This window comes from Kribbella sp. NPDC056951 (assembly GCF_042674205.1).
In the GTDB taxonomy this organism is placed as follows: domain Bacteria; phylum Actinomycetota; class Actinomycetes; order Propionibacteriales; family Kribbellaceae; genus Kribbella; species Kribbella yunnanensis.
Genome location: NZ_JBHUQZ010000002.1, coordinates 452,103 through 507,974, shown reverse-complemented (window position 1 = coordinate 507,974; position 55,872 = coordinate 452,103). Strand labels below are relative to the sequence as shown.

General features: G+C 67.3%; 55 protein-coding genes (2 of these 55 running past the window's edge). 27 read left to right on the top strand and 28 right to left on the bottom strand.

Annotated elements, in window-relative coordinates:
• Together ACFTSF_RS09990 and ACFTSF_RS09985 are read left to right on the top strand one after the other, a co-directional pair.
• Positions 1-441 carry the 3' portion of an AAA family ATPase gene (locus ACFTSF_RS09990; protein WP_380153496.1) on the top strand. It extends 303 nt beyond the left edge of the window, so the window shows 441 of its 744 coding nt (coding positions 304-744); its start codon lies beyond the left edge, outside the window; its stop codon occupies positions 439-441.
• Positions 442-541: 100 nt separating this feature from the next.
• Positions 542-901, top strand: a complete 360-nt coding sequence (locus ACFTSF_RS09985) for a VOC family protein (RefSeq protein ID WP_380153495.1) — start codon at positions 542-544, stop codon at positions 899-901.
• Positions 902-903: 2 nt separating this feature from the next.
• Here ACFTSF_RS09985 and ACFTSF_RS09980 read toward each other — a convergent pair whose 3' ends face one another.
• The 11 genes from ACFTSF_RS09980 to aztA all read right to left on the bottom strand — a co-directional run bounded on the left by ACFTSF_RS09980 (position 904) and on the right by aztA (position 11,585).
• The gene (locus ACFTSF_RS09980) at positions 904-3,744 is read right to left on the bottom strand and encodes a P-loop NTPase fold protein (RefSeq protein WP_380153494.1); all 2,841 of its coding nucleotides are present in this window, start codon (positions 3,742-3,744) and stop codon (positions 904-906) included.
• Between the two features lie 32 nt (positions 3,745-3,776).
• Positions 3,777-4,499 (bottom strand): hypothetical protein, encoded by a 723-nt coding sequence (locus ACFTSF_RS09975; protein ID WP_380153493.1) that lies wholly within the window; start codon positions 4,497-4,499, stop codon positions 3,777-3,779.
• A complete protein-coding gene (locus ACFTSF_RS09970) occupies positions 4,499-5,638 on the bottom strand; it encodes a hypothetical protein (protein ID WP_380153492.1) in 1,140 nt (379 codons plus the stop codon). The genes ACFTSF_RS09975 and ACFTSF_RS09970 overlap by 1 nt, the downstream gene beginning before the upstream one ends.
• Positions 5,635-6,897, bottom strand: coding sequence for a hypothetical protein (locus tag ACFTSF_RS09965; protein ID WP_380153491.1), 1,263 nt, complete (start codon positions 6,895-6,897; stop codon positions 5,635-5,637). Before ACFTSF_RS09965 ends, ACFTSF_RS09970 begins: the two co-directional genes overlap by 4 nt.
• Before the next feature lie 18 nt (positions 6,898-6,915).
• Positions 6,916-7,788, bottom strand: a complete 873-nt coding sequence (locus tag ACFTSF_RS09960) for a phage distal tail protein (RefSeq protein WP_380153490.1) — start codon at positions 7,786-7,788, stop codon at positions 6,916-6,918.
• Positions 7,789-9,276 carry a hypothetical protein gene (locus tag ACFTSF_RS09955; protein WP_380153489.1) on the bottom strand — a complete coding sequence of 496 codons (1,488 nt, stop codon included), beginning with the start codon at positions 9,274-9,276 and terminating at the stop codon, positions 7,789-7,791.
• Between the two features lie 20 nt (positions 9,277-9,296).
• Positions 9,297-9,446, bottom strand: coding sequence for a hypothetical protein (locus ACFTSF_RS09950; RefSeq protein WP_344163744.1), 150 nt, complete (start codon positions 9,444-9,446; stop codon positions 9,297-9,299).
• A 59-nt stretch (positions 9,447-9,505) separates the two neighbouring features.
• On the bottom strand, positions 9,506-9,901 hold the full coding sequence (locus ACFTSF_RS09945; RefSeq protein ID WP_380153488.1) for a hypothetical protein: 396 nt from the start codon (positions 9,899-9,901) through the stop codon (positions 9,506-9,508).
• Positions 9,898-10,380, bottom strand: coding sequence for a phage tail tube protein (locus ACFTSF_RS09940; RefSeq protein WP_344163739.1), 483 nt, complete (start codon positions 10,378-10,380; stop codon positions 9,898-9,900). The genes ACFTSF_RS09945 and ACFTSF_RS09940 overlap by 4 nt, the downstream gene beginning before the upstream one ends.
• A 12-nt stretch (positions 10,381-10,392) precedes the next feature.
• Positions 10,393-10,812: a minor capsid protein gene (locus tag ACFTSF_RS09935; protein ID WP_344163736.1), complete on the bottom strand. Its 420-nt coding sequence runs from the start codon at positions 10,810-10,812 to the stop codon at positions 10,393-10,395.
• Between the two features lie 83 nt (positions 10,813-10,895).
• Positions 10,896-11,585 carry a zinc ABC transporter ATP-binding protein AztA gene (gene aztA / locus ACFTSF_RS09930; RefSeq protein ID WP_380153487.1) on the bottom strand — a complete coding sequence of 230 codons (690 nt, stop codon included), beginning with the start codon at positions 11,583-11,585 and terminating at the stop codon, positions 10,896-10,898.
• A 47-nt stretch (positions 11,586-11,632) separates the two neighbouring features.
• On the opposite strand from aztA, the gene aztB reads away from it, so the two are divergent.
• From aztB to ACFTSF_RS09905, 5 genes are all read left to right on the top strand, one after another.
• Positions 11,633-12,469, top strand: a complete 837-nt coding sequence (aztB, locus tag ACFTSF_RS09925; protein WP_380153486.1) for a zinc ABC transporter permease AztB — start codon at positions 11,633-11,635, stop codon at positions 12,467-12,469.
• On the top strand, positions 12,466-13,632 hold the full coding sequence (locus ACFTSF_RS09920) for a hypothetical protein (protein ID WP_380153485.1): 1,167 nt from the start codon (positions 12,466-12,468) through the stop codon (positions 13,630-13,632). The genes aztB and ACFTSF_RS09920 overlap by 4 nt, the downstream gene beginning before the upstream one ends.
• Positions 13,629-14,546, top strand: coding sequence for a zinc ABC transporter substrate-binding protein AztC (gene aztC, locus ACFTSF_RS09915; protein WP_380153484.1), 918 nt, complete (start codon positions 13,629-13,631; stop codon positions 14,544-14,546). Before ACFTSF_RS09920 ends, aztC begins: the two co-directional genes overlap by 4 nt.
• A 29-nt stretch (positions 14,547-14,575) precedes the next feature.
• Entirely contained in the window at positions 14,576-15,727 is a 1,152-nt protein-coding gene (gene aztD, locus ACFTSF_RS09910; RefSeq protein WP_380153483.1) for a zinc metallochaperone AztD, read from the top strand.
• Between the two features lie 321 nt (positions 15,728-16,048).
• Entirely contained in the window at positions 16,049-16,426 is a 378-nt protein-coding gene (locus ACFTSF_RS09905; protein WP_380153482.1) for an RNHCP domain-containing protein, read from the top strand.
• 44 nt (positions 16,427-16,470) lie between these two features.
• Here the strand turns inward: ACFTSF_RS09905 and ACFTSF_RS09900 are convergent, their stop codons facing one another.
• A complete protein-coding gene (locus ACFTSF_RS09900) occupies positions 16,471-17,001 on the bottom strand; it encodes an NUDIX hydrolase (RefSeq protein ID WP_380153481.1) in 531 nt (176 codons plus the stop codon).
• A gap of 136 nt (positions 17,002-17,137) precedes the next feature.
• Here ACFTSF_RS09900 and ACFTSF_RS09895 point away from each other — a divergent pair, with 136 nt between their 5' ends.
• The 4 genes from ACFTSF_RS09895 to ACFTSF_RS09880 all read left to right on the top strand — a co-directional run bounded on the left by ACFTSF_RS09895 (position 17,138) and on the right by ACFTSF_RS09880 (position 20,638).
• Complete coding sequence (locus ACFTSF_RS09895; RefSeq protein WP_380153480.1) at positions 17,138-17,908, top strand: SDR family NAD(P)-dependent oxidoreductase; 771 nt, start codon at positions 17,138-17,140, stop codon at positions 17,906-17,908.
• 48 nt (positions 17,909-17,956) lie between these two features.
• A complete protein-coding gene (locus ACFTSF_RS09890) occupies positions 17,957-19,186 on the top strand; it encodes a serine hydrolase domain-containing protein (protein ID WP_380153479.1) in 1,230 nt (409 codons plus the stop codon).
• A gap of 76 nt (positions 19,187-19,262) precedes the next feature.
• A complete protein-coding gene (locus ACFTSF_RS09885; RefSeq protein WP_380153478.1) occupies positions 19,263-19,547 on the top strand; it encodes a WhiB family transcriptional regulator in 285 nt (94 codons plus the stop codon).
• Positions 19,548-19,711: 164 nt separating this feature from the next.
• A complete protein-coding gene (locus ACFTSF_RS09880; protein ID WP_380153477.1) occupies positions 19,712-20,638 on the top strand; it encodes a phosphotransferase family protein in 927 nt (308 codons plus the stop codon).
• On the opposite strand, the gene ACFTSF_RS09875 is transcribed toward ACFTSF_RS09880, so the two are convergent.
• The gene (locus tag ACFTSF_RS09875; RefSeq protein ID WP_380153476.1) at positions 20,625-21,956 is read right to left on the bottom strand and encodes a glycoside hydrolase family 27 protein; all 1,332 of its coding nucleotides are present in this window, start codon (positions 21,954-21,956) and stop codon (positions 20,625-20,627) included. The genes ACFTSF_RS09880 and ACFTSF_RS09875 overlap by 14 nt on opposite strands.
• A gap of 132 nt (positions 21,957-22,088) precedes the next feature.
• On the opposite strand from ACFTSF_RS09875, the gene ACFTSF_RS09870 reads away from it, so the two are divergent.
• The 3 genes from ACFTSF_RS09870 to ACFTSF_RS09860 are packed head-to-tail and all read left to right on the top strand — an operon-like array spanning position 22,089 to position 24,392.
• Complete coding sequence (locus tag ACFTSF_RS09870) at positions 22,089-22,262, top strand: CsbD family protein (protein ID WP_344163705.1); 174 nt, start codon at positions 22,089-22,091, stop codon at positions 22,260-22,262.
• A gap of 58 nt (positions 22,263-22,320) precedes the next feature.
• Positions 22,321-23,793 (top strand): carboxylesterase/lipase family protein, encoded by a 1,473-nt coding sequence (locus ACFTSF_RS09865; RefSeq protein ID WP_380153475.1) that lies wholly within the window; start codon positions 22,321-22,323, stop codon positions 23,791-23,793.
• The gene (locus ACFTSF_RS09860) at positions 23,793-24,392 is read left to right on the top strand and encodes a DUF1684 domain-containing protein (protein ID WP_380153474.1); all 600 of its coding nucleotides are present in this window, start codon (positions 23,793-23,795) and stop codon (positions 24,390-24,392) included. The genes ACFTSF_RS09865 and ACFTSF_RS09860 overlap by 1 nt, the downstream gene beginning before the upstream one ends.
• On the opposite strand, the gene ACFTSF_RS09855 is transcribed toward ACFTSF_RS09860, so the two are convergent.
• Positions 24,376-24,723: a YciI family protein gene (locus tag ACFTSF_RS09855; RefSeq protein WP_380153473.1), complete on the bottom strand. Its 348-nt coding sequence runs from the start codon at positions 24,721-24,723 to the stop codon at positions 24,376-24,378. The genes ACFTSF_RS09860 and ACFTSF_RS09855 overlap by 17 nt on opposite strands.
• 113 nt (positions 24,724-24,836) lie before the next feature.
• Here ACFTSF_RS09855 and ACFTSF_RS09850 point away from each other — a divergent pair, with 113 nt between their 5' ends.
• Positions 24,837-25,199, top strand: a complete 363-nt coding sequence (locus ACFTSF_RS09850) for an STAS domain-containing protein (protein WP_380153472.1) — start codon at positions 24,837-24,839, stop codon at positions 25,197-25,199.
• Here the strand turns inward: ACFTSF_RS09850 and ACFTSF_RS09845 are convergent.
• The 3 genes from ACFTSF_RS09845 to tsaD form a co-directional block, all read right to left on the bottom strand.
• Complete coding sequence (locus tag ACFTSF_RS09845; RefSeq protein WP_380153471.1) at positions 25,196-27,439, bottom strand: DEAD/DEAH box helicase; 2,244 nt, start codon at positions 27,437-27,439, stop codon at positions 25,196-25,198. The two genes, ACFTSF_RS09850 and ACFTSF_RS09845, sit on opposite strands and share 4 nt — an antisense overlap.
• 339 nt (positions 27,440-27,778) lie before the next feature.
• On the bottom strand, positions 27,779-28,015 hold the full coding sequence (locus ACFTSF_RS09840) for an aminotransferase class III-fold pyridoxal phosphate-dependent enzyme (RefSeq protein ID WP_380153470.1): 237 nt from the start codon (positions 28,013-28,015) through the stop codon (positions 27,779-27,781).
• 78 nt (positions 28,016-28,093) lie between these two features.
• Complete coding sequence (tsaD, locus tag ACFTSF_RS09835; RefSeq protein WP_380153469.1) at positions 28,094-29,161, bottom strand: tRNA (adenosine(37)-N6)-threonylcarbamoyltransferase complex transferase subunit TsaD; 1,068 nt, start codon at positions 29,159-29,161, stop codon at positions 28,094-28,096.
• Positions 29,162-29,294: 133 nt separating this feature from the next.
• On the opposite strand from tsaD, the gene ACFTSF_RS09830 reads away from it, so the two are divergent.
• The 3 genes from ACFTSF_RS09830 to ACFTSF_RS09820 are packed head-to-tail and all read left to right on the top strand — an operon-like array spanning position 29,295 to position 32,532.
• Positions 29,295-29,915 carry a lysophospholipid acyltransferase family protein gene (locus tag ACFTSF_RS09830; RefSeq protein WP_380153468.1) on the top strand — a complete coding sequence of 207 codons (621 nt, stop codon included), beginning with the start codon at positions 29,295-29,297 and terminating at the stop codon, positions 29,913-29,915.
• Positions 29,905-30,849, top strand: a complete 945-nt coding sequence (locus ACFTSF_RS09825; protein ID WP_380153467.1) for a TIGR03621 family F420-dependent LLM class oxidoreductase — start codon at positions 29,905-29,907, stop codon at positions 30,847-30,849. Before ACFTSF_RS09830 ends, ACFTSF_RS09825 begins: the two co-directional genes overlap by 11 nt.
• 21 nt (positions 30,850-30,870) lie before the next feature.
• Positions 30,871-32,532 (top strand): FAD-binding oxidoreductase, encoded by a 1,662-nt coding sequence (locus ACFTSF_RS09820; RefSeq protein ID WP_380153466.1) that lies wholly within the window; start codon positions 30,871-30,873, stop codon positions 32,530-32,532.
• Here the strand turns inward: ACFTSF_RS09820 and ACFTSF_RS09815 are convergent, their stop codons facing one another.
• The 6 genes from ACFTSF_RS09815 to ACFTSF_RS09790 all read right to left on the bottom strand — a co-directional run bounded on the left by ACFTSF_RS09815 (position 32,533) and on the right by ACFTSF_RS09790 (position 41,261).
• A complete protein-coding gene (locus tag ACFTSF_RS09815; protein ID WP_380153465.1) occupies positions 32,533-34,218 on the bottom strand; it encodes a glycoside hydrolase family 9 protein in 1,686 nt (561 codons plus the stop codon).
• A gap of 78 nt (positions 34,219-34,296) precedes the next feature.
• Positions 34,297-36,840 carry a trypsin-like serine protease gene (locus tag ACFTSF_RS09810; protein WP_380153464.1) on the bottom strand — a complete coding sequence of 848 codons (2,544 nt, stop codon included), beginning with the start codon at positions 36,838-36,840 and terminating at the stop codon, positions 34,297-34,299.
• Between the two features lie 140 nt (positions 36,841-36,980).
• Positions 36,981-37,871 (bottom strand): XRE family transcriptional regulator, encoded by an 891-nt coding sequence (locus ACFTSF_RS09805; protein ID WP_380153463.1) that lies wholly within the window; start codon positions 37,869-37,871, stop codon positions 36,981-36,983.
• Positions 37,872-37,893: 22 nt separating this feature from the next.
• Complete coding sequence (locus ACFTSF_RS09800; RefSeq protein WP_380153462.1) at positions 37,894-38,748, bottom strand: alpha/beta hydrolase family protein; 855 nt, start codon at positions 38,746-38,748, stop codon at positions 37,894-37,896.
• 124 nt (positions 38,749-38,872) lie between these two features.
• Positions 38,873-40,360, bottom strand: a complete 1,488-nt coding sequence (locus tag ACFTSF_RS09795) for an FAD-dependent oxidoreductase (protein ID WP_380153461.1) — start codon at positions 40,358-40,360, stop codon at positions 38,873-38,875.
• A gap of 7 nt (positions 40,361-40,367) precedes the next feature.
• A complete protein-coding gene (locus ACFTSF_RS09790) occupies positions 40,368-41,261 on the bottom strand; it encodes a diiron oxygenase (RefSeq protein ID WP_380153460.1) in 894 nt (297 codons plus the stop codon).
• A gap of 99 nt (positions 41,262-41,360) precedes the next feature.
• Between ACFTSF_RS09790 and ACFTSF_RS09785 the strand changes: the two genes are divergently transcribed.
• Positions 41,361-42,020 (top strand): transglycosylase SLT domain-containing protein, encoded by a 660-nt coding sequence (locus ACFTSF_RS09785; RefSeq protein ID WP_380153459.1) that lies wholly within the window; start codon positions 41,361-41,363, stop codon positions 42,018-42,020.
• Here ACFTSF_RS09785 and ACFTSF_RS09780 read toward each other — a convergent pair.
• On the bottom strand, positions 42,013-42,984 hold the full coding sequence (locus ACFTSF_RS09780) for a cation diffusion facilitator family transporter (protein ID WP_380153458.1): 972 nt from the start codon (positions 42,982-42,984) through the stop codon (positions 42,013-42,015). The genes ACFTSF_RS09785 and ACFTSF_RS09780 overlap by 8 nt on opposite strands.
• Positions 42,985-43,078: 94 nt before the next feature.
• Between ACFTSF_RS09780 and ACFTSF_RS09775 the strand changes: the two genes are divergently transcribed.
• On the top strand, positions 43,079-44,242 hold the full coding sequence (locus ACFTSF_RS09775; RefSeq protein ID WP_380153457.1) for a heavy-metal-associated domain-containing protein: 1,164 nt from the start codon (positions 43,079-43,081) through the stop codon (positions 44,240-44,242).
• A 42-nt stretch (positions 44,243-44,284) separates the two neighbouring features.
• Here the strand turns inward: ACFTSF_RS09775 and lexA are convergent, their stop codons facing one another.
• Complete coding sequence (lexA, locus tag ACFTSF_RS09770) at positions 44,285-44,923, bottom strand: transcriptional repressor LexA (protein ID WP_380153979.1); 639 nt, start codon at positions 44,921-44,923, stop codon at positions 44,285-44,287.
• A 148-nt stretch (positions 44,924-45,071) separates the two neighbouring features.
• Between lexA and ngcE the strand changes: the two genes are divergently transcribed.
• The 5 genes from ngcE to ACFTSF_RS09745 all read left to right on the top strand — a co-directional run bounded on the left by ngcE (position 45,072) and on the right by ACFTSF_RS09745 (position 53,178).
• Positions 45,072-46,484, top strand: coding sequence for an N-acetylglucosamine/diacetylchitobiose ABC transporter substrate-binding protein (gene ngcE / locus ACFTSF_RS09765; protein WP_380153456.1), 1,413 nt, complete (start codon positions 45,072-45,074; stop codon positions 46,482-46,484).
• A gap of 52 nt (positions 46,485-46,536) precedes the next feature.
• Positions 46,537-49,308 (top strand): BTAD domain-containing putative transcriptional regulator, encoded by a 2,772-nt coding sequence (locus ACFTSF_RS09760; protein ID WP_380153455.1) that lies wholly within the window; start codon positions 46,537-46,539, stop codon positions 49,306-49,308.
• Positions 49,309-49,437: 129 nt separating this feature from the next.
• Positions 49,438-51,462, top strand: a complete 2,025-nt coding sequence (locus ACFTSF_RS09755) for a glycoside hydrolase domain-containing protein (protein WP_380153454.1) — start codon at positions 49,438-49,440, stop codon at positions 51,460-51,462.
• 79 nt (positions 51,463-51,541) lie between these two features.
• Positions 51,542-52,369 (top strand): alpha/beta fold hydrolase, encoded by an 828-nt coding sequence (locus tag ACFTSF_RS09750; RefSeq protein WP_380153453.1) that lies wholly within the window; start codon positions 51,542-51,544, stop codon positions 52,367-52,369.
• A complete protein-coding gene (locus ACFTSF_RS09745; protein WP_380153452.1) occupies positions 52,369-53,178 on the top strand; it encodes an LLM class flavin-dependent oxidoreductase in 810 nt (269 codons plus the stop codon). Before ACFTSF_RS09750 ends, ACFTSF_RS09745 begins: the two co-directional genes overlap by 1 nt.
• Positions 53,179-53,183: 5 nt before the next feature.
• Here the strand turns inward: ACFTSF_RS09745 and ACFTSF_RS09740 are convergent, their stop codons facing one another.
• The gene (locus ACFTSF_RS09740) at positions 53,184-54,053 is read right to left on the bottom strand and encodes a helix-turn-helix transcriptional regulator (RefSeq protein WP_344163633.1); all 870 of its coding nucleotides are present in this window, start codon (positions 54,051-54,053) and stop codon (positions 53,184-53,186) included.
• 149 nt (positions 54,054-54,202) lie between these two features.
• Here ACFTSF_RS09740 and ACFTSF_RS09735 point away from each other — a divergent pair, with 149 nt between their 5' ends.
• Positions 54,203-54,640 (top strand): hypothetical protein, encoded by a 438-nt coding sequence (locus ACFTSF_RS09735; protein ID WP_380153451.1) that lies wholly within the window; start codon positions 54,203-54,205, stop codon positions 54,638-54,640.
• A gap of 15 nt (positions 54,641-54,655) precedes the next feature.
• Positions 54,656-55,324 (top strand): Type 1 glutamine amidotransferase-like domain-containing protein, encoded by a 669-nt coding sequence (locus ACFTSF_RS09730; protein WP_380153450.1) that lies wholly within the window; start codon positions 54,656-54,658, stop codon positions 55,322-55,324.
• A 1-nt stretch (position 55,325) separates the two neighbouring features.
• On the opposite strand, the gene ACFTSF_RS09725 is transcribed toward ACFTSF_RS09730, so the two are convergent.
• Both ACFTSF_RS09725 and ACFTSF_RS09720 read right to left on the bottom strand, forming a co-directional pair.
• On the bottom strand, positions 55,326-55,643 hold the full coding sequence (locus ACFTSF_RS09725; protein WP_380153449.1) for a YciI family protein: 318 nt from the start codon (positions 55,641-55,643) through the stop codon (positions 55,326-55,328).
• Positions 55,640-55,872: the final stretch of a phosphotransferase gene (locus tag ACFTSF_RS09720; protein ID WP_380153448.1), read on the bottom strand. It continues 634 nt past the right edge of the window; the window shows 233 of its 867 coding nt (coding positions 635-867); its start codon lies off the right edge, out of view; the stop codon is at positions 55,640-55,642. The genes ACFTSF_RS09725 and ACFTSF_RS09720 overlap by 4 nt, the downstream gene beginning before the upstream one ends.

Sequence of the window (55,872 nt, the reverse complement as noted above, 5' to 3'; positions counted from 1 at the left end):
CCGAGACTCAAACGACGGGCATTCTTCTTCCGCGCCGAGACCTTGTTCAACCTCGGCAACAACGTCTCCGGCATGTACGGCTTCTGGGAAGACGACCTCACCGAGCAATCCCACGGCGAAGGCTTCTTCACCGTCCTCGAAACCATGATCACCGGCCCAGGGCTATACCTCCTGGACGAACCCGAAGCCGCGCTGTCCTTCACCTCATGCCTCCGACTGATCGACCTCCTCGACCGCGTCGCGAAGCAGGGCGGGCAAATCATCTGCGCTACTCACTCGCCCATCCTTGCCAGCCTTCCGGGAGCGCAGATCCTCGAAGTGGGCGACCACGGCATCCGTACCACGCCATGGGACGAGCTCGACATCGTCGATCACTGGCGCCGATACCTCAGCAAGCCAGGAGCCTATCTCCGTCATTTCCTCGAAGCTCCGCCCTCCTGACCCACGTCGAAGTTCCGCAACTTGAAACCCCCCGGGGAACCCGAGCGTCCACCCGCTAAGTGGACGCAGAACGTCCGGAACCGTGGGTACCGTGCTGGGTATGGCTATCGCGATGTATCCCAGTTTTGTGATGGATTGTCCGGACCCGGCTGTGCTGGCGAGGTTCTACGGCGAGTTGCTCGGGTGGACGGTGAAGGCTGACGAGACGTGGGGGGAGATCCGCTCCGAGGACGGCAGCAGCTGTATCTGCTTCCAGCCGGTGCAGGACTTCAAGGCGCCCGCTTGGCCGGGTCAGGGCGTGCCGCAGCAGATGCACCTCGACGTGATGGTCCAGGACCTCGATGCCGCCGAGGCCGAGGTGCTGAAGCTGGGTGCGACGAAGCCTGAGCACCAGCCCGGTACGACGTTCCGCGTGTTCCTGGATCCCGCCGGCCACCCGTTCTGCCTCTGCGTCAGCTGACCTCACCGTTCCTCTGGGATGGCTGCCCGCACCAGGTCGACGAACTGGGCTAGCTCGTCTTCGGTGGGCGGTGGCACTTCGCCCAGGAGGGAGACCAGTGCGGCGGGGTCGAGGAGTTCGAGTTCATCGGTCGCCCTCCGGGTCGCCTCGTCCTGGCTTGACGGAACGGCGTGGGTCGCGTTCCACAATTGGGCGAGGGCGCTGAGGTCGGTGATCAGCGTCGGCCAGCGCAGAGCGATAGCGAGGACGACCGCGAGCTGCCGCTGGTCAACGACGTCTCCGCGGCTGGTGACGAGCTCGCGACAGAGCCCGAGCAGGTTGACGAAGCGTTTCATCTCTCGCGGCGAGGTCGCGATGTAGGGCGCCAGGCGGCCGAGGTCAGCGATCTCGGCGGTGAGCAGAGTCGACGCGGGAATGTCCGGCATGCTGAACGGCAGCGTGATGAGACGCTGAATGGTCGCCTGCCCCTCGTCGCGTCCGAATCGCTCCTCGAAGGCGCGGGACAACCAGCGCGGGTCTACGGCGAGAATCAGCACCAGCGACTTCGGTGCCACCGTGTTGAGGGTCAGCAGCAGGTCGACCACGAAGCTAGGTACGCAACGATCCAGATCATCGACGAGGAGCACCAGCCTGCGGTCGTCGTCCGGTGCGGCGGCCGCTGCCTCGGCGAGTTGCTGCCTGAGCTGTTCCGCACTGGTCGCGGCGGGATCGAGAGTGCCATCTCCGAGCAATTCGGTGAAGGCGAATCGGGTGAAGCTGATCGGATCCGAGTCGGTTGTGATCCAGGCACTCACGGCCGCGAGACGGATCCCGTTCTCGGCGGTGAAGATGTCCTGGAGCCTCCTCAGGAAGGAGGACTTTCCGGAGCCCCATTCGCCGAGGACGCCGACTGTCAGGGGTGGTGGGGTTTGCAGGATCGTGCGGACCAGAGCCTGCGCGTGGCTGTCCATGTCGAGCAGATCGGTTGTTGTCGGCTCGTCAGCGATGAAGGGCACGCTTTGGGGCGCTTTGTTGATGTCGAAGGTGAGCTGGATGAGTTGCTGACGGGACCGGGTGGCGACGTCAGGGTTGAGACCGTGGTCGGCTAGCGCGGTGAACCAGCCGAGGCGCTCCGCGATCTGGTCACGTTCGATCTGCTGCTCGAAGCAGATCCGTACCGCGTCGACGTACTCCGGCAATCCAGCTGCATCCGGGTTTGGGTTCTGCGAGCGGCCCGCTACCTCGATGAGGAGCCGTTCGACGAGTTGCTGCCGAGATGTCGCAGGCAGCTGGCGCGCTGCGGCGACGGCGGTTGCGCGGATCGGGGCGTCGGGCAACAGTAGGCCTGCCACCACGTCATCGAGGCTCAGACTTGCAGGCGCGGAGCTTCCCGGTGCGGCGCCGCTCAGGCGGAGCAGCGGCAGCGGGTCGACCGGGTCGACGCCTTCCTCGTCGAAATAGGGCGCACTGGCCAGGAACCGCATCAGGCCGTCGTCACGGGCCAAGATTGAGAGCTTGGACATCAGGCCCGGCCGGTCGGCCAGCATCAGGTCATCTCGTTGCGCCGCATTGCGAGAGGCTCGCTCGAGTACGGCGAGTGGGCCGTCGCGGAGCAGGGAGCGCGGCGTCGAGACGGTGTACTCGAGCACGATCTCGACCAGGTCCCGCCATTGCGGATGCTCCTGGAGCACGACCAGCTTGGCCAGGTGGAGATTGGCCGGGCCGCCCATCACCTCCAGCCGGCTGCGATACAGCAGCGCGAACCGCTTCACCGCGCGCGGGTTCGCCGCGAAACCGTCGACACCGATACGGAGCCAGTCGCGGTCGTCCGGCGTACTGCAGAGCTGGTCGATCAGTCGTTTCGTCGTGACCTCGTCCGACCTCATCGAGGGCAGATGGAACGGGAACTGGACGATCTTCTCGAGGTACCGGCCGCCGTTCATCGCCGACGGCACGGTCCCGGCGTAGTGCACCTCGACCGCATGCACGAGGGCCGCGACGTCGACACCGAGCACGAAGACAGTGCCCGGTACGCCGAGGAACAGCTTGATCCCTTCGAGAACCTGAATGGCCTTCTCAGGCAGGCACCGGTCCAGGTCGTCGATGAAGATGACCAGCTTGCGCCCGTTCAGGAACTTGTCGACGACGAGCTGGAAGCTGTCGGCGAACTGCTCGATGTGCTCGGCCTTGTAGTGCGTGGTCAGGACGTCATCGACGACCTCGACCGCCTGGATCAGCTCTTTGGCTTGCCCGCCGAGCTGTTCGGCGAGGTCTGGCTTCTTGGCGTCCCCGCCCGACTTGCCGACCAACTTCATCCCGAACGCCGTCACGCCAGCGCCGCCTAGCGCAACACCGGCGAGCGTCACTTGGGTAGCCACCGGAACCGACACGTGCGCGGCCTGCAGCCAACTGGAGGCCCCGAGCGTCACGGCACTGGTGATGGCGCCGGCCAATCGCACCGGGTCGACACGCACTTTCCGTTGGGATTTCACGACATCGCGGTACAGGGCCTCGCGCAGGGAACGCAGCTCGGCATCAGGCTTAGTCTGCTTGAGCAACTCGTCGAGGATGACGCGCACGAGGGTCCGCCACAGCGACTGCTCCTGCGCGAACTTCCAGGCCGTATAGGACACGATCACCGGCGCCTTGTCAGGCGTGGCAGCGAGCTTGGCCTGGATCAGATTCATCAGGCTCGTCTTGCCCGAACCCCACGGGCCGTAGATACCGATCGTCAACGACGCGGAGTCGGGTGTTTCCGCGATCCGCCGAGCCAGCGGTACGGCGTACCGGGGCACGAAGTCGAACGCGTCATCCTCGATGCGGGTGATCGGCTGATCGATATCCGTCGTGCGCGGTCCGGCCATGGCCCATCATGGCATCGTTCCGGCGACCGACGTCAGGTCTGGCGTTGGGTCGCGTCCATGGCTATTGCGTACACATTGCCCGTGCCGGAGGTACGGCGGTACTGGACGGAGACTCGCATTGGCCCGGTGTAGGTACCGCCGGGGAGGGCATACGGACCGCGGTAGTGGCGGCCGAGGCCCGGGCCGTTGGTCCACGCGTCGGCCTCGAACTCGGTGCCGCCGACGGGGGTGATCATGATGCGGCCGCCACCAGTGGTGCCGGAGTCGCAGCCGTCGACGGTGTAGAGCTCGATGAAGGGCTGGGCCTTGTTGAAGTTGGCTTCCCAGACCGTCTCGTAATTCCCGTTCGTGACGGTCGGCATGTCCTGGCCGCGGACCAGCTCGAAGGAGACCGGGATCCACGGCCGAGCCAGACCGACGCCGGACTCGGCATCGTCGGAGACCACGATGTCGTTGTTGCTGTCGGTCAGGGCCCAGTACTGGCGGCCGCTTGAGACCGCGTAGGTGTAGAGCACCCGCTTGCCCTGGTCGCGGGCCAGCCGGATCACCTGGCGGCCCTCGCTGTCCGGGCCGAAGTACAGGATTTCGGTGCCGTCGGCATCGATCATCCGGATCGCGCCGTCGCCCTGGACGGTGAAGGTACCGCCGGAGATGGTCGCGTTGCCGATCCCGACCCGTTTCCGGAGTTCGTCGACTTCCTTGCGGAGGGCAACGACCTGGTCGATCAGGTTCGACGGCTGGTTGATCTGTCCCATCAGGTCACGTCCTCCAGCAGCGGGTTCATGGTCAGGGTCACGGACTCTCGGCCGTCGTCGCCGACCGCGACGTCCATGGCGACGATCCGCATCAGGGTGTCGATGCCGTTGACGTGGAAGGCGTCCTTGATGATCACCCGGGCATCGTCGCCCATCCCGATCTCGGCCACGGTCGGCGGCAACGCGCCGTGCACACTCAAGGTCGGCAGTACGACGGGCAGTCGGCTGACCTGCTGATCCGACTCGGCGTGTGACTGCAGCTGGACCGGGTCGGTGACCGAGCTATACCCGTACTCCGTCTCGAGCAGCGGCCAGCCATCGGCGTACCGGCTGCGGTCCTCGGCGACCCCGATCAGCATGCCGGTCTCGATCCCGTCGCCGGTGGCGAACGTGCGGGTCGCCATCCGAGTACCGTCCGACGGCCACGTGTAGCTGAGCAAGTTGCCGCCGTACTCCCAGACGTGCGCCGAGCCGACCTGGCCAAGTCGCGGCGTGCCCAGCCGCAGCCAACGCGCCGGCCGGCCGTTGCGATCGATCGGGCCGACGTCGAACATCATGTCCGGCCCGTCGAGCAGCTGCGACAGTTTGCGAAGTGCGTCGCCGGTGTTCGCGTTCTGGTACCCGAAGTACGTGCGTTCGAGGCGGATCGCGGAGTCGCCGGGACCAGGCGGGAAGGTGATGCCGATATTGCCGGCCTGATGCGACTGCGCCAGCGTGATCAGGTTGCGGGCGATGGCGTTCTGATCCATCGACCAGAAGACCTGCCGTTGCGCGACGTAGTGCGGGTCGGTGTAGGCCTGCTCGGTCAACACCGGGAGCACTTTGCGATGGTCGAAGTACGACCAGAAGTCGGCGCAGCCGAGCGAGATCTGCGCTGAGTTAGATTCGTACCGCCGCGTCCAGATCAGCCCGCCCCAGACCGGCGTCGAGTCGCGCAGAACATAGATGACCCGTCGGCCTGGTGTCGTCAGCTCGTAGGGCTCGATGGTCTGCACCCGCGGATCGCCGAGATGCAGGTTGGCCGAGAGCTGACCGCTGTCGCCGAGCTTCTTCGAGTACCGCACGCCCGTCAGCGGGACCTCGGCCAGCGTCCGGTTCGTGACCAGGTCGGAGATCAGGTACGTGTAGACCGGGGTCACGGCCTCAGCCAGGTCAGCGTGAGGTTGTTGATGTTGACGGCATCGGTCAGGTGGGTGCGGCCGTTCGCAGTCGTGGCCGTTGTCCAGATGAGGGCGCTGATCCGGGTCCCGGCCGTGAAGAGGTTGGTGGCGGAGACACTCGCGTTTCCGGTGGAGCCTCCGGTCAGGTAGTGCTGCGCGTTCCCGTAGCGGATCCCGAGGTTTCCGGCGTCGACGATGGCCAGATAGAAGTGATAGGCATCCGCACCACCCGGAGCTCGGAACCGTGCGTTCGTGGTGATGTTCCAGATGCCCGCGCGGTTGAGGGTGAAGATGGTGTTCCCGCTCGACGGAGTGATATCGGGCGAGGTGTAGACCGACGTCGGGAAGGGGAGTCTGGTGTCCGTGCTCGCCGCGAACGCCTGCTCCTGACCGGGCCGAACCTCGTACCGCGCCTCGTGCCGCGTGGTCCCAGTCGGTACGGCGCCCAGCCACGCACTGCCCGTCCATTTGTAGATCAGCTGGTCCGTGGTGCTGAATACCATCTGGCCGATGACCGGATCGGTGATGGTCGCGGTGATCTCGGCGACCGAACTGCACACCGGAATACTCGGCACCCGCCACGCAGCGCCGTCGTGGATCTCCAGCCAGCGGCGATCACGCCGGTACGCCGTTAGTCCGTCGTACGGCGCGGCTGCGTTGCGACCCTCGACGTTCTTGACCGGGACAACTCCGCCGAGCCCGACCACCCAGTTGGGCCGCCGGTCGGTGATCATCTCCGGGGTGATTGTGGTGGCGCCGCCGGGGATCCGGACGGTGGCGAGGAGGAAGTAGTCGGGGGAGCCCGGCACACCCGGTTCGCCCGGGGTCGAGGACGGCGTACCGACGATCTGTTTGACCGCGAACGCGTTGCTCGTGTCGCCGTAGAACTTGTCGGCCTGCTGCACGATGATCAGGTCGATCCGCGCGTCCGACGAGTGAGCCGGATTGTCGGTCAGCAGGTCGAGTGTCTTCACCGAGTCCAGCGTCTGCACGTAGCTGCCGATACCTCGCGATGCCCGCATGAACATCTGGAACGGCTGGACGGTCACGACCTTGTCCGGTGTCGGTGTCGCCGCGGCCACCAGACCAGGGTCGCCGCTGCCGGCCCGGATCCCGTCGCGACTGGTCACCGACGTCGTACCGGACTGGATCAGGGCGCTGACCGCCAGCCGGGCGTCCTCGGTGGTGATCACACCGTTCGGTGAGTCGGAGACGGCCCACGAGTTGCGCTCGGCCATGACGTATCCCTTCAGCAATCAGATGGTGGCGTGTCGCCAGCGGGCCGTGAGCAGCGCGCTCGGATGGTACGACGCAGCGGCGAAGTCGACTTGGACCGAGGTGCCGGCGGGGATCGGGAACCACTCGCGGGTGAACAGCCGGTCGCTGCGATTGACGCCGTTCAACAGGACGGTCCTGGCGTCGGTGTCGATGACCAGCGTCTGTCCTGCTCCAACGGTGAAAGCGGGGTCGAACACCAGTCGCTGACCGGTATCGCGGTTGGCGATGATCGGACCGCTGACCGGGCCGCGGATCTCCCACACCGGCCAGCTGGCCGCCCCACCGGAGTTGACCAGCGTGAGTCTGCCGCCGGGCCGTCCGGTCCCGAACTTCAACGGGAAGACGAGCGGGAACTCCAGTCCGTCGGTCGGCGGCGACGGCAACCCAGTGGCGGCAGTCTGGTCGACGAGCGAGTAGATCCGCGGATCCGTGGCCTGCCACTGCACTGCGCCGGTGGTGTAGCCGATCGCGTAGAACCGTTCGACGCTGATCGTTCGCCGGGTACAGCGCGCATTCACCTGCCAGGTCTCGCCATCCAGCCGAATCACCAGCGGCTCCTCGACCGGTTGCTCGGTCGGTGCGGTGATACTGCGCAGCTTCGTGATGACCGCGCCGAACTCCTCGATCGGGACGCCCTTGATCAGGTACGTCAGCGTGATCGTGCGCTTGCCCATCACCTGGCTGCCCTGGAACGCGCCGTGCCGGTTAGGGCGGTCCGGGTCGTCGCCGCGTGCATCGGGCAGGTCCAACCACCCTTGCAGGTTGGTCATCCGGTACGGGCTGTCGGTTCCGAGCAGCGTGCCACGCCACTCCAGTTGGCCGTCCGCGGTGATCAGTTCGCCGGCCGCCACTCAGCCACCTCCTCGCGACATCCAGTCGAGTTCGTGGGCGATATCGGCCGGCGTCTGATCCGGTGTCGTGTAGAAGTTCTCGATCCGGATCACCGCGCGCTCCGGCTCCGCCGTACTGGCTGCATTGGATGCGAGCTGGTACGGCGTCGCCGTGGCGAGGCTGAGATCGCCGATCCCGGCGGTGACCAGGCCGGCCAATTGGGACGAGGCCCGGGCAACCGCGGCACTGGTGTCCTCAATGCCCTTGGCCAGACCCAGGGGGACCCAGCGACCGAGTTCGGCGGCGACCTTCGATGGTGAGCTGATACCGAGAATCGACTTGATCGGGCCGGGGATGATGTCCTTGATCAGGCCGATGATCTTGTCCTTGATCCAGGTGGCCGCGGCCTTCAGCCCGTTCCAGAGTCCTTCGAGGATCGACCGGCCGACGTCGAGCAGCAGATTCCCAAGGTTGCCCAGGGCACCGAGTATGCGTCCGGGTAATCCACCGAGCCAGGACAGCAGCTCGCCGAGTTTGCCGACCGCCGCGCTGAACACGCCGCCGAACCATCCGGCGACCTTGCCCGGCAACTGTCCGAGCCAGCCGATCGCCGCGAGGACGCCGTCGATCGCTGCCGAGATGCCGGTGACGATGGCGTTCCAGATCATTTTGAGGAAGTCCCAGATCGCCTGGAACGCGGCTTTCGTCCAGGCCACGATGGTGTCCCAGTTCGCGATGATCAGCGCGACGAGCCCGACCACGGCGGCGATGATCAGGGGGATCGGGCCCATCGCGAGCAGCCAGGCGGCCGCCATACGGGCGCCTTGAAGTAGTGCTTGGGTCCCCATCACGATCCAGGCGCCGACGACCTTGGCCGCGTTCGCAACCGCGGTCCAGCCCATCAAGCCCCACTGCACCAGCATCATGGCGCTCTGCGCGACGAACTGTGCCGCCGCCACGACTGCCTGCGCGGCCATGGTCGCGAATGCCGCAATGGTGGCCGCGGCTGCAACAGCTGCGGCGATACCCAACTGGATCAGGGCAGGCAGGAAGAAGGCGAGGATGATCCCGCCGACGATCATCAGCGGCGTCTGGTTGGCCGCGATCCACTGGCCCAATGACTGGAACGCCGGTACGACGGTGCCGGTGATGAAGTTGCTGACGGCATCGAATGCGGGTTGGAGCTTGGTGGTCAAGAAGCCGATCGCGGCCTGCAAACCGGCTTGGAGACCGGTCGCGAGCAAGCCCATCACCGGTCCGCCGACGAGCGACAACAACCCGCCGCCGAGAGCCACCGCGGCATCCACGCCGATCCCGGCGGCCGCGCCGACGACCGGTCCCTTGCTCTTGCCCAGCGCCTCCGCGACCTTGCGTCCGGCCTCCTCGGCCTTGTTGACGATGTCGGTCTTGGCCTCGTCGAACTTGGACCGCATCTGCGTCAGCGTGTCCTGGAACAACGTGTCGTTGAGGCCTATGTTGGCCACGAAGTCACCTACGGACAAGGCCACCTCTGCTCACCTCCCTCCCGTTACAGGTTGCTGATGACGGATCGTGCCGTGTCGCTGTTCACCTCGACGGGTTCCTTCGCGGTGACCTGGCGCCAGACGCTCTCCGGTGACAAGCCGGACAGCAGCGCGGCGAACTCCCACCACGACAGTCCGTCGTCGAGGTCCGCCATCAGGTCCCGGCCGTACTCGCGCCGCCAGTCCGCGTAGAGCAGCCGCCAGTGCTTGAGGATCAGCCGGACGGTGCCGGTTCCGTCGCCCCCTTCGCGGGGGCCACTCCGTTTCCCGCCGGTGCTTGCCGATTCTTGTAGACCTGCTGACAGGTGCCGAGTACGTCGGGCAGGTCGTCGATCTCCAGCCCGCGGTTCAGGATGTCGACCAGGTTCTCCTCGCCGAGCAGCGCCGACAACATGTCGAACGCCTCCTCCGCGGTGACCTCGTCGGTGGCCGAGCGTCCGTTCTTCTGTGCCGACACCGCGAACAGGATCAGCTTGGCCGGCAGCGAATGCGGCAGCGTGTAGACCTTGCCGAGGATGCGGATCTTCGGTGCGACCCGAGCTGCCTTGCGTTCGCGCCAGGCCTCGTCGAAGTCATAGTCAACCTCGACGTCTTGGTCGCCATCCGTCACTTCTTCGCCCCTTCGCGTGCAGCGGGAGTCGTCACCGGCGCGGTGGTCGACGCACCGGACCGGGTCACGGTCGCCGCCCAGGCGAACTTGTCGTTGTTGCCACCACCCTGCTCACCCATCGAGAAGGTCGCGTTCCAGACCTTCCACGCGGTGTCCATCGGATGCCGGAACCGGATCTTGCCGAGGCTCGCGAAGCCGACCTGGGTGGCGAGCGCCTCGACCCTGGCCTGCCCGGGATCCTGCGCGCCGTTGGCCGGATCCTTGAGCAGGAAGCCCTCGAGTTCCAGGATCGCGCCGCGCTGGATGATCTCCTGCTCGTAGTTGCCCGCCGAGTCGAACGTCGTGGTGTCGACGACCTCCTCGTTCTCACTCGCGTTCGGTACGGCGGAATTCAGCCCGCCGAGCGGGGTCCACGTCGTACCGTTGGCTTCGGCGACCTGGATGATGATGTCGCGGGCGTTGATCTTCACTGCTGGCATGCGCTGTTCCTCTCAGCTGCGGTTCACGGTCGGGCGGTGCAGCTCCATCCGGACGGCGACCGACCACTCGTCGCGCGCGTTGGTGTCGCGACCGGCGAAGATCGGCCCTGCCTGGGTGCCGACACCGAGCACCAGCCAGGTACCGCCGGGCAGCCGCCGGTTGGCCAGCCCGTGGATCGCGTCGTAGATCGCCTGCGCACGAGCCTCGGCGACGGTGGCGTTGTTGGGAGTACCGCGAACACGGAACAGCACGACCGGTTCGTCGTACCCGAGCCGGCTGTCGGACTCCACACCGGGCTGGCGGGTCAGTACCACCGCTGCGTCGGTTGTCGCGGGCATCCCGCCGAGGAAGATGTCGCCGCCGGTCGGCGGGTTGTAGTCGCCCAGACCAAGCTCTTCGAGCAGTCCTGCGACTTCCTCGAGCAATGTCACGCCATTCCTCCCCCAGTAGGACGTGGCAACGCGGACATCGTGCACGCCCGCACACCCCGCGTCAAAGGGTCAGGGTCAGAGGTCTAATCGACGCGGTGCAAGAGGTCTAGCGAGGTCAGTACGTCGGCCGGTGGGCCTTCGCGCAAGAGCTGACCATCGTGCAGCAGCAGGCAATGGTCGGTACGGCGTGCTGCCGCCAGGTCGTGTGTTGCCTGTACGACGGTGACTCCGTTCGTGGTCACCTCGTCGAGGACCGCGGTGATCGCTTCACGGGCCGATGCATCGAGGCCGGTGGTCGGTTCGTCGAGCAGGAGGAGGTCGGCCTCTTGCGCCAGGCCTTGCGCGACCAGTGCGCGTTGTCGTTGCCCACCTGACAATTCGCCGAGTTGCCGACCGGCGAGATCGGTGATGCCGAGTCGCTCCATCCAGGTGTCGACCACCGACCGGTCGTGCGCGGTCAGGCGCCGCCACAGTCCGCGGTGCCCCCAGCGGCCCATCGACACGGTCTCGCGAACGGTGAGCGGGAACGTGTCGGCGATAGCGCTGCGCTGCACGACAAAGGCCGGCCTGGCGTTGGTTCGGTGGACGACCTGACCGGCTGTGGTCATCAGAACGCCGGACAGTACGCCGAGCAGCGTCGACTTCCCGGATCCATTGGCCCCGACGACGGCCGTGGTGGCGAACGCGGGGATCTGCGCCGTGAAGCCGGACAGGACCGGCCGGCCCGGGTACCCGGCCGCCACGGCGGTGAGCTCGACCTGAGAGGCTGCCATGAGACTCCTTTTGAATTGATAATCATTTTCATTATAGGGTCTCGGTCATGGAGTGGTTGACGGCACCCTTCGAGGTGTCCTTCGTGCAGCGGGCCTTGTGGGGCGGCATTCTGGTGTCGCTGATCTGTGCACTGGCCGGCACCTGGGTCGTGCTGCGGGGGATGGCATTCCTCGGCGACGCGATGGCCCACGGCATGCTGCCGGGTGTCGCGTTGGCCTCACTCCTGGGCGGAAACCTGCTGATCGGCGCTGCCCTCAGCGCGGCGGCGATGACGCTTGGTGTCACTGCAGCTGCCCGTACGGCGCGCTTGTCGCAGGACACTGGAATCGGTCTGTTGTTCGTCGGCATGCTCTCGCTGGGCGTGATCATCGTCTCGAGATCGCAGTCGTTTGCTGTCGATCTGACCGGCTTCCTGTTCGGCGACGTGCTCGCCGTACGGAACTCGCACTTGACCCAGCTCGCCGTCGCGCTGGCCCTGGCTCTCGTTGTGTCGGTGGTCGGGCATCGGGCCTTTGTCGCGCTCGCGTTCGACGAGCGCAAGGCGCAGACTCTCGGCCTGCATCCGCGGCTCGCGCAGATCGCCTTGCTGGGACTGCTCACGCTCGCGATCGTCGCGTCGTTCCATGTGGTCGGAACGTTGCTGGTGTTCGGGCTGCTGATCGCACCGCCGGCGGCTGCGCTGCCGTGGGCTAGGCGAATCCCTTTGATCATGGCCGGCGCAGCCTGCTTCGGCATCAGCGCAACATTCCTCGGTCTGCTGCTGTCGTGGCACCTGGCCACCGCGGCCGGCGCGACCATCGCCGCGGTCGCCGTCCTGCAGTTCCTGCTGTCGACCGTTGCCGCGGGCATCCGTCATCGATTCGAATTCGGGCACTCGTCATGAGACTCAGAACGATTTCCGTCGTACTCGCTGCGCTCCTGCTCGCCGTCGGGTGTGGCAAGGACGTCACGGCAGAAGCACCGCATGGGTACGTCGAGGGTGCCGAGGAAACTGCGGAACAGCAGTCGCGGCTGGTGCTCGCGGATACCGGCACTGGCGCCGTACAGATCCTGGACCTGATCACCGAGAAGGTGAGCCCAGCGGGGAAGGTCGGCAACGTACGGGAGCTGACCACCGACGGCCGATTCGCCTTCGTGGGAACGGATTCCGGCGCGCAGGTTGTCGACAGCGGTGCATGGATGGTGGACCACGGCGACCACGTGCATTACTACCGCGCGAAGATCCGCGCTGCCGGGGAGATTCACGGGAGGGCGCGGCATGTTCACAGCGATCCGGTGGTGACGGCCGTGAGCTTCCAGGACGGGAGCGTCCGCGTGTACGACCGGACCAAGTTGGAGGCGGGCGCGGTCGACGAGGGTCGTTCCTTTGTTAGCCGCGCGAAGCCTGTCCCGGTCATCCCTTATCAGGAGCATCTTTTGGTTCCGGGGGCGGGCGGCCGACGAGATGTGGTCGAGGTTCATGACCGCCAGGGCGCAGTGAAGGCGTCGCTCGAGCAGACCTGCCCGGACGTTCGTGGCGAGGCTGTCACCCGGCGGGGAGTGGTCTTCGGGTGCTCCGATGGCGCGCTGCTGGTGACCGCGAAGGACGGCCAGTTCACCGGCTTGAAGATTCCGTACGGCGTGCCTGTTGCCGGCCGCGATCGTCCGAGCGACTTTCGGCACCGGGTGGGCAGTACGACGCTGACGGCTGTGGCTGGCAATGACGCGGTCTGGGTTCTCGATGTCACCAAGCGGACTTGGAAGGTCGTTCGGACTGGGCCTGTCGTGGCCGCGAACACCCCGGGGGAGGGGGCGCCATTGCTCGCGCTGGCGGCGAACGGCGTACTGAAGGGGTTTGACGTGGTCACGGGGAAGCAGACGGCTGCCACCAAACTGCTGTCCCGGCCGGATCGGCGGTCTGTGATCGAGGTCGACACCAGCCGCGCGTATGTCAACGATCCGGTGGCGCGCAAGGTCTACGAGATCGACTACAACGACGATCTCCGGATTGCCCGGACCTTCCCACTCGACTTCACGCCGTCGCTGATGGCGGAGACGGGACGATGAGGCGTCGTGCGATCGCGGTCTTTGCCGCGCTGAGCTGTGTGCTGGTAGGTGTGACCGCGTGCGCGCCCGGTGGCTCCGGCCGGCCCAGCGTGGTTGTCACCACGAACATCCTGGGCGACATCACGCGAAATATCGTCGGCGATCAGGCCGAGGTCACCGTGCTGATGGAGGCCAACGCCGATCCGCATTCGTTCGGGATCTCCGCGCAGCAGGCTGCTCGGATCGAGCAGGCGGATCTCGTGGTGTACAACGGACTTGGGCTCGAGGAGAACGTCCTGCGGCACGTCGAGGCGGCGGGGGAGTCCGGTGTCCATACCTTCGCGGTCGGCGATGCCGTGGACCCGATCGCGTACACGTCGGGCGACACGGCCGGTCGGCCTGATCCGCATTTCTGGACCGATCCGGACCGGGTGATCAAGGCAGCGGGGTTGATCGCGGACCAGGTCGTTCAGTTCGTCGACGGCGTCGACTCGACCGCGATTCGGGCGAATGCCGATCGCTACCGGTCCGAGCTCCAGGAACTGACCAGCTGGATGTCGACGAGCTTCGCGCGGATCCCAGCCGATCAAAGGAATCTCGTGACCAATCACCACGTCTTCGAGTACCTGTCGCAGCGCTTCGGGTTCCGGGTGATCGGCGCGGTCATCCCCAGCGGTACGACGCTCGCTTCGCCCAGCGCGTCCGACCTCCGGTCGCTCGTGACGGCCATCGAACAGGCCGGTGTCCGCGCGATCTTCGTCGACTCGTCGCAGCCGGACCGGTTGGCCCAGGTCCTCAAACAGGAAAGCCGGCTCGCGGTGAAGGTCATCCCACTGTTCTCGGAATCTCTCACCGCTGCCGATCAAGGCGCACCCACCTATGTCCAGATGATGCGCGCCAACGCGAAGGCGATCTCCGACGGCCTCGCCCCCTGACCACCCTTTCGAACGACAAGGAAAGCCTGATGCAGAAGAACACACTGGCCGCCGTAATGACCGCGGCCCTCGCTCTTACCACCTGCGGTGCGGAGCCGAAATCAGCCGGTACGCCGAGCAATGCGGCGAACGCCGTGAAGGATCCGATCGTGACGACGTACGACGGTGGTCTGTATGTCCTGGACGGCGAGTCGCTGAAGGTCGCCAAGGACATCCCGCTCGACGGGTTCAACCGGATCAACCCTGCCGGCGACGACCGCCACCTGATGGTGTCTACCGGGACCGGCTTCCGGGTGCTGGACGCACTGAGCCCTGAGCTGACGTCGGTCGAGTTCAAGGGCTCGAAGCCGGGGCACGTCGTTCGCCATGCTGGGCGGACGGTGCTCTTCGCCGACGGGACCGGTGAGGTCACGATCCTCGACTCGAAGACGGTCGCCGATCCTAAGGCCGCCACCCGGACCTACAAGTCGGCTGCGCCGCACCATGGGGTCGCGATTGAGCTGGCAAACGGCGAGCTGGTCACGACGCTGGGTACCGAGGAGAAACGGGTCGGCATTCTCGTGCTCGACAAGGACCGCAAGGAGATCGCCCGCAACGAGAGCTGCCCTGGCGTCCACGGCGAGGCCACCGCGAAGGACGAGGTGGTGGTGATCGGCTGCCAGGACGGCGTACTGATCTACAAGGGTGGCGTGATCACGAAGGTGAAGAGCCCCACTGCCTATGGGCGGACCGGTAACCAGGCCGGCTCCGACACGTCGCGGATCGTGCTGGGCGACTACAAGCAGGACGCCGACGCGGAGCTCGAACGTCCTGAGCAGGTGTCGCTGATCAACACCGAGACCGGGAAGCTGCAGCTGGTCGGCCTCGGCACCAGCTACACCTTCCGCTCACTGGGCCGCGGTCCGCAGGGTGAGGCGCTGGTGTTGGGGACCGACGGCCAGATCCACGTGATCGACCCCGAGGCAGGCAAGGTCACCAAAACCATCCCGGTGATCAAGAAGTGGCAGGAGCCGCTGGAATGGCAGGAGGCCCGCCCGGCGCTCTTCGTCCGCGGTGGGACCGCCTACGTGTCCGACCCGTCGACGAAGAATCTGCACGCTGTCGACATCGCGTCCGGGAAGGTGCTGGTGACGACACCGTTGCCGAAGGCCCCCAACGAACTCAGCGGCATCCAGCACTGACTCAACGAGTACGTCGGCCTTGGCCTGGACCAGGGCGTTCGCCCAACGAGCCGCGTTCTCCTGGAACCACGATTCTTCGGATCCAGCGCCCGCGTAGATGACCGCCTCGGGCGCCTCGTCCGGAACGAACGCCGTGACCTGACGGCCGCCGTCGTACGGGAAGGTCTCCGTGATGGTTGGCGTCCCTGGACGTTAATCGATTGACGGGGTGCCGCGGTACTGGTCTGCTGGAGAGACGTGCGCCGGATCGACCGGTGTGAACCGGAAGGAGGAAGCCATGTCTGTTCTGTCCAGCAGCTTCGCTCTGAAAGGTTCTTCGGTTTGGTATTCGCACGTTCGTTCAACTGTGAGCACTGCGGCGTAGACGTCTCGCTCGACGCCCCCGGCACCACCCACCGCAATCACTGTCCGAGCTGCCTGTGGTCCCGGCACCTGGACCGCAACGTCCCCGGCGACCGCAAGGCCGACTGCTCCGCAGGCATGGAACCCATCGCCGTCACCGTCCGCGGCGAGGGTCGCTGGGTCCTCATCCACCGCTGCACCAACTGCGGCCGCCTACGCCTCAACAAGACCGCCGGCGACGACAACGTCCTCCTCCTGATGCGCCTGGCAGCCCTACCCCTCACCATGCCCTTCATCCCCTTCGCCCCCGACCCAGACCCACCCCGCAAACCCCGAACCCGCAAGACAAAGGTCTGACGGGCGCTTGGGTGGTGACCGCGACCTCGTCACCACCCAAGCTGTCAGAGCTGCCGCAGGTGATGAAGCCGCATCAGGGCTGACAACGTGTTGGCTGCCGGGATCGCGTGCTCATCGATGAGCTCGGGGACACGCTTCAGCGGCACCCACTCGCGTCGTTCCGACTCGAAGTCGTCAGCCGGTTCGCCCACGTGCTCAGCGCCTTCGGACCAGTAGATATGGTGCCGCGCATCGATTAGGCCGCTGGCAGGTTCCACGATCATCAAGGGTTGCAGCGGGCCGGCGCGCCAGCCGGTTTCCTCGAACATCTCCCGGGCTGCGGCTTCCGCTGGGGTCTCGCCATCGTCCACCACCCCGCCAGGTAGCTCCCAACCCCAGCTGTCAGTGATGAATCTGTGCCGCCACAGGAGCAGGACTTCGTCGTGCTCGTTGATCGCCGCAGTGAGTGCTACGTCCCGCAGGCGGATAGTGAAGTGGTCGAGGTGACGACCGTTGGGTAGTTCGACGTCGGCAAGGTTGACCTTGAACCAGGGGTTCTCGTAGACGGCCGTCTCGCCGAGGTTCTTCCATTCCATGCGGGGTCCTTCGAGGTGTCGTGGTTGTGAGCGGTGTGTAGCGCCTCAACGGATCGGCAGGATGCGGTGTTACGGACACGGGCCGGGGTGCCGAACGGGAGTACGACGGTCGGTACGCGCGGGGTGAGAATGCTGCATGGGCATCTTGGAGAAGTTTTCGTTGGTGGGGCGGACGGCGCTGGTGACGGGTGGGTATCGGGGGTTGGGGAAGGCGTTCGCGACTGGGTTGGCTGAGGCGGGGGCTGATGTGGTGATCGGGGCGCGGGATGAGGAGGCTTCGAAGGTGGCTGCTGCGGAGGTTGCGGCGGCTACTGGGCGGACGGTGGTGGGGGTTGGGCTTGAAGTGGATGATCGGGAGTCGGGGCGGGCGGCGATTGCGGCGGCGGTGGAGGCTACTGGGCGGTTCGACATTTTGGTGAACAACGCGGGGGCCTGTTTTCATCGGGCGGCGTTGGAGGTGCCGGATGCGGAGTGGGACGAGGTGTTCTCGACTAATGTGAGTGGGTTGTGGAAGCTGAGTCAGTCGGCGGCTGTGCATTTCTCGAAGGTGGGTGGCGGGACGATCGTGAATGTGGGGTCGATCTCGGCGCAGATTGTGAATCGGCCGCAGTGGCAGCCGGCGTACAACGCTTCCAAGGCGGCGGTGCATCAGTTGACGAAGTCGCTGGCGGCGGAGTGGGCGCCGTTGAACATCCGGGTGAACGCGGTGGCGCCGGGATACACCAAGACCGAGATGGCGCCGGTGGACGAGCCCCGGTTCAAGGCTCGGTGGATCGATGACGCGCCGATGCAGCGGTACGCCGTACCGGAGGAGATCGCGCCGACCGTGGTGTTCCTGGCTTCGGATGCGTCGAGCTTCATGACCGGGTCGGTCGTGGTCATCGATGGCGGGTACACCTTGCACTGACTGGGCGGTGTCAGCGCGGTGTCAGCGGCATCGGGAATCGTCCTCGACATGAACAACACACTCGTGAACGGACATGTTGAGGACGGCTGGGGCAAGGTTGCGGATGCGTTCCGCGCGAACTTCGACGGGAATCCCGGCGAGTCGGGCGCGTCGGTGGCCGTGTACGCCGGGGGTCGGCCGGTCGTGGATTTGTGGGGCGGACTGGCCGACACCGAGGCCGGGCGGCCGTGGAAGCAGGACACGATCGCGCAGGTCGCGTCGACGACCAAGGGTGCGACCGCGATCTGTGCGCACCTGCTCGCCCAGCGCGGGGACCTGGATCTGGATGCGCCGGTGGCGAAGTACTGGCCGGAGTTCGGTGCCGCGGGCAAGGACCAGATCCCGGTCCGCTGGCTGCTGTCGCACCAGGCCGGGCTGCCGCTGATCGACGGGCCGTTGTCGCTCGAGGACGCCTACGCCTGGGACCCGGTGATCCACGCGCTGGAGGCGCAGAAGCCGCTGTGGACTCCGGGCACGGAACACGTCTACCACGCGGTGACCTTCGGCTACCTGGTCGGTGAGGTGGTACGGCGGATCTCTGGCAAATCGCTCGGTACTTTCTTCGCCGACGAGGTCGCCGGCCCGCTCGGTCTGCACGCCTGGATCGGGTTGCCGGCGGAGCAGGAGGAGAACGTCGCAAAGATCGAGTATGCCGCGCCGTTCACGCTGGAGGAGATGACCGAAGGAATCCTCGAGACGACCGGGCTCGACGCCGACACGGTCAACGCCTGGATGACCTCGGTGTGGGGTGAGGGCTCGGTGCAGGCCAAGGCGGGCGTGCTCGGCGGTGCCTTCGACCCGACCTCGGACTACTTCACCAAGCGCGAGTGGCGGGCCGCCGAAGTACCGGCCGCGAACATGGTCGCCGACGCCCGCTCGATCGCCCGCATGTACGCCGCCACGGTCAGCGACGTCGACGGGATCCGGCTCCTCGACCCGGCCACCGTCGAGCGGATGATCGAGGTCCAGACCGACAAGACGCGGATGCACGGGCTCCCGCCGGGCCTGGACCTCCCGGCCGACCGCTCCTTCTACATGTCACTCGGCTTCTGGCGGTCCTGCCCGCCGCAGCCGATGCTCGGCCCGAAGTCGTTCGGTCACCCGGGCTCCGGCGGCTCGATCGGGTTCGCGGACCCGGACGCCGGCGTCGGCTTCGGCTACGCGATGAACCGCTGGTCGTTCCGCGTCGGCGAACCGCGCGCGTCGAGCCTGTCAGACGCAGTCAAGGCCTGCTTGTGACCGCCTGACGGACGGATTGTCACAGCTGCGCGCGGTTTGTGGTCTTACCTTCAGGAAGCTCACGGAGGAGACCGGGATGGGCAGCAGCGAGGCGGAGATGCGGGTGCGGGCGGCGGCATGGATCCTGGCCGCCGCCTGCCGGGACGAGGACCCGGAGCTCTTCTTCCCCATCGGGACGACAGGTCCGTCGCTGCTCCAGGTCGCTGCGGCAAAACAGGTCTGCGCCCGATGCCCGGTCCGACCCGACTGCCTGGAGTCAGCCCTCGAATCCGGCCAGGACGCCGGCATCTGGGGCGGCCTGACCGAACTCGAACGCCGAGAACTGAAACACAGCCCCGGCCGGATCGGGCGCAGAGGTTGATGAGCGTCAGCGCGGACCGCCAACACTCACCAAGTGCCCGAACAGCTGGTTTCTGAGGCGAGGTTGAGCGTGCAGCGGTGGCTGCTACAAAGGTTGGTGAGTGGGAGCGGTCCGGGTTGCGAAACTCCGGGGCGTTGGATGCCGTCCGCAACTAGCCTGGCGGGATGGAACTGCGTGATCATCTGCCGGGGTATCCAGGGGCTGAGCGGATTGCCATTGGTATGCAAGGCGCGGTCTTCCGGTTGGGCGCGGGGAAGATCGCGAAGGTCTGGTTCCATGCCGGTACGGCGGAACTGCGGCAGCTCGCGGATTTCTACGCCGCGGTGGACGCGCCGTCGATTCGCACGCCGGAGATCCTCGAGGTCCACGACCGGACGCCGTACCGGGTGACTGTCGAGGCCGAGTTGTCGGGAGTGCCGTTGTACACGGTCGCCCCTGAGTTCGGTACGCCGGAATGGGTGGTGGCGCGGGATTGTGTGCTCGACGTACTGGAGGAGTTGGCGGACGTCAGAACGACGCCCACGCTGGCGGTTCTCGATGAGGCGGAGCCGTTCCGGGCGGCGGGCCAGAGTTGGCCGGAGGCGTTGGCGGAGCTGACGGAGCGGCGGGTTGATCGGTTCGGCGAGAAGTTGCGGGCGGCGATTGACGACTTGGATGGGAAGGTCGAGCGGCTGCTTGAGCGAGTGCGTGAGTTGCCTGACAACGCGTCCGGGATGATCCACGGTGATGTGACTGCGGGAAACATTCTGGTCGACGCGGATTGCCGACCGACTGCGGTCATCGACTTCGGGTTGATGACTATGAGCGGGGATCCGGCATACGACGCGGCGAGTGCGGGGACCATGTATGAACTCTGGTCACCGCAGGTCCGCGAGATCGAGGCGGCGTTCGATCAAGCGGCGGTCAATCGGTTTGGGTACGACGCGGAGCACTTGCGCATCTACCGCGCCGTGCACCTGCTGCTGATCGCCAACGCCCACGACGCCGACCCGTACGAGCGGGACGACGCGGTGGGTTTGGCTGCTGCGTTGTTCAATCTCCCTGCGGCGGGCGAGGGCAGTCGCCCGAGGCAGGTTGTCAGGAGAGGGTGATGAGGCGGGAGCCGTGGGCGGGGACTGAGTTGGCGGTCCAGGACTTGTTGGACTTGCCGAGGTTTTGGTGGGCTACCAGGTCGCGGATGGTGCGGTTTCCGTGGAGGCCTAGTTGCTGCCAGGTGACGGGGATGTCGGCGGTGGTATCGCCTAGGTTGTAGACGGCTACTGCGAGTTTGCCGTTGGGGAGGCGCTTCTTCCAGATTTGCAGGGTGCCGTCGGTGACTCGGGTCGGGATGACGCCGGCTTGGTCGACGGCGATCACCTCGCGGTTGGTCAGGATCGCGATGGCGCGAGGGTCGATGTTCGCGAGATCGCCGCCGACGTACAGGGGTGAGGAGGCCATTGACCAGAACGTCATGACGGACTGGCGTTCGGTTTCGTTGATGCCGTCTTGGATGCCGACGCCGGAGTTGTTGTTGATCGGCATCGAGTCGAGGTCGGGCCAGTAGTTCGGGCGGACGACGTCGAGCCACTTGGGCAGGTCTTCCCAGCGGTTGTCGACCGAGCTGGTCCAGGTCGAGACGGTGTCGCAGTAGCACTCGACGTCGGTGTTGACGCGGACGCTGTTGGCCCACGGCTGCAGGCCTTCGCCGGCTTCGCGGGGGATCGGCCAGGCGCTGGCGGTGAGCCACATCTTGCGGCCGCTCTGGTCGATCGCCTTGGACCAGGCCTCGATGTCGGGGATGTTCTCCTTCAGGACGCCGTCGACCTTCAGGAAATCCACACCCCACGACGCGAACCGCTTGGCGATCGAGTTGAAGTACGCCTGGGCGCATGGCTTGGTGAAGTCGATCTTCCAGTCCCCGCCCCACATGTTCGTCTTCACTAGCGGGTAGACGGTGATGTCCTGGGTCGTGCAGTTCGTGCCGAGGATCGGCGCGTTCTTGTCGTAGATCGCGGTCTGCAGCCCGGCGCCGCCGTACAGGCCGATCTTGAGGCCCTTGCTGTGCACGTAGCGGGCGAGGCTGGCGATGCCGTTCGGGAAGCGCTCCGGGTCTGCCTCGGGGATGCCGTTGGCATCGGTGCGGAACTCCCAGTTCCAGTTGGCGTTCCAGCCGGCGTCCAGGTTGATGTTGGTGTAGCCGGATCCCCGGAGGTTCTTCGCCATCGAGTCGGCGGCGGACTTCACGTTCGCCTCGGTCAGCCACTTGGTGCCGTAGGCGGGGTTGTTCGACGACTGCACGCTCCAGCTGCTCCAGCCCATGAACGGCTTGACGCTGAAGTCGCTCTTCGCCTGCGCCGGCACGATCGCCGCGGCGATCAGGACCGGTACGGCGGTCGCCAGCGCGACTGTACGGCGGAGAAAACTGGACACGGCAAACGCCTTTCGTCGCAGGGACTCCCGGTACCGTACGAGCGTTACTTCACCACGTCAAGAATCTAGCCGGGCATGGATGACCGCCCGGTGGGCACCGGCGAGGCTTACCGACCCGCGAAGGAGCGAGTGATGAGCGTCGGAGACAAGATGAAGAACGCTGCCGAAGCTGCCAAGGGCAAGCTGAAGAAGGAGACCGGGGACGCGACCGACAACCGCGACCTGCAGGCCGAAGGCCAGGCGGAGAAGACGACGGCCGACCTCAAGCAGGCCGGCGAAAAGGCCAAGGACGCCTTCAAGGACTGAGGTCTGCGCAGCGCCGGTCCTCCCTTGGGGGTGAGGACCGGCGTGGTAAGCATGAGGCGTGGACGCGATCGTGGTGACTTCGGGCGGGCAGGTCAAAGGCCGGACGGATGGCGAGGTGACCGCGTTCCTCGGGATTCCGTACGCGGCCGCGCCGGTGGGGGAGAAGGCCTATCAGGCCCCCGAACCGGTCAGGTGGGACGGCGTGCGGGACGCGACCGCGCTGGGCGCGACGGCGCCGCAGCCCGGCTACGAGCCGCCGTACGACGGCCTGCTATCGAACCCGGTCATCCCCGGACCGGACGTCCTCAACGTGAACGTGTGGACCCCAGGCGGTAGCGGACTTCCGGTGCTCGTGTGGTTCCACGGTGGTGCGTTCCGCAACGGATCCAACGGAGTGCCTGAGTACGACGGTACGGCGTTCGCCCGCGACGGCGTGATCTTGGTCAGCGTCAATTACCGCCTGGGGATCCAGGGGTTCGGCGTGATCCCGGGATCGCCGAGCAACCGCGGACTGCTCGACCAGGTCGCGGCGCTGAAGTGGGTCCAGGAGAACATCGCCGCCTTCGGTGGTGACCCCGACCGGGTGACGATCGCCGGTGAATCGGCCGGCGGGATGAGCGTCGCCACGCTGATGTCGATCCCGGCCGCGAAGGGCCTCTTCCGCCGAGCCGTCGTACAGAGCGGATCGGCACGCGTGGCCGCGCTGGCCGAGGACGCCGGTTCGGTCTCCGCCGAGGTCGCCAAGCGGCTCGGCGTCGAGTGGTCGGCCGCGGGCCTCGCATCGGTCAGCCTCGACGACCTTGTGGCCGCGCAACGCATAGTCGCGATCGAGATGCGCACCAAGCCCGACCCAACCCGCTGGGGTGTGTCCACGATCGCCGTCGGCGGCGGGATCATGCCGGTCATGCCGGTGATCGACAACGAGCTGATCTTCGACGTACCGATCACCGCGATCGCGGCCGGCGCCGCCGAAGGCATCGACCTCCTGGCCGGCTACACGAGTGACGAGTTCAGCTTCTTCACCGTGCCGTCCGGCCTCGCCGCCGCGGTGACCGCCGAGGCTCTGCCCCATGCGCTCGCCGGGATGGGCATTCCGCCGCAGATCACCGCCGCGTACGTCGCCAATCGCCCCGAGCAGTCACCGGGCGAGGTGCTCTCCAGCGTCGCCACCGACTCCGTCTTCACGATTCCCACGATCCAGCTGGCGACTGCGCAGCGGCCGCACGGGACGCCGTACCTGTATGAGTTCGCCTGGAAGTCGCCGCTCGACGGGCTCGGCGCCTGCCACTCGCTGGAGCTGGCGTTCATGTTCGACACCCTCGGTACCGCGACCTCCCCGCTGTACGGCGGCGTTGCGCCTCAGCAGCTCGCCGACGAGATGCACGCCGTCTGGGTCACGTTCGCCACCACCGGCGACCCCGGCTGGCCGTCGTACGACACCGCCACCCGCCCGGTCATGACGTTCGACCACCCCGCCTCAACCCTCATGGCAGCGCCCCGAGCCGCCGAGCTAGCGGTCTGGGGCGTCTGATGTCTCTGGAGACGGCCGACTGGCGACGGCACGTGTTCGCCCTCTACGAAGAGGTCCGCGCGCAAAGCGACCCGGCGCAGGCCCACAAGATCTGGCGCACCGGCCGCGACGAGCTCCTGAAGAAACATCCCGCATCGCCGCTCGAGGACCGATCGACGTACGAAGGTCCCGAGATCGGTGCCTACCGCGCCGACCTCCGCTTCGACGTCACCATCGACCAAGACGTGGAGCCGGTCCGCTGGGAGGTTCCCTCGGCAACCGACGGCGTGATCCCGTTCAGCCGCGTCGGCGTCGCGCACCTGCCGGGAGTCGGCGACCTCGACGTCTGGTGGCTCGAGTCGTACGGCGGTGGCCTGTTCGTCCCCGTCAAGGACGCTCTCGCCGGCAAACAAACGTATGGAGGCGGTCGCTACCTCATCGACACCGTGAAGGGCGCCGACCTCGGCGGTGACTTGACCGCCGGAACCCTCACCCTCGACCTCAACTTCACCTACAACCCATCCTGCGCCTACAGCCCCCGCTGGACCTGCCCGCTCGCCCCGAAGACCAACACCGTCCCGGTCGACCTCCCGGTCGGCGAGCTCACACCTCAGCCCTAGAGCGCGGTGCGCGCACCATGGTGAACTGCAGATTCCCCGCCGGCATCATCCACGTCATCACCGTGACCGCCAGCCGCCCAGCCAGTACGGCGGGATCGGCGGAGGCATGTGCGCGGGCCGTCTCCTGATCCACCGACCAGATCGAGAACCCGCGGAACTGCGGATCGTCCTGGTCGGTGAACGGCCCCCGCGCGAGGATGATCCCGCGATCCTGCAGCTCGGCGCCGTGCGCGAGATGCCGGTCCTGCAACTCACCGGCCTCGGCCTCACTCATCACCGGCGCGTCTGCCCTTAACCTCAGCATCGTCACCGTGTACTGGTCGAACTCCATGGCCCGACGCTACTGCTCGCCGGGTGCGAATAGGGAGTGGGTACTACGGTTGTAGGTATTGCGTGAGGAGATCTGATGAAGGTTGATTCGTGATCGGCCGGGTTGAGCGGGCGATGACTCGCCCTGTGGACGCCAGCGGCCCTTTTGTTTGTACGTGGTCCGCGGTCGGCGGGTGCGTGGTGGTGAAGGTCGCCGGAACGGTCGACGAGTCGACGGCGGTCGCCTTCGCCGATGAACTACGACGCGTGATCACGACCAAGGCCTCGACCGTTGTCATCGACGTACGGCGGGTGCGCGAACTCGATCCCGCTGGTGTCGACGTACTGGTCGCGGCCGAGGCGTTGGCATCCGAACACGACGGCTGGTTACGAGTCGCCGGTGGGCAGCCGTGGTTGCACGAGCTGCTCGAACCGCACCAGCTCAGGCTCTACCCCGAGCTGGTGCAAGCACTCCCGTCGTACCGGCCCGCTCCCTAGCTGAGCGCGTCGGTCAGCAGGGAGACGAGGGCTTCGAGCTGGACGTCGGCCGACGAGCCGACCTCTTCGTCGGAGCCGTCGAGAGCCTTCGCCGCGAGACCGGCCTTGGAGTCGATCAGGTCGGCAATGCGAGTGTCGATGGTCTGCGCGGCGATGATCCGCCACGCGGTCACCGGCATGTCCTGACCGATCCGGTGCACCCGGTCGATCGCCTGGGTCTGCTCGGCGTTCGTCCAGGAGAGCTCGGCCAGTACGACGTTCGACGCGACCTGCAGGTTGAGTCCGACACCGGCCGCCAGCAGTGAGCAGACCGCGACCGAAACCTCGGGGTCGTTGGTGAACGCGTCGATGTTCTTCTGCCGCTTGCTGGACGTCTGGTCGCCGCGGATCGAGGCGAACTTGATCCCGCGCTCGGCGAACAGTGCCTCGGCAGTGTCCATCGCCTCGATGTGGCGGGCGAAGAAGACAACCTTGCCGACGCTCTGGGCGAGCTGCGCGGCGTAGTCGGCCGCCAGCCCGGCCTTGGCCAGACCGATCCGGCGAACCAGGGAGAACACGTTCTCGCCGGTCTTCTTGTTGTCCATCTCCTGGCGTTCCCAGCCGGCGACGCGGCGGACCAGCTCATGGTCGATGCCTTCGACCGTGACACCGGACGTACGCGTTTCCAGCGCGGTGTTGTACCGCTGGACCAGGCGCTCGGCGAGCTCACGCTCGGCCTCGCGGATGGAACGGCCGACGGCACCGTCGAGCTCGACCGGGAGGTCGGCGATCCGGCGGGCCGGGATGTCGGCGGCCACGTCGACCTTGCGGCGGCGGACGATGCCCATGTTGATCACGGCCGACCGGGCGGCGGCGTAGAAGCCGGGGTCGGCGGGGACGAGCTCGGTGTCCTCCAGCGACTCCATCAGGTCCGCGCGCGGGCCCTTCTCGTCGATCCAGCCGAGGAACTGCCAGATCGCGGTGAAGTCCTCGATCGAGTTGATCAGCGGCGTACCGGTCAGGGCCATCAGCAGCGGCCGCGTGGTCCGGGTGCGGATCCGCTCGGACAGCTCCAGCACGTTCCGGGAGCGCTGGGACTTCTTGTTCTTGATGAAGTGCGCCTCGTCGACGACCATGCCGCGGAACCCGAGGTCGCCGAGCCAGCCGACGTGCCGGTCGAGCACCTCGTAGTTGACCACGACGATATCGGCGAAGCCGTCGATCGAGTCGCCGTCACCATGGATGACGGTCGCCTTCTTCTGCGGCGTCCAGATGTCGGCCTCGCGGGCCCAGTTGGTCTTGACGACGTTCGGTACGACGACGAGCAGCGGATACGCGTTGGCCGCCTTGGCCGCGAGCAAGGCCTGGGCGGTCTTGCCGAGACCGGGCTCGTCGGCCAGCAGGAAGCTGCGGTGACCGGCGGCCGCCGAGGCGATCAGGCGGGCCTGGTGCGGCATCAGCTCCTGACCGGCGGCGATCCGCAGATCGGCCGGCTCGGGCAACGGCATGCTCGCGGAAGCAGCGGCGTACTCGAAGGAGCGGAGCAGGGGAGTGATCAGCTCCCAGCCCGCGAGCCGCCGGGCGCGAACCGGCCGGGAGACCGGCGCCGCGCTGAAGTCAGGCGCAAGGAACGGGTTCGCGAGCTGCCGGGCGACAACAGTCTTCGGTACGACGCGGCGCGCGGCGGGCTCAGGCGCAGTCTCCGGCTCCGGGGCGGGCGGCTCCTCAGGAGTCTCCATCCCGGCCGCGGTCAGCATCTCGCGGCGCAGGGCCGCGGCGGACTCGGAGATCACGGTGTCCTCGGCCAGCAGCTGCAGCAGCGCGGGCTCGAGGGCAGCGGTCTTGGCCAGAATCGTGGCCACACCGTCGAGGCGGCGCAGCTGCTCGGCCCGGTGGGCGTCGGTGGCCGAGGCGTCGGCGTTCACCCGGGCGCGCTCCTCGCGGACGAGCAGCGCGACGACCTGGAATTTCGTCCGGGTCGACGGCTTGATCGCGGCCCGCTCGACGGCGCCCTCGACCTCCCGGACGGCCTTCGCCAGGACCGGGATCAGGCCCTCGGCGTCCTTGGCCGGGCGGCGCCTACGGTTGCCCGCCGCGCCACCGTTGGACCCGCCACTCGAGGCACGGCCGCCGCCGGAACTCTGCTTCCGGGCGTCACCGGACTGCCGGCGGGTATCGCCGGCGTCGCGCCGGGTGTCGCCGGATTGCCGGCGGCCGGAGCCGCTGGCGGCCCCGGACTGGCGCTGACCTCGTCGGGCCAAGGGTCCTCCTCTGTCGTGCCACGGACCACTGTCCAAGGCGAACGCGGCACCGCGCGTCACTACGCCGACGGCGACACGTCGCACAGCGGCCCGGTGCGGGCCACCCCCAGGAGCGCGGAACCGGCGCTCCGGCCAGCGATCGAGATCGTGGATTCCGGCGGAACTGACGGCGCTACGCCGATCGATGCGCAGCCGATCACCGTACGGTTCGGCCACAGTCCGGCCGGCGACGGAGACGATCGGCCCAGAAAGGCGATGCCGATGTTCGGTGTTGCCAGAATACTACGCTCGGTCCCCGGTCAGGTCACCCACCGGACCCCCAAGTCCGCCCGGCGATTTTCAGGCGGCCAGTGATTTGAGTGATCGGACCAGCCAGCCGGTCAGCCAGTCGAGCTCGTCCGGGGTGATCGTGAGCGGCGGCGAGAGCCGGATCGTCGACCCATGGGTATCGAGCAGTTTCACAACCGCACGACCGATCGCCGCGGCCAGCGGATTGCCGCCGAAGGGAGTGCCGTGGGTGCCCGGTGTGATGACATCCATCACTGCACGGTCAGTGACGACCGCCGACAACGGCATGATCCCGCCACGACGGAGCGGAAGCCGGCGGTGGAAGTTGCCGTCCGCAACGATGATGGTGGCCGGTCGCGGCGGCGATCAGCGCCGGGTGCCGGTGGCCGAAGTTGAGCCCAGCAGGCTGCGGTCGAGGGGTGCTGAGGAGTCGGCGCCGAAGTCGAGGCCTGACGGCTTGGCGCCGGAGCGCACGATCAGGTCGCCGACGGCTGCGATCATGGCGCCGTTGTCGGTACAGAGTCTGGGGGCAGGAACACGGAGCGTGATACCCGCCGCTCCGCAACGCGTCTCGGCGACCGCACGGAGCCGGGCGTTCGCGGCGACGCCACCGACGATCAGTAGGGTGTCGATGCCATGGTCGCGGCAGGCTGCGACCGCTTTGGTGACCAGAACGTCGACCACCGCCTCCTGGAACGACGCCGCCACGTCCTCCGCCCGCATCGGCGCTCCCGTGCGCCTGGCGAGCTGGACATGCCGGGCGACCGCGGACTTGAGGCCCGAGAAGGAGAACGCGTACCGATGGCGCTCGCTCACCTTTCCCAGCAACGGCCGCGGCAGGTCCACCGCGGTCGGGTCGCCGGTTTCTGCGGCCCGCTGGATCGACGGACCACCCGGATAGGGCAGCCCCAGCAACCTGGCGACCTTGTCGAAGGCCTCACCGGCCGCGTCGTCGAGGGTGTCGCCCAGGTGCACGATCGGGTCGGTCGCGAGATCTTTGAGCATCAGCAGCGAGGAGTGACCGCCGGACACGATCAGCGCGATCGAGCGCTCCGGCAGCGGGCCGTGTTCGAGCGCGTCGGCGGCAACGTGGCCGGCCACGTGATGGACGGCGTACAGGGGTTTGCCGAGGGCGAGCGCCCAGGCCTTGGCCGCGGACACGCCGACATGCAGCGAACTGGCCAGACCGGGACCGGACGTGACCGCGATCGCGTCGACCTGGTCGAGGCTGATATCCGCGTTGGTGAGGGCCTGGCGCAGGACGCTGTTGACCGACTCCAGGTGAGCTCGGGCAGCAACCTCGGGTACGACGCCGCCGTACCGGATGTGCTCGTCCATGCTCGACGCGAGGGCCTGGCCGAGGAGGACGCCGTCGGCGACGATTCCGACGCCGGTCTCGTCGCAGGACGTCTCGAGTCCGAGGGTGACGCTCATAGCTGGAGGATAGCTTCCATCTGCGATCCGGTCGCAGGTAAGGTCAACGCCGATGAGCGCTGAGCCGGCCCCGGAGCCCACCCCTGTCGCCAAGCGTCAACCGGCTTGGCTCGAGTCACGGCTGGCAGGGTTGGTGCGGATTGTGATTCAGCGTGGGGTGCTGAAGCCGTTGGTGCGGTATTTGGTCCGGGTAAAGGTCGTCGGTCGTCCTGCGGTGAGCGGGCCGATGGTCGTGGTGGCTAACCATTCGAGCCATCTGGATGCGCCGCTGATGGTGACGTTCCTCCCATTGGCGCTCACTCGGCGACTGGCGGTCGGCGCGGCTGCTGACTACTTCTTCGACAGCAAGAAGCGGGCGATTCTGACCGGGCTCGTGTTCAACGCGTTCCCGATCGACCGGGGCAAGAACAAGCCGATGCGCGGTACGTCGGGCCGGTTGCTGGACGACGGGTTCAGCCTGCTCGTGTTCCCGGAGGGAACGCGCTCTCGCGACGGTCTGATGGGGGATTTCCAGCTCGGAGCGGCCGCGCTGTGCGTGAGCAAAGGGGTGCCCTGTCTCCCGATCGGCATCACCGGCGCATACGATGCGATGCCGCGGGGCCGGAACTGGCCACGGCCGGGACGGCTGCCGGTCCGGTTCGCGATCGGCGCCCCGCTGACTCCCGGACCGGGGGAGTCCGTGCCCGCGTTCGCCGCCCGGATGCAGGCCGCAGTGACCGCTCTTCACGACCAAGGAGTTCGCGATGCCGGCTGACAAGCCGTTCCGTTTCACGGTGCAGTGTTCCTCGCCGAACGAGGTGACCGCGGCCTCCTGGTCCGCGCTGGCCCGCAAGGTCGAGGACCTCGGCTACTACAGCCTCACCGTGTCCGACCACCTGGACGAGCAGATCGCCCCGATCGCCGCCCTGATGGCCGCCGCGAACGCGACCAGCACGCTGCGGATCGGGTCGATGCTGTTCTGCAACGACTACCGGCACCCGGTCGTGCTCGCCAAGGAGGCCGCGACGCTGGACGCGCTCTCCGGTGGGCGCTTCGACCTCGGGCTCGGCGCGGGCTGGCTGCACACCGACTACGAGCGGGCCGGGATCCAGCTGGACCCGCCGGGTGTGCGGATCGACCGGCTCGAGGAGGCGCTCGCCGTACTCAAGGGCTTGTTCGCGGAGAAGCCGTGCCACTTCGAGGGCAAGCACTACCAGGTGCGCGGTCTCGAAGGGACGCCGAAGCCGGTGCAGCGGCCGTACCCGCCGATCGTGATCGGTGGCGGCGGTAAGCGCGTGCTGTCGCTGGCCGGGCGCGAGGCCGACGTGGTCGCGATCAACATGAACATGCAGAAGGGCCTGATCGACGCCTCGGTCGGCCCGAACGCGACCGTCGACGCCACCCACCAGAAGATCGCCTGGATCCGCGAGGCCGCGGGAGAGCGCTTCACCGACCTGATCCTGCAGTCCCGCATTCACCTCGCGCTGCCCGGGACCGACCGGACCGAGATGGCCAACAACCTGGCCGCCGGTTTCGGGCTGACTCCCGAGCAGGCGCTCGGTACGCCGCACGCCCTGTTCGGTTCGGTCGACGAGATCGTCGAGGACCTGCAGGTACGGCGGGAACTGTTCGGCATCTCGTCGATCGGTATCGCGGTCGACGCGCTGGACTCGATGGCCCCCGTCGTCGCCAAACTCGCCGGCTCCTGACTGTTCTGAGAGGACAAGACCATGACTGTGCAGCACATGAAGTGGTGGGGCTGGGGCGTCGACGGCGTCGCGTTCTCGCACGACGACAAGCCTTCGCTGGCGCCCTTCGTCCAGAAGGTCATCGACGTCGACCTGAACGCTCCGGCCGTGGCGCCGCTGGCGTTCGAGGAGCTCGACGTACCGAAGTCGCAGCTGTCGGAAGATCTTGAGAAAGCGCTCTCTGGCGTTCTCGGCGCCGAGTACGTCGTCAGCACCGACCTCGACCGCGTTGTGCATGCCTTCGGCAAGAGCCTGCGGGACCTGGTCCGGATCCGCGCGAGTGACCTGCGGCGGATCCCCGACGTGGTCGTGTACCCGGCCGACGAGGAGCAGATCGTCGCCGTGCTGGACGCGGTCGTGGCGGCGGACGCCGTACTGATTCCGTTCGGTGGCGGCAGCAACATCGCCGGCAGCCTGGAGGCGCCGGCCGACGAGACGCGCCAGGTGGTTTCCCTCGACCTGGGCCGGCTGAACAAGGTGCTGTCGATCGACGAGGAGTCCGGGCTGGCGCAGATCCAGGCCGGTGCCCTCGGCCCCGATCTCGAGAAGCAGCTCGGTGAACGCGGCTGGACACTCGGCCACTTCCCGGACAGCTTCACCCACAGCTCGCTCGGCGGCTGGATCGCGACGCGTTCGTCCGGCATGCAGTCCGACAAGTACGGCGACATCGCGGACATCACCAAGGCGTTGCGCGTCGTCCAGCCGGGGCGGACGCTTGCGACCCGCGCGGTGCCGGTCACCTCGACCGGTCCGAGTGTGCGGGAGATGATCCTGGGCAGCGAAGGGCGTCTCGGGGTCATCACTGAGGCCACCGTTCAGGTGCACCGGAAGCCGGCCAAGCGGGTTGTGCTCGGCTACTTCTTCCCGGACTGGAAGCGTGGCGTGGCGGCGATGCGGGCGATCGCCGCGAGTGACGCCGCGCCGTCGATCACCCGGATCTCGGATGCTCGCGAGACCTCGTTCTCGTTCGCGACTCGCAAGACCAGCAAGGGTTTCTCGAAGTTCATGAGCTCGGCGCTGGTCGCCGTACTCAAGAAGCGCGGCTGGGATCTCGAGCAGATGTGCCTGTCGTTCATCGGCTATGAAGGCAGCGAGGAGCACGTCGCGCGGCAGCGCAAGCTGGTCAAGAAGATCGTCTCGGATCACGGCGGTATCGGTGTCGGAGAGGGCCCGGGAGCGCTCTACGACCAGAAGAAGTTCGATACGCCGTACATCCGCGACTTCCTGCTCGACCGCGGCGCGCTGGCCGATGTGTCGGAGACGTCGGCTGCTTGGTCGAAGCTGATGCCGCTCTACGACACGACTGTTGAGCGGGCCAACAAGGCGTTCGCGCAGCTCGGCGTGAAGGGGTGGATCATGTGCCACCTCTCGCACTCGTACCACAGCGGCGCCTGCCTGTACTTCACGTTCGCGTTCAAGGCGGGCGAGGGCGACCCGATCGCGCAGTACGACGTGGTGAAGTCGGCCGTGCAGCAGGCGTTCATTGATTCGGCCGGCACGTTGTCGCACCACCATGCTGTTGGCACGGAACACTCGCGCTGGCTGGGCGACGACATCTCCGAGGCCGGCGTGCAGATGGTGAGCGGCATCTTCAGCGTCGTCGACCCGGGCCGCAACCTCAACCCGGGCAAGATCGTTCAGTAGCTATCGGGCCATGGCGGTGGCGAGCAGGAACCACGCGGTGTGCGGGATCCACTGCTCCGCCCACCGCCACTCGTCACCGTCCGGCGCATCGGGCGGGAGGAACGCGACGTCCTGCTCGTCGGTGAAGCCGGCGGTGATCCCGTTGACGATCCCGCCGGGGAAGTTCGGGAAGTCCGACGCGTAGTCAGGGTTGTTGCGCCCCCGCCCCTGCAACATGCACACGTCGAACGGATTCCGCCCGACGATCCACGCCAGCTGATCGTCGGCGAAGGTGACAAGCCGCTTGGCGTCGTGATTCAGGTGGCGGGCGCAGGCGGTGGCGGCTGCTGCGAGGGAGGCGATGGCGGCGTTCTCGCCTTGCCACCAGTAGCCGGTCTCGTTGGCGTGCGGGAAGAAGAAGGACTCGCGGGGTGACTCGTCGAGTGGTTGGACGAGCGTGCGCGGGTAGCCGAACGGGTTGGGGACCGAGTCGGTGCGCTGGACGATGTCGAGCATCGCCCGGAGAGCGGTCTCGCGTGCCGCATCCGCTTCGGGAGCATCCGGCAGTACGTCGGCGAACCGCAGCAGAGCGAGGATCGGCAGACCAGGCTCAGCCGCATGAAAGAACGGCCGCCCCGCCTCGTCCGCCCTGAACCAGCCTGGTCCCTGGGCAGGTTCGACGTACCGGGCGACGAGTGCTGCGGCCCTGCGTCGTGCTGCCTCAGCAGCCTCGGCTCCGGCGGCGACCAGTTCGGTGGCGGCGAGGAGGGCTGTGTAATCGTCCAGTACGGACTCGGTTCCGTCGAAGAGGTATTCCAGGTTGTGTTTCTCGAGGTGCGCGAACGCCTCCTGTGCGACCTTGAGGTATTCGGCTCGGGTGAACTCGCCGTCGTCGTCCACGGTCGACGCTCGGGCGAGGGCTGCGATTGCGAGTCCGCCGCCTTGGCGGTAGCCCGCCTGGTACCGGCTCGTGCGCACGCTGTTCTGCAGGGGAGCTGTGACGACCCGCTCCTCGAGGTCCTTCGTGAGGGCGTCGAAAATGCCCGTGTAGAAGTACCCTTCCGGCGACCGGAACCGCATCAGGAAGTCCGCGCCCCACAACGCCTCGTCGCGCAGCCGCGCGCTCAGCATCCGCTCCAATCGCGGGTGCAATGAGTCCCGCGCGGCCAGCATTGCCCATGCACACAAGGGGATCTGCTGCGGACTCATCGTCGACGTGTACGTGAGATGCGACAGGAACTTGCTCGTGTCCCCGCTGGCATCCAGCCACCCGCCGCGTGCATCGACCGTCGTACCGGAGTCGCCCCACAATCGAGCCGCCCGATCCTTGCGGTCGATCTCACCGCTCGACCGCATTGCCTTGAAGTACGCCAGCACGTCCGACATCGTCTGCCGCTGCAACCGCTCCGGTCCGACCGTGAACGGCGGCGAATCCGTCCGGCCGCCCTCGAACAGGACACTGACGACATACGTGCCCTCGGCAAGGTCATCCGGCAGCGGGATCCGCGCGTACGGGCCGCTGCTCCACCCCGGCACCTCCTCGATCGGCCCCGGCGTCAGCTCGACGGACACCCCCCGACCGGCGAGAGTCGCGCTCACAATCGGATGGAAGCTCACGACCACCACCGACTTGCTCGACCCGCTGCCGAAGCCCAGGTGCGGCACGAGCACCCTCGGTATGACGCCGTCCCACGCGATCACCCGCACACCACCCCTCGTCGTCGGACCTCCATCCAACAGGAACGTCCCGAGCCGCGGCGAGCCGGCTCGGGACGTCTCAGGGAATCAGAACGGGAAAATGAACCAGTAGAAGGTGGCTGAGGCCGAAGCTCCGGCGCTGTCGGTGACCTTGACGGTCGGTCGGTAGGTGACTGCTGTGGTGGGGGAGCCGCTGATGAGGCCCGTGGACGAGTTGATGCTCTGACCGGCCGGCAACCCGGTGGCCGAGAACGTGTAGCTCCCCGATCCGCCGCCGGCCGCCATCTGCAGGCTGACCGCCTCACCCTTCTTCGAGGTCACGTGATTCGGGTTGACGAGCGTGAGAGTGCCGGTACTGCCACCAGTGACGGTCAGCTTGTACGTCGCCTGCTGGCTGGCCGTGCCCTTCGTGCCGGTCACCGTCACGGTGTAGTCGCCGGCCGGGGTGGAGGCCGACGTACTGATGGTGAGCTGCGACGAACCGCCGACGTTCACCTTGGCCGGGCTGAAGCTCGCTGTAGCGCCGCTGGGCAGTCCGCTCGCCGAGAAGTTGATGTCACCGGTCGGCTCGGGGCCTGTCTGACCCAACTGCTCGAGCAGTTCGGTCTTGTACGTCGACACCCGGGAATAGACCGAGTACCAGTTGCAGGCGTTGTCCATCCAGGAGAAGACTCCGACGATCGTGGTGCCGACCAGGAACGGTCCGCCCGAGTCGCCGGGGCAGGTCCCCATGCGGCCGTCGGAGAAGCCGGTGCAGAGCATCAGGGCCGGCTTGTACGTACCGGTGTACCGCTCGTTGCAGCCGCTGTCGGGCGCGACCGGGATGGTTGCCTTGCGCAACACCTCGCTGTAGGTGTTCTGGGCGGTCTTGCCCCAGCCGAGCACCAGGCCGTTCGTGCCGACCGACTCCTTGCTCGTGTCGGTGGCGATGGTCGGATACGTCATCCCGGCCGGTACCGGGACGTCGCGATCGAGCTGGACGACGGCGACGTCGTACCCGCCCTGGTAGCTGACGTGCTTGGGGTGCACCCAGGACGACTTGATCTCGGCGACGAAACCGGAGTCGTTCAGGTTGGTAGCGCCGTACACGAACCACTTGCGCCCTGGCTTCTCCACCAGGCAGTGCGCGGCGAGCAGTACCGTGTGCGGTCCCATCAACGAGGCGCTGCAGGACTGCTGCCCCGGGAACGACGAGCCCTCGCGCCGCATCGAGATCATGAACGGGTACTCGGCGACAGTGGTCGGCCGGCCGCCGACGACCGCGGGACCGGCGCCCCCACCGGTGCGCCCTCCGGTGACCGGTTCCGCGGCCGTCCTCGCGGCGGTCTTGATGGTGGCCGAGACCGACTTGCCGGCCTGAACCGAACCGGACGCCGGATCGGCCGTCACGGTGAAGTCACCCGTGGGTGGGGTCGTCGGACCGTTCGGGATGTACAGCAGCCTGTTCGGGGTGCCGGAGCGGATGTTGGTCATCTTGCCGGTGGTCGCGTTGTCGAGCACCCAGGACTTGAGCTGGGCCGGGGTCGCGCTCGGCTGCTCGGCCAGTCGCAGGGCCAGGGCTCCTGCGACGTGCGGCGCGGCCATCGACGTACCGGACAGGTTCCCGTACGACGAGTTGGACGAGTTGACGGACGAGTTGATGTTCGAACCAGGCGCGAACAGATCGGTGCACGGCCCGTCGTTCGAATCACCCGCCCGCGAGTCCGAACTGGTGGCGTTGGCGGTGCGGACACCGGTGTCGACGCGGCCACCAGGACCGTAGTCGCACGCGTTGCCGCCGTTGTTGCCGGTGATGAGCGCCCACTGCACGCCGGAGGTGGCAATCGCGCTCTTGATCGCGTCGACGCCGATCGCCGGGTTGTCGGCGTACACGCTGAGGTTGACGACGGCCGGCTTCTTCGCGTTGTTCGCGATCCACTCGGCCGCCGCGACGATGTCGGTGTCCTGGCCGCTGGACTGGCAGTTGAGGATGCGGACCGCCCACAGCGTGGCCTTCTTCGCCACCCCGCGGGTCTTGCCGGCGGCGATCCCGGACACGTGCGTGCCATGGCTCTTCGCGGTGTCGCAGTCCTCACCGTTGGTCGGCGGTTCGACGAAGTCGGCGCCGAACTTGGCCCGGCCCTCGAACTCCTGGTGGGCGTAGCGGATGCCGGTGTCGACGATGTAGATGTTCACCCCGGCCCCGTCCTTGGGGTAGGTGTACTTCTTGTCCAGCGGGAGGTCCCGCTGATCGATGCGGTCCAGGCCCCAGTTCGGCGGGTTGTCCTGGGTGTCCGCGGCGTGGGCAGTGCCGGACTGGATGACGGAGGCGACGGTGGGGTCGGCGGCCAGTCGCCGGGCCTGCTGGTCGCTGAGGTTCTTCACGACGAAGCCCTGCATGACGGTGCTGAACACGTCGGTGACGTTGCCGCCGTACCGGTCGGCGAGCGTCGAGGCCGCGCTGCCGATCGTTGCCCGGTCCTGCTGCTCGAGCGACGCGTTCTTCAGCTTGACCAGGTAGAGACCGGCCACCGGCTGACGCGCTGACGTGTCGACGACACCTTCCGGTTCGGCCGCTGATGCGTGCGGCATCAGTAAGGCAGTGGCCACTGCGGCGGCCAACAGGGGTACCGCTCTACGCAGAGAGCGCATTGCTACCTCCTTGGGGCGGGAATTCCGTAGGAGGACGGTAGCGACGCTATTTGCGGTCGGTTGGAATGCTGTTCCGCACTTTTGAATTCGCTGCGTTCGTGCTGGTCAGAGCGCTGTTCTGTTCACAGTTTTACGCGCATTCACCAGGCCCAGCGGACGCCGACCGTGCCCGGACGGACCTCCGGTACGGCGAATGACGTCGTACCGGCCTCGCTCAGGTGGAGGTTCGCCGTGTGCGAGCGATCGGAGCGGCGCACCCAGGCGGGTTGCCGGCCGAGGAACCGCAGTTGCAGGGTGTAGAGGCCGCCCGGGCGGGTGAAGTGGCGATAGAAGTTGTCCATCGGCTGACTGACCGGGAGCTTGAGCTCGTACTCGATGATCGCGTGTTCGCCGGTCTCGAGCGGCCGGTCGAAGAGGAACTCGGCGACGAACTGGCGGTTCTCCAGATCGCACCGAACCCGGCCGCGGCGGCCGAACGTCACGCCGGCCAGCTCGGGAACGAGGTTCTGCGGGTCGTCCATCTCGTGGTAGACCATGCAGCGGTCGACCCGTTCGGCGCGGGCCTCGGCGACGAGCCGGACGCGCTGCCGGCGGATTCCGGCGTCCTCGTTGACGACGAGCAGGTCGCTGGTGTCGAGGAACGCGAGCTGGCCGTCGGGCGGGGCGTTGAGGGCCTTGAGAAGCGGCTCGGAGGACGGCCAGAGCTTCCAGCGATCCAGTGTTCCGGGCGGGTGATCGATCCAGCGGCCGCGCGGGCGGCGGGCACCGAGCAGCGCCCGCAGGGACGAGGCGGGCAGGTCCAGGATCTCCTCGATCCGGGTCACGGCCTCGAGCGACTCGCCTCGCTCGGGCCGGCTGCGGCCACGCCGCCAGTACGACAGCGTCGTACGGCTGACTGTGACGCCCTTGGCGTCCAGCCGTAGCCGCAGGTCTTCCAGTGACATGTTGGCGGCGGCGATGGCCGAGTCGAGCGCGGCCTCGAACGGGCCGGTGCGCAAGAGCCGGGTCAGCTCTCGGTTGGCTTGCCGCATCGCCGCCTCCTTACCGCCCTGGTCAGCTGATCGCGTCGGCCTTCTTGTTGCGGTCGACCGACGACCAGCCGTCGTCGTTGAACAGTTCGGCCGACTGCCGCGGGCCGAAGAAGACCCCCTTCGCCTGCTGATCGCCTGCCAGCCAGTAGCGGAACCAGGCCGTCTCGACCCCGATCAAACGCTTGCGGGTGTCACCGGGGAAGAAGTGGTCCGAGCCCTTCAGTTCGGCGAAGAACGCCGGGTAGGTCGTCGCCCACGCGTACCGGCCGCGGACGTACGGCGAGGGCACAATGTAGTCGAGCTGTCCGGCGATGAACAGGCTCGGTCCCTTCATCGCCGGGACCGATCCCTGCGGACCGGGCTGGATCGGCGAGCTGGCTTTGACCATCGCGTCGGAGGCGGCCGCGATGGTGCCACCGCCGCCCTGCGAGTGGCCGGCCGCGCCGATGTTCGCGGTGTCGATCCTGCCCTGGAAGATGCTGCCGGAGCGGCCGTTCTCGGCGATCAGGAACGTGCCGCCGGCGAGCATCTCCTTGCCGGATCCGGATTGGCCGGTGTTCGCGGCGGCGACGACGAAGCCCCACGAAGCCCAGTGCTTCAGGGCCTCGTCGTACTGGCTGACCGTGGCGCCGGTGCCGTTGCCCCACAGGATGACGGGGTGCTTGGCGGTGTCCGAGGCGAGGTCGGACGGGTAGTAGAGCGTGTGGTCGGGGCCGCCGGTGACCTTGGTGACCTGGTGCGGGCCCGGCTGCTCGTAGTACCGGGTCGCGGTGACGGTGGGGGAGGACGTCGTGGCGGTCCAGGCAGGCTGGACGGCGACCAGGCCGACCACTGCGGCGGCGAGGACGGCTTTGACGACGAGGGATAATCTTCGCACTCGAAGACACCTTTCGGAATCGGGGCGGGGTCGATGATGATTCTTCCGGGTGATGTCGTTCGAGCGCTTTAGGTCCGGAGGTAAAGATTTCCGAGTGCTTTTGTGCTCGGTCACAAAAGGCCGGCTATTTGTTGCGGCGGCGCTTCGCCAGGCGGACGAATGTGCGGAGCGAACCGCCGCGAGCCGGGAGTCGGCCGGCGGTTGCGTCCGCGAGCAGGACGTCGACGGTCTCTTTGGCGCAGGTCCGGTTGGCGCCGATCCCACCGGACGGGCCGCGCTTGATCCAGCCGACCACATAGGTGCCGGGCCGGTCGGTGACGCGACCGGCCTCGTTCGGTACGACGGCGGTGTCCTCGTCGAACGGGAGGCCCGGGATCGCCGTACCGCGGTAGCCGACCGAGCGGATGAACAGTTCGGTGCCGAGCTCGACACCCTCGGTGGTGCGGACGGCGCGGACCCGGTCGTCCCCGATGAGCTCGGCCGCCGAGGCGTAGAACCGGAGCACGATGCGCCGACCCGGCTTGGGGGTGGATGCCCAGTCGATGGTCTCGAAGGCGGCGTCGCGCAGTGCGGCGGCCTTGGCGCCGGCTGGTTCGGTGATGGCGGCGCGGATGCGCGGGTCGTGGTCGTCGACGACCAGTTCGAACCCGGGGAGGTGCTTGAGCTCCAGGAGTTCAGGGATGCTGTACGACGCTTCGGCCGGGCCGCGGCGGGCGAGGATGACGATCTCGCGGTGGGTGTGTTCGGCGAGGGCAGAGAGCGCTCTCTGGGAGATCTCGGTGTTCTGGAGGGCCGCCGGATCTGACGCCAGGATGCGCGCGACGTCGAGAGCGACGTTCCCGGAGCCCGCGATCACGACGCGCCCGGCGGGGAGATCGAAGGTCGCTGACTCGGGGTGGCCGTTGTACCAGCGGACCAGTTCGCGGGCGGCGATGCTGCCGGGGAGGTCCTCGCCGGGGATGCCGAGGCGGCGGTCGTCGGCGCTGCCGACGGCGTAGATGACTGCGTTGTGATGAGCGAGCAGCTCGTCGTGGGTGATGGCACTGCCGACGTCGAGACCGAGCATCGTGCGGGTCCGCGGGTGGTCGTGGAACCGCGTGAAGCGGTCGGCGATTCGCCGGGTCGCCAGATGGTCGGGGGCGACGCCGTACCGGAGGAGGCCGCCGGCCTGGGGCAGACGGTCGATCAGAGTGACCTCGGCGTCGGTGTGCAGCAGGAGGTCCTCGGCCGCGTACATCCCGGCCGGGCCGGTGCCGACGATTGCCACCCGCAACGGGATACGGGCCGAAGGCAACGGTCGTTTCGGGGCGGGTGGTTCCCACGGGTGGAAGTTCGGGGACGGATCGGCGGGCGCGGGGATGTCGTCGAAGTACGCCGCGTTGATGGCGGCGTACTGCTGCAGGTGACCGGTGAGGGTCTCGATCGGGTGGATCGCGTCCGCGGGGCACGCATCGGCGCAGGCGCCGCAGGAGATGCAGGTGCCCGGGTCGACGTACAGCATGTCGGTGTTGCCGAACGCGCGCTCTTGCGGGGTCGGGTGGATGCAGTTGACCGGGCAGACCGATACACAGCTCGCGTCGCTGCAGCACGACTGGGTGATCGCGTAGGGCATCGGCGGGTCAGATCAGGTGCGCGCGGCGGTAGATGGCGACGGCCGGGAGAGTCAGCAGGCCGACCGAGGAGAGGAACTCCATCAGCCCGGCGCAGCTTGAGCGCAGCATCGACTTGTAGTGCTCGTTGGCCCGGGCTTCGCGCAGAGAGCGCTCTACGTCGAGGCCGGCGGCGGCGTACGCGTCGGCGTTCACCATGCTCGTGATGATGAAGTACGCCGCGGCCGCCACGATCACGCTGCTCTTCAACCGCCGGATCTTGCTGGAGCCCGCGAGCTGCTCACGTACTTCCTCGCGGGCGAACTTCATGTGCCGCGACTCTTCGACGACATGGATGTTGCTGATCGTCCGCACGAACGGAACGATGCGCTCATCGCGCATCCAGTCCCGTTGCATGACGTCGGTGACCTCCTCGGCGACCAGGATCGCGGCGTACGCGGTCTCGGCCGAGGCGAGCGTCTTGAAAGCGCGGCCGAGTTCGATCACGTGGCGGCGCGGCCGGTACGGCGGAGCTTCGAGCTTGGCGGCGCCGCGGGCGAACATGATCGAGTGCCGGCACTCGTCGGCGATCTCGGTCAGTGCCCACTGGAAGTCCGGATCGGTCGGGTCCTTGGCGTAGAAGTCGCGCAGCATCATCTGCTGCAGGATCATCTCGAACCAGATCCCGGTACTCGCGACCGACGCCACTTCCTGCCGAGTGAGCGCTCTCTGGCGATCTTCGCCCATCTCGTGCCAGTACGCCGTCCCGTACAGGGTGCTCCACTCGGGAGTGAGACCGTGCAGCCCGGTGTCGAGCGGGGTGTCCCAGTCGACCTCGACGAGTGGGTCGTACGACACCGCGTCCGCCGAGCGCAAGAGTTGTGCGGTGACGCGCTGGTCGGTGCCGGGGTCCGTCGCAGTCATGGTCATCTCCGTTCGCAGGGATATGCCATCTCCGATGTTACATCGCCAATGGCGGATGTCCAGCAGGGTGCGAAGATCGAGAACGGCTACCGTGGGTGAGTGGGCAAGCGTTGGTGGATCGTCGTCGCTGGTGTGCTCGTGGTCGGGGCCTGGAGTGCGCGCGACAACGACGAACCGCAGGCGGCGCCGGAGAAGGTCGTCTCGACGAAGCCCACGCCCAAGCCGACGAAATCCACTCAGCCACCAGCGGCTGAGCGATCGGCGGGGAACTGGTACGACAACTACGATCCGGCGCACTTCGCCGTACAGGTCCGGAAGTCGGCCAAGAAGGCCGGCGTGAACCCGCAGCTCCTGATGGCGATCCTCTACAACGAGGACTACAAGCCGCACACCCCGGAGCTCGAGCGATCCTGGCAGCGCATCAAGCCGGACGCCTCCTTCGGCATCGCGAACATGCACCGCGCCGCCTTCAACGAAACCAAACGCGGCCGCTTCGCCAAGCGCCAATGGGAAGAGCTCCCCGACGACCCGGACCTAGCCATCGAAGCAGCCGCCTGGCACCTCCACGACCTCGCGAACCGCCTCCCGGCCAAGCGCTCGTCCGACCTCACCAAGGACGAACTAGTTGCCCTCGGCTACAACGCCGGCGCCGGCAACATGCGAGCCTTCGCCCGTGGCGCGCGTCCCGGCGCGCAAGCCCAGTCATACCTCAACAACCTCCGCGAGAACTGGGAGGAGTCGGCAACAGCTCTCAAGTAGTCGGGAGGAGTTGGGTGGGGTCGCCGGGGCGGGTGAGGGTTAGGAGGGCTCGCTGGATTTCGGGGCGGGCGTTGAGGGCGTCTTCGATGGTGTTGAGGCGGGCGGCTACGTCGGATTCGGGGGCGTTGCCGGTGAGGTCGACGGCGGCGACGAGGAAGATTCGGTCGGCGCCTACCCATTCCATGTGCAGGAAGCTGACGGCTTCGATCTCGTCGTGTTCGAGGAGGGCGTGCAGGGCGCGGTCGTGGGCGGCGGGGCTGACGGTTTCGCCGGTGAGGAAGTCCATGTTGCGGCTGATCAGGAAGAGGGCGACGAAGCCGAGGAGGAGGCCGACGACGATCGAGCCGATCGCGTCCCAGGCGGCGTTGCCGGTGAGTTGGTGCAGGGCGATGCCGGCCGCGGCGACGACGATGCCGATCAGGGCGACGAGGTCTTCGACGAAGACTGCGCGCAGGATCGGGTTCGAGGTGGCCTTGACGTAGTGCAGGGGGCGGATGTGGCGCAGGGAGGCGGCTGACCGGGTCTGGCGGAGGGCCTGCAGGAACGAGATGCTTTCGAGGACGAACGAGATGCCTAGTACGGCGTACGCCCAGGTGTACGACGCTTCTTCGGGTTCGCCGCTGCGGAGTGCCTGGATGCCGTGCCAGACCGAGACCGCGGCGCCGACGGCGAACAGGCCGAAGGCGGCGAACATGGACCAGATGTAGCCGACGCGGCCGTAGCCGAGGGGGTGGCTGGCGTCGGCGGGTTTGGCGGCTCGGCGTTCGCCGATCAGCAGGAACACCTCGTTGCCGGCGTCGGCCCAGGAGTGCGCGGCTTCGGCGACCATCGACGCGGAGGCGGTGATGACGGCGACGACGCTCTTGGCCAGGGCGATCAGGATGTTCGCGGTCAGGGCGACGACGACGGTGAGAAGGCTCTCGCTGCCGTTCGCCTCGGGGCTGTCTGCCTGCGTGCTGCTCACGGGTCGACAGTAGACCGGACACGCCGCGCGACCCGGCCCGACTCGGCGGCAGTTCCTAGACTCGGGAGTGCCGTTGGAGTCCCGGGAGGCGCCGATGACCGCTGAACCACGTCTCTCGGACGATCGGTCCGAGGTGGCGCGCATCTTGTTCGAGCTCGCCGTACCGGGGTTGCTGCAGAACGCCGCGACCACGGTCGAGGAGCAACGGATCGAGTACCGCGAGGAAGCGGTTGCTCGCGTTCTCGGCGGTCAGCTGAGTGCGGCGCAACTTGAGTACGTGACCAAGGCGATGTCCCCGTGCCCGCCGTACCTGGTCACCTCGGCGGCGCAGCGGATCACCTGGCGCGACAGCCGCGGGATCGTGAATGTCGCCCACACCGGACCGCTCGGCGCGGTCGTCCCGGTCGTCGCGCGCGAGGCGACGCTCGAACTGTGGGCGCGGCTGGAGAACGACGCTGAGCTGGAGCGCCGTACGGCGGAACTCCCGGAGAGCGCGATCAAGTTGCTAGCGGCAACCACCACCGATCGGACTCCGACCGAGATCTTCAGGACCGGCGTGGACGCGGCCGCGCGGACGCTCGTCCAGCACGCGTTCCTGGTGGCACAGACGCCGTACGGCGATGCTGCGGAGCTGGCCCGTGGACTCGGAGAGAGCGGTATCTTCGACGCGGTCGCGACGACCTGGTACTGGGGATTGCAAGCGTCGACCTACCGCCGCGGGATGATCCCGGCCTCGCTGGTCACGTTCGCCGGCCGGGTGCGCTACTCCGTCGACACCGTGGTCGCACTCCGCGCGATGAAGGACGCGCAACTGGCGCACGCGCAGGATGACAGCCTCGAACCGCTCCCGAGCGGCGCGCAGTACAGCCAACTCGCCCCCGGACAGCGACCGCGCTGCCTCGCCCGCAACCCCCAGGTGTACGACGAGGGCCGGATGAGCGTGCTCGCGCTGGTTGCCGACACGTTCGTGGAGACGTTCGTGCGGCTGCTCGACCATATCGAGGTCGTCCCGGCCGTCGTCGACCATGCCAAGCCGGTGCCCGACACGGAAGCCGAAGTGTTCGAGGTGCCGGACATGACGTGCAGTCATTGCACGCGGACGATCACCAAGGTGCTCGGTGAACTCGGGGTCGCGCCGCCGGAGTTCGACCTGATCACGAAGAGGGTGGTCGCGGTGTTCCCGTCCGCCGAGATCCGCGAGCGCGGGTTCGATGCGATCCGCGCTCGGGGCTACACCGTCGTGCCGAGGCAGGATTAGACGCTATCCGAGCTCGGGCTGCACCGTCGTACCGGGGCAGGACTAAACGCTGCGCAGCACCGAGACGACGACGCCGAGGATGGCGGCGTTGTCGCCGTCGATGACCTCGAAGGCGGGGTTGCGCGGTTCGAGGAAGACGTGGCCGTTGCGGCGCTTGTAGACCTTCACGGTCGCCTCTTCGTCGATCATCGCCGCGACGATCTGGCCGGAGTGTGCCTCGTGCTGCTGACGGACCACGACGATATCGCCGTCACAGATCGCGGCATCGATCATCGACTCGCCGCGCACCCGCAGACCGAAGACATTGCCCCGACCGGTCAGCTCGCGGGGGAGCTGCATGACGTCGTCCACGTGCTCGATCGCGGAGATCGGCGTACCGGCGGCGATGTCACCGACGACCGGCACCGGCACGTTCGTACCGTTGTCTTCGCGGCTCACCGACTCGGGCAGGAACGTCCGGACGTCGATCGGCCGGGAGACCGAGGGGCTGCGGCGCAGGAAGCCCTTGTCCTCGAGGCTGGTCAGGTGCTTCGAGACCGAGGACGACGAGCGCAGGCCGACCGCGTCACCGATCTGCCGGCTGCTCGGCGAGTACCCGTGCCGCTGCACCCAGTCCCGGATCACCACCAGGATCCGTTGCTGACGCTCCGGCAGAGCGTTCGCGTCCAGGTCGCCGAACATATCCAGATCAGTCACCGCGAAATCCTAGGCCGGATCACGCGGTGCATCGGCCACCGACCCACCCCTTGACTTGACCCTCCCAGCCGGAACAATTCTTCATGACAAAAGATCAGTACGGCGAAATGTTTCCATCGAGAGGGCGCCCTCCATGAACGATGTGTCACGACGGACCTTCCTGCAGCGAGCTGCGGTCGGTACCCTGCTCGCCACCGGCGGCAGCACGCTGCTGAGCGCGTGCGCGTCCGGCAGCGACGACAGCCCGTCGGGTGGCGGCGGTGGCGCGGAGAAGACCGCGACCAACCCGTTCGGAGTGAAGGCTTCGGATCCGCTCGACGTCGTCATCTTCAAGGGCGGGTACGGCGACGACTACGCCAAGGCGCACGAGGAGTTGTACAAGAAGAAGTACGCCGGTGTCGCGATCAAGCACACCGGGATCACCGACATCACGCCGCAACTGCAACCGCGGTTCAACGGCGGCAACCCGCCGGACGTGATCGACAACTCCGGCGCCCAGTTGCTGCCGATGTCGACGCTCGCCACGACCGGCCAGCTCAGCGACCTGACCGAGCTGTTCGACGCGCCGTCGATCGACGACCCGAACAAGAAGGTGCGCGACACCCTCGAACCGATCGCGCTCGAGGCCGCGCAGCTCGACGGCAAGCCGCAGGTACTCGAATACGTGCTGACCGTCTACGCGCTCTGGTACGACAAGAAGCTGTTCACCGATCACGGGTGGGAGCCGGCCAAGACCTGGAGCGACTTCATCACGCTGTGCGGTGAGATCAAGAAGGCCGGGATCGCGCCGCTCACGCATCAGGGCAAGTTCGGCAACTACATCGGCGCGATCGTCCTCGACCTCGCGGTCAAACACGGCGGGCACGACGTGATCAAGGCGATCGACGAGCTCCAGCCGGACGCGTGGAAGCATCCTTCGATCAAGCTCGGCGCGGAGGCGTTGCTGGAGCTCAAGGGCAAGGGCTTCATCATGCCGGGCACCGAGGGCCTCGATCACATCCAGTCGCAGACCGCGTGGAACCAGCGCAAGGCGGCGTTCATCCCGTCCGGTTCGTGGCTGGAGAACGAGCAGAAGCTGGTCGCGCCGAAGGACTTCCAGACCACCGCGACCTTCACGCCGCTGCTCGACGGTGCCAAGCTGCCGGTCGACTGCACGCACATCGCAGCCGGCGAGAACTTCATCGTCCCCGCGAAGGCGAAGAACAAGGCCGGCGGTCTGGAGTACCTGCGCGTCATGCTGTCCAAGGAGGCGGCCGGCAAGTTCACCGGCCTGACCGGTTCGCCGACGGTGGTGAAGGGTTCGACCGAGGGGATCACGCTGACCCCGGGCGCCGCGTCGTCCGCCGCGCTGATCACCTCCGGTGGCGCGAACAACTGGACGACGTACTTCGCCAGCTGGTACTCGACCATGGATCAGCCGTCCCGCAGCATCTACGCCGAGCTCGCGGCCGCCCGCATCACCGCGGACGAGTTCTGCAACCGGATGCAGAAGCTCGCCGACGACACCGCCAAGGACCCCAAGACCAAGAAGCAAACCCGGAGTTAAGTGCCCGAAAGCTTCTTGCGGAGTAGTCCGCTCGGGCTGTCAGATGTAACGCATGACGGGATCGGGGGATCACCGGCTGGATCTGCACGTTCTGGGACCGGTGGGATTCAGGGTCGGGAACGAGTCGTTCGAGATCGCGCGGCGGATGGAGCGCACGCTCGCGGTGCGGCTCGCGCTGGCGCGCGGCCGGATCGTGCCCGATGAGGCGATCGCCCGCGACCTCTGGGGCGACGAGGAGCTCGAACCGGAGCGCGTCGCCGAGCGACTCCGCGTCCTGTCCCACCGGCTCCGTCGTGCGTTGGGTGCGCACAGTTCCGTCGTACGGCGGGAGTCGGGCGGCTACGCGCTGGATGCGGTGCTGGCGGACGTGGACGCCGTCGATGAGGCGGTACCGCGGGCGGCCGCATTCCGTCGTACCGGCGAAACGAAGCGCGCGCTCACTGTGGTCACGGAGGCGTTGGCCGCGTGGCGGGGACCGGCCTTCGCCGATCTGCGGGACCTGCCGTTCATCGCGGTCGAGGCGACCAAGCTCGATGACCTATACCGCGAACTGCTCGTGCAGCGGGTCGAACTCGAGCTGGATCTCGGCATCGACATCACCGCGGATGTGGAACGCCTGGTGATCGACCACCCGCTCGACGAACGCCTCACCGGCCTGGCCGTCATCGCGCTCTACCGCGCGGGCCGGCAGGCCGACGCGCTCGAACGCATCCAGCGCCTCCGCGCCCGCCTCGCCGACGAACTGGGCGTGGATCCCTCGGCGGCGACCACTGAACTGGAGCTGCAACTCCTTCGGCAAGATCCGTTGCTGCAGGCACCTGAAGCGCCTCGCCCGAGCCGCCTGCCCGACCTGATCTGGCTCACCCCACGCGATCACTTCGTCGGCCGCACCGACGACGTACACACCCTGCTCGACGAGCTCGATCGACCGGGCCTCGTCACCATCGTCGGCGGTCCGGGCGCCGGCAAGACCGTGCTCGCCCGCGAACTAGCCATCGCCGTACGGCGGGCCAACCGGCCGATCGCCTGGTGCGATCTGGCCGCGTTGAGCAGCGACTCCGCGGTTGTGCCTGCCCTCGCGGCGGCCATCGGTGTCGACCCTGGTGCAGGCGATCCGCTACCTGAATGCGCAGACCGTCTGGCCGGTGCGCTCCTCGTCCTGGACAACGCCGAGCATGTCGTCGACGGCGTTGCCGAGGTGGTCAGATCGCTGCAGTGGAAGGCGGAGCGGCTCTCGATCCTGGTCACCTCGCAACGGCCGCTGCGGCTCCGCGCCGAGCAGACCCACCAACTCGGGGCGCTCGATCCGGACGCGGCGGCCGAGCTGTTTCGCGTTCGCTGCCGAGCCGAGGAACTGCTGCCGGGCGACGAGCGAGTGACGGCGATCTGTGCGGCTGTCGACCATCTTCCGCTGGGCATCGAGCTGGCCGCCGGTCTGGTCCGGACCCTCACGATGGACCAGTTGGCCGCCCGAATCCACCAGCGGACCCGGCTCCTGGTGTCCGGCAATCGGGATTCTGGTGCTCGGCATTCGAGTCTGCGAGCTGCGATCGATTGGAGTCACGCGCTCCTCGATCCGCCGTCGCGGACGGTGCTCGACCGGCTCGCGGTCTTCGCCGGTGGCTGCACGCTGGAGGCGGCCGAACAGGTTGCCGGCGGCAACGGAATACCCGCGACCGAGATCCCGGTGATCCTGGCCGACCTGCACGAGCGCTCGCTGCTCACGGTCACGATCGGCGAGGGCGGTCGCCGGTACCGGTTGCTGGAATCCATCCGCGACTACGCCCTCGACCGCCTCGGCCGCGACGAGGACGCCGTACGGCGGGAGCACGCGCGCTGGTGCGCCGACCTCGCCGGACGGACCGAGCGGTACGGCGGTGCCGACCACGCCGATCTGGATCGCGAACTCCGGTTGGAGGAAGCGAATCTCCGGGCCGCGATCGAATTCGCGCTGGAGAACGATCCGCCGCTGGTGCTCGAGATCGTCACCCCGACCTGGTGGTACTGGTGGAGTCACGGCGCGATCGACACCGGCCGCGACTGGTTGCGGCGCGCCCTCGCGGCCGCCGATCCGGAGCCGACCGTCGAACGCGCCACCTCGATCCGCGTCTCGGCGTCGTTGACCCGCAACAGCGGCCAGTACGGCGAGGCGCGGGTGCTCGGGGAGCAGGCGCTGCAGATGTTCCGGGAGCTCGGTGATGAACGCGGGTACGGCGCATCTCTGATCGGACTCGGGATCACCAGTCTCGCCGGCCGCGACTACGAGCAGTGCCTGAAACAAGCGACCGAGGCGGTGGAGATCTTCGCGGCCCTGGCCAATGAACGGTTGCGGGCGGCCGCGCAGAATCTGGTCGGTACTGCGCTTCGTGGACTCGGCCGGACTGTTGAGGCCGAGGCGGTGTTCCTGGAGGTGTGTGCGGTCTGGCGGGCGCAGGAGGATCTGCGCGGGCTGGGAGCCTCGCTCTGCAACCTGGCGCTGGTTCGGCACCAGCTCGGTGACTATGCCGACGTACGCAGGCTTTCGTTGGAGGCGTTGCGGATCTATCGCGAGATCAACCTCACCGAAGGCGTGATCGATGCGGTCGACTTGATCGCCGGGGTCGAGTTGGCCGAAGGTCGTCCCGCCGACGCGCTGCGGCTGCTGACGATCGCCGGGGTGGAGCGGATCCGGATCGGTGCGCCGCAGATCATCCCCGATGAGCTGGATGCTCGCGAAGGCGCCGAAGCGGAAGCGCGCCGGCAGTTGGGGCTCGCGGCAACCGCAGTCGTTGCCGAAGCGCGCGCCGTACCGTTCGACGTGATTGCACGGGAGCTTGCCACTTAGTGCAGCGGCGGCGTGGCGGCTTTCGATCGCCGATAGCATCCGGGCATCGAGTCGAGTGCCGGATGCTCTTCGACACTGGCATGCCGTCGCAGCTTGACTTGGGGGATCTGTCGTCAGTGAGGAGCTGTTGTGAGGTTGTTCAGACCTGGGGTGGTCACGCTTGCCCTTGGATTGATTGCAGGAGTAGCGGCCGCCGGCCCAGCCGCCGCGGAGGAGACCCGCACCGTCTCGTACCGCGGCTATCAGGTGACCGTCCCGTCCGACTGGGCGGTGGTGGACCTGGCCGCTGACCCGACCGCGTGTGTCCGGTTCGACCGGCCGGCGGTGTATCTAGGCCGCAGTACGGCGCAGGCGAACTGCCCCGCGGATGCCGCGGGCCACAGTCACGGGCTGGTCCTCGAACCGCTCGTCACCGCGACGCCGTCCACGCCGGGCTTGCTGCGCCGCGTCGTCCAGGACGCCGGCGTACTGGCGACGGCGTACTACGAACCAGGTGCGGAGCGCGCCGCGGCCGACGTCCTCGGGACCGGGCGGGTCGTGTCGAAGTCGCGTGTCGCCCAGGTAGCCCAGCCGGCCGCCGTCGCGCCGTCGATTGTTGCCACCGGCACCCTGAAGGGCGAGGCGTTCGACGCCTGCGCTGCGCCGCCGCAGGCCACGATGGACGCCTGGAAGCCGGACTTCCAGGGCATCGGTATCTACATCAGCGGTGGCGTCCGGAAGTGTGATCAGCCGAACCTGACGCCGGACTGGGTGACCACGAACGCGGGCAAGGGCTGGCAGTTCCTGCTGATCGACGTCGGGCTGCAGGCGCCGTGCTCGACGTTCAGCGCCGAGAAGAGGATGTCTGCCGTCCCGGCGACAGCGCTCGGCCAGGGCAAGACCGCCGCGGCGAACGCAGTCGCGGCCGCGCAGGCGCTCGGATTCGCGCCGCGCAGTGCGATCTACAGCGACATCGAGCACTACACCTCGACGGCCGCCTGTAAGGCCGCCGTACTGTCGTATGCGAGCGGTTGGACGCAGGAGCTCCACGCTCGTGGCTACCAGGGCGGCGTCTACGGCTCGGCCAGCTCGGTCGGCGCCGACTTCGCGAGCGCCTTCACGAGTACGGCGTACACGCGGCCGGACAACCTGTGGTTCGCGCATTGGGGCTCGACGCCGGTGGGGACCAGCAGGTTCGTCCCAGCGACCACGTGGACCAACCACGAGCGCGTCCACCAGTACGCCGGTGACGTCACCGAGACGCATGGCGGCGTCTCGATGCAGATCGACCGGAACTACGCCGACCTGACCGCGCCGCCGCCTCCGGTGACGAACTTCTCGGTCACGGGTGGTTCGTCCGCCGCGACACTGCGCTGGACGAAGCCGGCCGGGACCACGCTCGGCCAGATCATGATCCGCACGGCCGTCGGCTCCACGCCGCCGCCGCTGGTCACTTCGGGTTCGTCGGTTTACAACGGGACCGCGAGTCTCTACACGATGACGCGCCTGGCGAACTCGGCCAGCTACGCGTTCCGCGCGTGGGTGAAGGACAGCACGGGCAAGGTCAGCCCGGGCGCCGACGTACTGCTGGTCGGGACGAAGGCCACCGCGACGGCGAGCGGGGCCTGGATCACGTACGGCGGTTCTGTCACCGTCTCGACAACTGTCACGCGGCTCGACGGCGGGCCGCTGAGTGGTGCTCCGATCGTGCTCTACGCGAAAGCGAAGAACGCGACGGCGTACACGGCGGTCGCCACGGTCACGTCGGATGCGAACGGTGTGGCGACTTCGGTGCAGAAGCCGGGGGTCTCCACGCATTACCAGTGGGGTTACAACGGGGCTGCGGGCCTGCTCGGGACGCGGAGCGCGGTTGCGCTGGTTGAGGTTCGGCCCGGCATCTCGTCGTACCTGAATCCGGCCGCGATCAAGCTGGGGGCGTCGAGCAACTTCTACGGCTACCTCACGCCGCCGCACCAGGGCACCAAGGCCTACCTGCAGCGCAAGTCCGGGACGAGCTGGGCGGCGGCCGGCACCGGTGTGCTGTCTGCCAACGGCAAGTACTCGTTCGTCATCAAGCCGACTGCGAAGGGGACCTACACCTATCGCGTTGTGTGGCTGGCGGATGCGGATCACCAGGGCACGCAGACGCCGTCGAAGGTGCTGACCGTTAGCTGATGGCCTATCGCGAGCAGCGATTGCTTCGATCGGAAACAATCGCTGTTCGCGATCCGGATTGCGGTCTAGCGTGGTTCGCATGACGACAGAGAAGCTGTTCCAGGTCAACGGTGTGGAGCTGTGCGCGGAGACGTTCGGCGATCCGGCGGATCCGGCGGTGCTGCTGATCCACGGTGGGACGGCCTCGATGCTGTGGTGGGATGCCGCGTTCTGCACGAGGCTCGCGGGCTTCGGCCGGTACGTGATCCGCTACGACCAGCGCGACACCGGCCGCTCGACCACCTATCCGGTCGGCGAGCCGCCGTACGCGATGAGTGACCTGGCCGCGGACGCGGTCGGTCTGCTGGATGCACTGGGTGTTGCGCGCGCACATGTGGTCGCGCAGTCGATGTCGGGTGGGATCGGGCTGATCCTCGGGGTTGACCACGCGCCCCGGGTCGCTTCGCTGACTTTCGTGTCGACGTCACCTGGTGACGACGACCTGCCGCCGCCCTCGGGCGAGCTGCCACAGATCAGTACGCCGGACTGGGGCGACCCTTTAGCCGTTGAGGAGTACGTCGTTCGGTCGATCGAGGCCGAGTCGGCGGGCGTGTTCGACGAGGTAGCGGCGCGGGCCTTGGTTCGGGCGGATATGGCGCGGGCGGGGAACTACGAGGCGGTGATGACGAACCACTACTCGATGAAGTTCGACGGGCCGCAGGGCGGTGGCTTCGGTGCGCTGACGATGCCGGTGCTGGTCGTGCACGGTGACTCCGACCCGTACTTCTCAGTCGCACATGGTGAGGCGATCCGGGACGCCGTACCGGACGGGAAGCTGGTCGTCATTGCCGGTGCGGGTCACGGCATCCCCGAACCTCTGTGGGATGAGTTCCTTGCGGCGCTCGCCAAGCACACGGAGCCGAGCTGATGCGCGCCGCGGTGTGGTTGCCGTTGTTCGACGAACTGGCGGACCCGTTGGTGGTTGCGCGGCTCGGGGCGCTGGCCGAGGAGGCTGGCTGGGACGGATTGTTCGTGTGGGACCAGCTGTGGTGGCGGGAACCGATCCAGGCGGTCGCCGACCCGTGGATCACGCTCGCGGCGGTGACGTGCGCGACCGAGCGCCTGCGGATCGGGCCGATGGTGACACCGGTCGCTAGGCGGCGTCCGGTGAAGCTGGTGAAGGAAACGGCGACGCTGGACGTGCTGAGTCGTGGCCGGTTGACCTTGGGCGTCGGGCTCGGGAGTGACCGCTTCGCGGGGGAGTACTCGCGGACTGGTGAGACCGTGGACGATCGGGTCCGCGCTGAGCAGCTGGACGAATCGTTGGCGATCCTTCAGGCCGGTTGGAGCGGGGAATCGGTGGTGCATCACGGGCAGCACTATCGGGTCGACGACGTACGGTTCCTGCCGCGGCCGGCGCAGGGACAGGTGCCGATCTGGGTGGCGGGCTTCCCCGGCAACCTCAAACCGATCAGGCGCGCGGCGCAGTACGACGGCTTCTTCCCCGTCAACCTGTCGTCGCCGGACGAGCTGGCTGCGGCGACCGGTAGGCTGCGGGAGATCTTCGGGCAAGATGCGTTGCCGGAGGGATTCGACGTGGTGGTGGCGCTCGAACCGGAGATGGATCCGCAGGCGTTCGAGGCCGCCGGCGCGACGTGGGGACTGACCGACCTCGATCCGACGACGATGCAGCTGGCCGATGTGCGGGCGATGATCGCGGCCGGACCTCAGTGGTAGCTGGCTCATCCGGTCAGCCGGTCGACCAACGCGGCGAGGTGGGCGTCGGTCTGTTGGGGCGGGGGACTGGTGGAGGCGAGCAGCTCGAGGGCATGGGTGTAGGACTCGACGTCATCGCGTTTGTCCAGATAGAGCGCGCTGGTCAGATGCTCCAGGTAGACGACGTCAGGCAGATCCCGTTGTGGGAACCGCAGCAGACTGAAGGCGCCGCCGGTCGCCGCGTGTCCGGGGCTGCCGATCGGGATGATCTGCAAGGTGACGTTGGGGCGGTGTACGGCGTCGCGCAGTGCGATCAGCTGATCGCGAAGGACCTCGGTGCCGCCGATCGGCCGACGTAGGACGGCCTCCTCGACCACGGCCCAGAGTTTGAGTGGTGGCTCGCGATCCAGAGCCCGCTGCCGCCGCGTCCGCAGGGCAACGACTCGCTCGATCTCGTCATCGCCGCGTGTAACCCCGGTCAGCCGAGCGACCGCCCGCGCATACTCCGCGGTTTGCAGCAGGCCGGGAACGAACTGGATCTCGTACGTCCGAATCAGCTCCGCGGCCGCCTCCAGCCCGAGGTAGGCGTCGAACCAGTCCGGCGTGACATCGCCGTACCGATGCCACCAGCCGCGACTGTTCGCCTCGCGGGCCAGCTCGAGGAGCCGATCACGCTCGCGGGCCTCAGTCACGCCGTACAGACTCAGGAGATCCTCGACGTCACGCTCCTTGAAGCCGACCCGGCCGAGCTCCAACCGGCTGATCTTCGACTCCGACGCCCGGATCGCCCAGCCGGCATCGGTCCTGCTCACTCCCGCCCGCTCACGCAGCCGCCGCAGATGACCACCAAGCATCATCCGCAAGGCCGTCGGCCCCACTACACCTTGCCCCGCCATGCGACCACTCTACAGTACTATCGAACATATGTTCTAGCGTGGAGTTCCTGAGATGAGCCTCCTGCCGTGATGTCGAACGGTCGCCCCGGCGTTCGTTGAAGAGGTAACGGCCGAACTGTTGAGGCCGATGCCCTACGAAAGGATCTGTCGTGGTGGATGACAAGGCGCCGCACGCTGTGCTGGTCGAACTGATCGAGCGCTTGAGCGGAAGATGGCGTGTCACTGGGCGGGGAATCGAGGGCGAGGCCGAGTACAAGTCGATGGACGCGGGTCGACTGCTGGTTGCGAGCGTCGACTTCGTCGTCAACGGCACCAGAATGAGGGTCATTCAGCACATCACCTACGACGAGGATGCCGCAGTGTTGCGGGCCGACTACATGGACACCATGGGAGGCAAGTCCATCTACACGTGGACGTTGGATGGCAAGATCCTCCGCGTCAGCTTGGGTGTCGGAGAGTCGGATACCTACTTCGAGGCCGCGTTCAAGGACGACGATTCCGAGTACGTCGGATCGTGGCACTACCCGGACAGTGCTGGCGATGCCGCGGCCGATGAGCGGATCGTGTACAAGCGAATCGAACACTGACGGAGGATTCCTGAAATGAAGCTTCTGCTCACCTCTGGTGGCGTGACCAACGACAGCATCCGCGAGGCGTTGGTCGAGCTGCTGGGCAAGCCGATCGCGGAGTGCCGGGCGCTCTGCATCCCGACGGCGCAGTGGGGGCATCCGATGTTGGGGCCTGCCTCGGTACGGCGCTTTGTTGCCGGTGAGGCTCCGTGGCACTCGATGACCAGCCTGGGGTGGGCGTCCTTGGGGGTCCTGGAGCTCACCGCGTTGCCCAGTATCGGCGAGGAACGGTGGGTGCCGTGGGTTCGCGAGGCTGACGTGCTGCTGGTGGATGGCGGCGACGCGACGTACCTGCATCACTGGATGCGGGAGTCCGGGTTCGCCGAGCTCATGCCGTCGCTATCGGAGACGGTGTGGGTCGGACTCAGTGCCGGCAGCATGGTGATGACACCGCGCATCGGCGCCGACTTCGTCAGCTGGCCTGCGGCGGTCGACGACCGCACGCTCGGGGTCGTCGACTTCTCGATCTACCCGCACCTGGACCACGAGCAGATGCCCGGGAACACCATGGCCGATGCGGAGAGGTGGGCCGCCGACATCGCAGGTCCGGCGTACGCGATCGACGACGAGACCGCCATCAAGGTGACCGACGGCGCCGTCGAGGTGATCTCCGAAGGACACTGGAAGGCGTTCCCCGGATAGCTCACTGGAACGGGCGGACCTCGAGCTTGCGATCGCAGACCTTCGAGGCCTCGGTGGCCAGCTTGAGAGCGGTGTCCAGGTCGGGGGCCTCCCACACCCAGACGCCGGCGAGGTACTCCTTCGATTCCACGAAAGGCCCGTCGCTGATCAGGGCCTGCTCGCCCCGGTTGTCGATGACTCTGGCCGTGTCGGCGAGCCCGCCGGCGAACACCCAGTAGCCGTCGGCGATCAGCCGGTTGTTGAACTCGCTGATGGCAGGCATCCGGTCCGTGCTGCCGGGATTGTCCTTGTCGTCAATGACGGAAACCAGAAACTTCATCTCGCCATCCTAGTTTCGGCCAGGGCTGTCCAGTGGTCGACATCGGCCGGGGTGAAATGGCGGATGGCCCAGTCGGTCATCCGCAGACTCATGTGCGCCCACAGCGGCCGGAGGATGTCCGGCGGAATCTCGTCGAGGGTCGCGTCGAGCCGCGCGACGACCGCGGGGTCCGGCTCGCCGCCGTGCAGGCCGAAGCGAAGGGTGACGAGGTCGAGTCGGTGATCGCCGC

Excerpts from the sequence above, each read along its gene's own strand:
- ACFTSF_RS09985 (WP_380153495.1), top strand. The coding sequence starts at position 542 with ATGGCTATCGCGATGTATCCCAGTTTTGTGATGGATTGTCCGGACCCG.
- ACFTSF_RS09980 (WP_380153494.1), bottom strand. The coding sequence starts at position 3,744 with ATGGCCGGACCGCGCACGACGGATATCGATCAGCCGATCACCCGCATC.
- ACFTSF_RS09975 (WP_380153493.1), bottom strand. The coding sequence starts at position 4,499 with ATGGGACAGATCAACCAGCCGTCGAACCTGATCGACCAGGTCGTTGCC.
- ACFTSF_RS09965 (WP_380153491.1), bottom strand. The coding sequence starts at position 6,897 with ATGGCCGAGCGCAACTCGTGGGCCGTCTCCGACTCACCGAACGGTGTG.
- ACFTSF_RS09950 (WP_344163744.1), bottom strand. The coding sequence starts at position 9,446 with ATGGCGGACCTCGACGACGGACTGTCGTGGTGGGAGTTCGCCGCGCTG.
- ACFTSF_RS09940 (WP_344163739.1), bottom strand. The coding sequence starts at position 10,380 with ATGCCAGCAGTGAAGATCAACGCCCGCGACATCATCATCCAGGTCGCC.
- aztA (WP_380153487.1), bottom strand. The coding sequence starts at position 11,585 with ATGGCAGCCTCTCAGGTCGAGCTCACCGCCGTGGCGGCCGGGTACCCG.
- aztB (WP_380153486.1), top strand. The coding sequence starts at position 11,633 with ATGGAGTGGTTGACGGCACCCTTCGAGGTGTCCTTCGTGCAGCGGGCC.
- ACFTSF_RS09920 (WP_380153485.1), top strand. The coding sequence starts at position 12,466 with ATGAGACTCAGAACGATTTCCGTCGTACTCGCTGCGCTCCTGCTCGCC.
- aztC (WP_380153484.1), top strand. The coding sequence starts at position 13,629 with ATGAGGCGTCGTGCGATCGCGGTCTTTGCCGCGCTGAGCTGTGTGCTG.
- aztD (WP_380153483.1), top strand. The coding sequence starts at position 14,576 with ATGCAGAAGAACACACTGGCCGCCGTAATGACCGCGGCCCTCGCTCTT.
- ACFTSF_RS09900 (WP_380153481.1), bottom strand. The coding sequence starts at position 17,001 with ATGGAATGGAAGAACCTCGGCGAGACGGCCGTCTACGAGAACCCCTGG.
- ACFTSF_RS09895 (WP_380153480.1), top strand. The coding sequence starts at position 17,138 with ATGGGCATCTTGGAGAAGTTTTCGTTGGTGGGGCGGACGGCGCTGGTG.
- ACFTSF_RS09890 (WP_380153479.1), top strand. The coding sequence starts at position 17,957 with ATGAACAACACACTCGTGAACGGACATGTTGAGGACGGCTGGGGCAAG.
- ACFTSF_RS09885 (WP_380153478.1), top strand. The coding sequence starts at position 19,263 with ATGGGCAGCAGCGAGGCGGAGATGCGGGTGCGGGCGGCGGCATGGATC.
- ACFTSF_RS09880 (WP_380153477.1), top strand. The coding sequence starts at position 19,712 with ATGGAACTGCGTGATCATCTGCCGGGGTATCCAGGGGCTGAGCGGATT.
- ACFTSF_RS09870 (WP_344163705.1), top strand. The coding sequence starts at position 22,089 with ATGAGCGTCGGAGACAAGATGAAGAACGCTGCCGAAGCTGCCAAGGGC.
- ACFTSF_RS09860 (WP_380153474.1), top strand. The coding sequence starts at position 23,793 with ATGTCTCTGGAGACGGCCGACTGGCGACGGCACGTGTTCGCCCTCTAC.
- ACFTSF_RS09855 (WP_380153473.1), bottom strand. The coding sequence starts at position 24,723 with ATGGAGTTCGACCAGTACACGGTGACGATGCTGAGGTTAAGGGCAGAC.
- ACFTSF_RS09850 (WP_380153472.1), top strand. The coding sequence starts at position 24,837 with ATGACTCGCCCTGTGGACGCCAGCGGCCCTTTTGTTTGTACGTGGTCC.
- ACFTSF_RS09840 (WP_380153470.1), bottom strand. The coding sequence starts at position 28,015 with ATGCCGTTGTCGGCGGTCGTCACTGACCGTGCAGTGATGGATGTCATC.
- tsaD (WP_380153469.1), bottom strand. The coding sequence starts at position 29,161 with ATGAGCGTCACCCTCGGACTCGAGACGTCCTGCGACGAGACCGGCGTC.
- ACFTSF_RS09825 (WP_380153467.1), top strand. The coding sequence starts at position 29,905 with ATGCCGGCTGACAAGCCGTTCCGTTTCACGGTGCAGTGTTCCTCGCCG.
- ACFTSF_RS09820 (WP_380153466.1), top strand. The coding sequence starts at position 30,871 with ATGACTGTGCAGCACATGAAGTGGTGGGGCTGGGGCGTCGACGGCGTC.
- ACFTSF_RS09810 (WP_380153464.1), bottom strand. The coding sequence starts at position 36,840 with ATGCGCTCTCTGCGTAGAGCGGTACCCCTGTTGGCCGCCGCAGTGGCC.
- ACFTSF_RS09805 (WP_380153463.1), bottom strand. The coding sequence starts at position 37,871 with ATGCGGCAAGCCAACCGAGAGCTGACCCGGCTCTTGCGCACCGGCCCG.
- ACFTSF_RS09795 (WP_380153461.1), bottom strand. The coding sequence starts at position 40,360 with ATGCCCTACGCGATCACCCAGTCGTGCTGCAGCGACGCGAGCTGTGTA.
- ACFTSF_RS09790 (WP_380153460.1), bottom strand. The coding sequence starts at position 41,261 with ATGACTGCGACGGACCCCGGCACCGACCAGCGCGTCACCGCACAACTC.
- ACFTSF_RS09775 (WP_380153457.1), top strand. The coding sequence starts at position 43,079 with ATGACCGCTGAACCACGTCTCTCGGACGATCGGTCCGAGGTGGCGCGC.
- lexA (WP_380153979.1), bottom strand. The coding sequence starts at position 44,923 with ATGTTCGGCGACCTGGACGCGAACGCTCTGCCGGAGCGTCAGCAACGG.
- ngcE (WP_380153456.1), top strand. The coding sequence starts at position 45,072 with ATGAACGATGTGTCACGACGGACCTTCCTGCAGCGAGCTGCGGTCGGT.
- ACFTSF_RS09760 (WP_380153455.1), top strand. The coding sequence starts at position 46,537 with ATGACGGGATCGGGGGATCACCGGCTGGATCTGCACGTTCTGGGACCG.
- ACFTSF_RS09750 (WP_380153453.1), top strand. The coding sequence starts at position 51,542 with ATGACGACAGAGAAGCTGTTCCAGGTCAACGGTGTGGAGCTGTGCGCG.
- ACFTSF_RS09745 (WP_380153452.1), top strand. The coding sequence starts at position 52,369 with ATGCGCGCCGCGGTGTGGTTGCCGTTGTTCGACGAACTGGCGGACCCG.
- ACFTSF_RS09740 (WP_344163633.1), bottom strand. The coding sequence starts at position 54,053 with ATGGCGGGGCAAGGTGTAGTGGGGCCGACGGCCTTGCGGATGATGCTT.
- ACFTSF_RS09730 (WP_380153450.1), top strand. The coding sequence starts at position 54,656 with ATGAAGCTTCTGCTCACCTCTGGTGGCGTGACCAACGACAGCATCCGC.
- ACFTSF_RS09725 (WP_380153449.1), bottom strand. The coding sequence starts at position 55,643 with ATGAAGTTTCTGGTTTCCGTCATTGACGACAAGGACAATCCCGGCAGC.